Below are 56,237 nucleotides of genomic sequence, written 5' to 3'. Positions count from 1 at the left end.
GGTACATCGATGCCTCAACACTTCGACAGAATCTTCATAATCGACCCGGAGCCGCGTCGCCTGTGAAGTTTTGGTCGAAGTGTGGGCCTAGATCATCGGTCGCCCCATGAGGGAGTCGATGAGGTCGGCGAGGCTGGAGACCGTGCCATCGCACTGGGCCACCACCTCCGGCGGCGACCAGGGCAGGGCGTAGGAGTGGTCGGCGGCCTGGTGCATGGAGATGTCATTCCAGGAGTCCCCGATCGACCAGGTCTCCATGGGCTCCGGCGAGCACGAGCCGACGCCGAGCCCCACCGAGCCACCGGCCGGGACCTCTCCAGCCTCCCCGGCATCGCCGGACGTCTCCGGGGCGGGCGGCTCAGCAAGGCTCGCCACCAGCTGCCTGAGACCCGCCCCCTTGGAGGCCGAGGCGGGCACGACGTCGATGAAGTCCTGGTTGCGGAAGCCCACCGCCTGCCCCTCCCAGCGCCGGTGCAGGTAGGTCTCGGTGCGCGCGGCCATCTCCGGGTCGGTGAAGCGCATCGGCACACCGATGAACTCGCGCCCGTCCAGCTCTCGCCGAGTGGCCGGCCGGAACAGGGTCAGCAGCTCCGAGCCGGAGCCGATCGTGTCGTAGACGAGCAGGTCCTCGTCCAGCCCGGTGGTGAAGACGGTGACGCCCGGCGCCCCTTCAACGAAGTCGAGGATGTCCTCGACGACGCCGGCCGGCAGGACCGTCGAGTAACGCACCCTGATATCCGCGTCCACGATGGCGGCCCCCGTGTAGAGGATGGCGTTGTCGAACTCCAGGCCCATGGGCACCACGACGTGCTCCAGCGCCGAGACCGACCTGCCGGTGTTGATGACCAGGAGGTTGCCGGCCGCCCGCCACCGGGCCATGGCCTCGCGGTCGCGCAGCGAGATCGTCCCGTTGAAGACGATGGTGCCGTCCAGGTCGGTGGAGATGAGCCTGCGTGGCATGGGAGTCCTTTCCGTTCAGGTCCCGGGGGATGTCGGTCGCCTCGGAGTCGTCGGTCTGCGCCTCACGAACCGCCTAGGAGACGTCGAGGACTTGAGTCTTCACCTTGCGGGCCTTCTTGGCCTGCTTCTTGGCCTGCTTCTTGGGCTGCTTCTTGGGCTGGCGCTCCTGGCGTTCCTGGCGCTCGCGGGCCCACTGGGCGTAGCCGTGAAGGAGGCTGCGTGAGTCGGGGGTGAGGATCTTGTTGTCCTTGAGCAGTCCCTCGGCGTGCTGGGTCATGGACCGCAGGTACTCGGGGTTGCGGGTGAGCTCGTACTGGCGCTCGGCCTCCTCCAGGTCACGGACCTCACGGCGCACCTGCCGCTCGATCACGGCCCGTCCCCCCATGAGGAGGATGGCCACGAGCAGGAACGGGATCGAGGCGATCCCCCGGGTGACGGGGTAGAGGATGCAGGCGATGACCATGAGCCAGGTGACGTACCTGCCCATGGAGTGGGTGTACTCGCGCCGGCGGTCATCCTCCCCGGAGGCCCCGCCGGCCTCGGTGGCCCCGGCGTCGGTCTTGCTGTTCTCACTCATGCTCGGTCACGCTGGTTCCTTGCTGCTGGGGCGGGGACGACGTCGGAACGGGGCGGGTGCCGACCGAGCCCGGCAGGGGCCTCGCACCCCAGCCGAACCGGTCGCTTATGCCTCACCTCACACTACAGGACGGTGACCCCGGTTCCTCGCGGGGCCTCACACTCGGGGCACGTTGCGCTCGAGCTCGGCCAGCCAGGCGGTCGCGGCGGCGTCGGAGGGCATGCGCCAGTCGCCGCGGGGGGACAGCGAGCCGCCGGCGACCACCTTGGGCCCGTTGGGCAGGGTGGAGCGCTTGAACTGGTTGGTGAAGAAGCGCCGGTGGAACAGCTCGAGCCAGCGACGGATCTCAGGGAGGTCGTAGGCGACCCTCTCCGTCGGCGGCAGTCCCTCGGGCCAGTCCCCGGCCTCCGCGTCCGCCCACGCCTTGTGCGCCAGGAAGGCGATGCGGCTGGGGCGAGAGCCGCGACGCAGCACGTGCCACAGGGTGAAGTCCTGCAGGGCGTAGGGGCCGATCTTGGCCTGGGTCGACTGGATGGCGCCGCCGGCCTCGGCCGGGACCAGCTCGGGGCTGATCTCGGTGTCCAGGATGGACAGCAGTGTGCGCCCGACGGCGTCGTCGAACAGCTTCTCGGCGACCACCCAGCGGATGAGGTGCTGGATGAGGGTCTTGGGGATGCCGGCGTTGACGCCGTAGTGGGCCATCTGGTCGCCCACCCCGAAGGTGCACCAGCCCAGGGCGAGCTCGGAGAGGTCCCCGGTGCCCAGGACGATGCCGCCGCGGTGGTTGGCGATGCGGAAGAGGAAGTCGGTGCGCAGCCCCGCCTGGACGTTCTCGAAGGTGACGTCGTAGAGCTCGCGCTCGCTCACCCCTTCGGGCAGGACCCCGGTGCGGGCGTACTCGCCGTAGGGGTGGCCCATCTCGGTGAGCATCTGGGTGGCGGTGGCCCGGATATCGAGCTCCTCGAAGGTGCAGCCCAGGCCGACGGCGAGGTCCTCGGCGTTGCGGCGCGTGCCGGCGCTCGTGGCGAAGCCGGGCATGGTGATGGCATGGATGTCCGAGCGCGGCCGCCCCAGGCGGTCCATGGCGCGGGCGGCGACGATGAGGGCGTGGGTGGAGTCCAGGCCCCCGCTGACGCCGATGACGATCTTGGGGTTGCCGATGGCCCCCAGGCGCTGGACGAGGGCGGCCACCTGGATGTTGTAGGCCTCGTAGCAGTCCTGAGCGAGGCGGGCCGGGTCGTCGGGCACGAAGGGGAAGCGGTCCACGCGGCGGCGCAGGCCGATGTCCGCGCGCGGGGCGGCCAGGTCGGCGGCGCTGATCCGGATGCGCCGGAAGGCCGCCGGGTCGGTGAAGGTGGTGGCCGCGGCCGGGGCGCCGGCGACCGGGGGGCTCAGGGTGCGGGCGTTGTCGGCGAAGGTCCCCTGGCGCAGGCGCTCGGCGCGCAGGCCCTCGATGTCGACGTCGACGACGGTGGCGCGCGGCCCGTCGGGGAAGCGCTCGGTGGAGCCGAGCAGCTCCCCGTTCTCGTAGACGAGGGTCTGACCGTCCCAGGCCAGGTCTGTGGAGGACTCGCCCTGACCGGCGGCGGCGTAGACGTAGGCGGCCAGGCCCCGGGCCGACGACGAGCGGGCCAGCAGCTCACGGTCCTCGGCCCGCCCCACCGTGATGGGTGAGCCGGAGAGGTTGACCAGGACCGTCGCCCCGGCCAGCGCCGCCACGGAGGAGGGCGGGACGGGCACCCACATGTCCTCGCAGACCTCGACGTGGAAAGTCAGGCCGGGGACGTCGTCGACCTCGAACAGGAGGTTCGCCCCGAAGGGGACCCGGGCTACCGGCTCGACGCCGTCGACGCCGCCAGTGCTCTCGGCACTGGAGCCGGAACCGTTGTGCACGCCGGGCAGCTCGATGCCCTCCACCCCGGCGGGCAGGGCGTCACCGGGGGCGAAGTGCCGCTTCTCGTAGAACTCCCGGTAGGTGGGCAGGTAGGACTTGGGGGCGACGCCGCGCACCCGTCCGCCCTGGATGACCAGGGCGCAGTTGTAGAGGCGGTCGCCCAGGCGCAGGGGCGCGCCGACGACGAGGGCGGTCAGGAGGTCGGCGCTGGCGGCGCGCAGGGTCTCGATGGCGGTGAGCACGTCGGACAGGAGGACGTCGGACAGGAGGATGTCGTCGATGGCGTAGCCGGTCAGGCACAGCTCGGGGAAGGCGGCCAGGCAGACACCGTCGTCGGCCAGGGTCCGGGCCTGCTCGATGATGGCGGCGGCGTTGGCGGCCGGGTCGACGGGCACCACCGGGAGGGTGACGGCGGCGACGCGGGCGAAGCCCTGGTCGTAGGCGGAGAGGAACTCGATGTCGGTCGCAGGAGCAGTCACGGTGTCGGTCACGGCTCGATCCTCCCATCGACGGCGCCTTCCCGCGAGACCGCCGCCCTCGTGTCACGGCCGGGGTGGGCACTCGGCGCGTCAGGACGCACCCGCCCAGCAACACACTGCGCCCGCCGCGTCACCCGTGGAACCGGGGGTGACGAGGCGGGCGCAGCCCCGATCAGTCAGTACTGGGCGGGGGCGGGCTCGTCGAGCATGAGGCACCAGGCGCCGACATAGACCAGGAACATGGGGCCGGGCAGGAAGCTGGCCAGGATCACCCCGACGCGCACCGCGGTCACGGGCATGCCCCAGGCCTCGGCCAGGCCCCCGCAGACGCCGCCGAGAATGCGGTGCTCACGGGAACGACGGGGCAGGGAGGACCGAAAGCGGGAGAACTCGCCCGACCTGCCGGAGGAGGCGCCCTCACCCTCGGATCGGGTGGACTGACTGAACTGACCGGGGTACTGCTGCTGCGTCATGTCCACAAGTCTGGGCGACAAGGACTGTCCCCCACCATCGGGGAGCACCCTGAGATGTCCCCGATGTTTCTCGAGGCCCGCCCTGACCGCCCGCTCGCCCCGATGGGGCCGCGGCGTTCATCCCGGCTCTCCCGTGCGGGTGGGCCGACGCGGGAGGCGGGCCCCATATGCGCCGCGCACCACCGCCGAAGTCCACCTGAGCACCGGCGCATGCGACCGTTAGGCTGGTTGACGTGACTACGGCTTCCTCCCCCGGTTTCACGGTGCGCGCTGTCCTGTGGGACATGGACGGCACTCTCATGGACTCCCAGCCCTTCTGGGACGAGGCCTTCATCCACCACTGCCAGGCCCTGGGCGGAGACCCGCGCCCAGAGCTCGTCGCCCAGATGACGGGAGCCTCGATCCGTCAGGCCCGCGAGCTCATCGCCGCCACCGGCGCCACCCGCTCCTGGGACGATCCGGCCACGCAGGAGGCCTTCGAGGCGATCGCGCACGACGTCGAGGCATCCGTGAGCGCCGCCCCTCCCCTGCTGCCCGGGGCGCTGCGGATCACCTCGGCACTGTCGGAGGTGGGACTGGCCCAGGCGATCGTCTCGGCCTCACCGCGCCGGATCGTCGAGAAGGTGGCCTCCGCGCTCGGCAACGTCTTCGCCGTCCTGGTCTCGGGTGACGACGGCGTCGGGGCCAAGCCCGATCCGTTGCCCTACGCCACGGCGGTCGAGCGCCTCGACCTGCGCCCCGAGGACTGCGTCGTCGTCGAGGACTCCCCGACGGGGGCGGCCTCGGCCCGGAGCAACGGGATCCACGTCGTGCAGATCGGGGCGACCAAGCACTTCCCGGCCGACCCCGGACTCGTCGTCGTCCCGGACCTGGCGTCGATCACCCCGCACCTGCTGCTGTGGGCGCAGCGCTGAAGCGGGCCGACGCGGGGCAAGACATCCGCTCACGACCGGCGCCCGCACATAGGACCGGCCCGGGAACACGAGGTTCCCGAGCCGGATGGGATGAATAGGGATTCTGATGAGGATGCGTTGAGGGGCCGAGCGCGGTGCGACGCGGCGCCTCAGACCGTCAGGCGGCCTTGGGCCGCTGAGGGGTCTCCGGGGTCTCCTGGACCTCCCACTGACTGCGCAGGCAGTCGGCGTAGAGGCGGATCTCCGCCACCAGGTCAGTGGACAGGGCCTCCGCGGCGGCCGTCCCGGGCGTCGTCGAGCACAGCCACTGCAGCTGGAGGCCATCGATGAGCGCGACCAGGCTGCGCGCCACGAGACGCGAGGGCATCTGCGGGTCCACGAGCCCGGCGGTCTTGCCGGCCTCGAAGCTGGACTCGAACCGCTCGACGGCGCCGTTGAGGTGGTTGGCCATCCACCGGTGCGCGGGGTGCTCGGCGTCGAGGACCGAGACCGCTGTCGCGGTGTAGATCGCCGTGAGGTCCCGGTGGGCGACGTTGCGCTCGAGCAGCTCGATGTAGCGCTCCAGCAGGGCCCAGGGGTTGCCGTCGAGGTCGGCGACGCCGGCAACCTCGAGGGTGTCCAGGTTGCCGACGGTGTCGACGGGGACCTCGGTGGCATCGTCATCGACGGCCGGCGACTCCACGAGAATGCTCAGGGCGTCCTCTCGGTCACGACGCTCCAGCACCTTGGCGAAGAGCTCGTCCTTGGAGGAGAAGTGGTGCAGCAGTCCTGCTTTGGAAATGTCCGCCGCATTGGCGATGTCGGCCAGGGAGGTGCCGGCATACCCGTGCTCTCCGAAGAGAACCACGGCTTCGTTGAGGATGCGTGCTCGCTTGTCCTCGCTGCCCGCTCGGGGGCGCCCGGGTCCGCGCCGCCTAGCCGGGGCAGCTTGGGGCGAAGTCGGGGTACTGACAGTGTTCATGGCCGAATCATGGCACCTTCCAGTAAGGGAATTGCAAGGCAGAAAGGCCCTCTTCGGAATAATCCGCTCAAGTGTGACCTCTATGTGCCCTCCCCGTGACGTGAGTGACGACTTGGTCTCGGTTTTTACACAATTAACCGGCTCCTACCAGCACAGAGTTCTTCGACCGCACGGTCTGTTGTGGCTACTGGGTTTGCCGGCCACCACTCCTCTCCGTTGACGTCCAGAACTTCTTATGACTTCACCCAGGTTCGCACGGCAGCACCACAGTGATCACAGTTCTGTAACACTTACGAGAATCTTGTTTCCGGTTCAAATACCGACCGTGAATCTCTCCGGCCGCGAGTCACGCCCGGCCCGCCCCGGAGAGAGCCAACACCACGCGTGCGGGGTCACCACCACCCCTCAGGACGTGGCGCCGCGTGTGACCTTGAGCGCGCGGCAGCCCTCCCGACGGGTTGGTCGGGTGCGCACCCCTACGATGGTCGTATGCGCCCCTCGACCCCGCAGCCGCCGCGGCGCCCCTCCCGCCCCGGCAGCGCCCCGTCGTCGGCATCTGGACGCCGTCGGACTTCCGCCGGTCATCGACGCAACCCGGCCGGCCAGCACTCCACGCATCGTCGTTCATCGGGCGCCCCCGATCCCTCCAGCCGGCGAGCCCTCGCCATCGATCGCCGAGAGCGGCGACGCCGACGCTCTCGCAACCGAGTCCTCTACGGCACGTCCTTCGTCGTAGCACTGGCCCTGATCGTTGTCGGCCTGCGAGTCTGGGGGCTCCACCCCGGTTTCGCCCTGCCGTTGAGCCCCTCCGCCAGGACATCGACGACGCCGGCGAAGGCCGCCGCCCCGTCCTCCGCCCGGGCGTCCGCCAGCCGTACGGCCTCGCCGTCACCGTCGGTCACCTCCTCCGCCTCACCGACACCGTCGGCCTCGGCGCTCCCGTCCCCACGACTGGACGCCGAGGGCTTCGCGCACTCCGGTGCCGTCGGCAACGGCACCTGGACGATCGCGCCGGCCGTGCCCGTCTCCCAGCCCGCGGCCGCAACCGTCTACCGCTACGTGCTGCGGGTCGAGGGTGGCACACACGTCGACGCCGCGGCGGCGGCCCCCATTGTGGAGCGCATCCTCAATGACAAGCGTGGCTGGTCCACCGCGCAGAACACGTCCTTCCAGCCGGTGGCCGACCCCGCCGCGGCGGACTTCACCCTCAACATCGCCACGCCGCCCAGCGCCGACGCCCTGTGCTCGCCGCTGGACACCGGAGGCATGTGGAACTGCCGCAACGCGAACAACGTGGTCATCAACTCCGACCGCTGGAACTGGGGCGCCGTCACCTTCCCCGACGTCGACTCCTACCGCACCTACGTCACCAACCACGAGGTGGGTCACTTCCTCGGGCACGAGCACGAGTTCTGCGCCGGGGCCGGCCTCAAGGCCCCGCTCATGGCCCAGCAGAGCCATGACCTGGCCGGCGGCTGCGTGTACAACGCCTGGCCCACCGAGGACAACAAGCCCGGCTGAGGCGCACGACGACGCCGACAGCGCGAGGGGGCGGGCCCACCACTCAGGTGGGCCCGCCCCCTCGTCACTGGCCTGTCACTGGCCCGTCGCGGCCACTGGCTCAGTCGGTCGTCTCAGTCGGCGGGCCGGGCTCAGGCCGGCGATGCCGCCGAGGACGCGGACGGCAGGTGCGCCTCGCCCTCGGCCCGCAGCGTGAGCCCGTCGGAGCCATCGACCTTGTCAACGACGACCTTCTGCCCGTCGAGGACCTCCCCGGCCAGCAGCATGCGGGCCAGACGGTCGCCGATCTCGCGCTGGACGAGGCGGCGCAGCGGCCGGGCCCCGTAGGCGGGGTCGTAGCCCTCGTCGGCCAGCCAGCTGCGGGCGGCGTCGGTGACCTCCAGGCTCAGGCGCCGGTCCGTCAGGCGCCGGGCGATGCGGGCCAACTGGATCCCGACGATCTCGCCCAGCTCCTCCTTGGAGAGGGCCTCGAAGACGATGATGTCGTCGAGGCGGTTGAGGAACTCCGGCTTGAAGGAGGCCTGGACCACGCTCATGACCTCGTTGCGCTTCTCCTCGGGGCTGGTGAGCGGGTCGGTGAGGAACTGGCTGCCCAGGTTCGAGGTGAGCACGAGGATGACGTTGCGGAAGTCGACCGTGCGTCCCTGGCCGTCGGTGAGGCGGCCGTCGTCGAGCACCTGCAGGAGGATGTCGAAGATCTCGGGGTGGGCCTTCTCAACCTCGTCGAGCAGGACCACGGAGTAGGGCCGACGCCGCACGGCCTCGGTGAGCTGGCCGCCCTCCTCGTAGCCGACGTACCCGGGAGGAGCACCCACGAGGCGCGCCACGGAGTGCTTCTCGGAGTACTCGGACATGTCGATGCGCACGATGGCGCGCTCGTCGTCGAAGAGGAACTCGGCCAGGGCCTTGGCCAGCTCGGTCTTGCCCACGCCCGTGGGGCCCAGGAAGAGGAAGGAGCCGGTGGGGCGGTCGGGGTCGGAGATGCCGGCCCGCGAGCGGCGCACCGCGTCGGCCACGGCGGCCACGGCGGCCTTCTGCCCGATGAGCCGCTCACCGATGACCTCCTCCATGGTCAGGAGCTTCTCGGTCTCCCCCTGGAGGAGCCGGCCCACGGGGATGCCGGTCCAGGAACCCACGACCTCGGCGATCTCGGGGGCGCCGACCTTCTCGGCGATCATCGGCTCGCCGGCGGCCTCCTCAGCGGCGTCGTCGGCGGCCTCGGCCTCGCGGATCTGACGCTCCAGGGCGGGCATGTCGCCGTAGCGCAGGCGGCCGGCCTCCTCGAAGTCGCCCTCGCGCTCGGCCAGGTCGGCGCGGGTGCGCATCTCGTCCAGGGCGGCGCGCAGCTCACCGACCTTGTTGTGGCCGGCCTTCTCGGCCTCCCAGCGAGCGTTGAGCGAGGCCAGCTCCTCCGAGGCGTCGGCCAGCTCGGCGCGCAGGCGCTCCAGGCGCTCGACGTCGGCGGGGTCGGCCGTGGAGACGTCCTCGATGGACTCGTCCAGGTAGGCCTCCTCCATGCGCATGCGGTCCACGCGGCGGCGCAGCTCGTCGATCTCGACGGGGCTGGAGTCGAGCTCCATGCGCAGCCGGGAGGCGGCCTCGTCGACCAGGTCGATGGCCTTGTCGGGCAGCTGGCGGCCGGTGATGTAGCGGTCGGAGAGGGCCGCTGCCGCCACGAGGGCGCCGTCGGAGATGGTCACCTGGTGGTGGGCCTCGTACTTGGGGGCGATACCACGCAGGATGGCGACGGTGTCCTCGACGCTGGGCTCACCGACGAAGACCTGCTGGAAGCGGCGCTCCAGGGCGGGGTCCTTCTCGATGTTCTCGCGGTACTCGTCCAGGGTGGTGGCACCCACCATGCGCAGCTCGCCGCGGGCCAGCATGGGCTTGAGCATGTTGCCGGCGTCCATGGCGCCCTCGGAGCCGCCGCCGGCACCGACGACGGTGTGCAGCTCGTCGATGAAGGTGATGACCTCGCCGTCGGAGTCCTTGATCTCCTTGAGGACCGCCTTGAGGCGCTCCTCGAACTCGCCGCGGTACTTGGCGCCGGCCACCATCCCGGACAGGTCCAGGGCGATGAGGCGCTTGCCGCGCAGGGACTCGGGGACGTCGCCGGCGACGATGCGCTGGGCCAGCCCCTCGACGACGGCGGTCTTACCGACGCCGGGCTCGCCGATGAGGACGGGGTTGTTCTTGGTACGCCGGGACAGGACCTGCACGACGCGGCGGATCTCGGCGTCACGGCCGATGACCGGGTCGAGGCGGCCCTCCCGTGCGGCCTCGGTGAGGTCGGTGCCGTACTTCTCGAGGGTCTTGTAGGTGCCCTCGGGGTTGGCGGAGGTGACCCGCGAGGAGCCGCGGACCTGGGGCAGGGCCTCGATGAGGGCCTCCGGGGTGGCACCGGCGTCGGCCAGGATGCGGGCCACGGTGGGGGCGGAGCCGGAGGTGTCGCCCTTGGCCAGACCGATGAGCAGGTGCTCGGTGGAGATGTACTCGTCAGACAGCTCCTTGGCGACCGTCGAGGCGGCCTCCAGGGCGGCCAGCAGGGAGCGCGAGGGCTGAGGCTGGGTCATGGAGGAGCCCGAGGAGGCGGGCAGCTGGGTCAGGATGCGGCGCGCGGAGGCGCCGACGGCCTGGCGGGCCGCGGTGTCGGGGCAGACGGCGGCCAGGAGTCCGGCGGCGACGCCGTCGGGCTGGGAGAGGAGCTCAACGAGCAGGTGCGCGGGCTCGATCTGGGGGTTGCCGGCCGCGGCGGCGGCCTGCATGGCCCCGGAGATCGCCTCCTGCGACTTGGTGGTGTAGTTGGTGTCCATACGGATCTCCTTCGAGAGGTGGTCACGTGTTACGTCTTCTGGTCACCACAACCTTCGCAGAGTTGAGTCTATTCCACTCAACTTCCAGGAGCGGCAGTGACGTGGGCTACTCCTCGGGTCGTTATCGCCAGAATCCCACCGGCCATCTCGGCCGCCCACGACATGCCAGCCGACCACTTGAAACACCGCTGTCAGACGACGCCGCTATGGTCGCGTCACGATCACGCCCTCACCTCGGAGACATCATGAGAACCAAGCGCGCCGCCTTGGCCCTGGCCACCCTTCTCATCCTGGCGGGCTGCTCGCAGGGCAGCCCCTCGTCGACGGGATCGGCCACAGCGACCGGCCCGGCCGGCGCGGCCGCAGCGACGTCGTCGAGCGGAACCGGCGCGGCCGCGCAGTCCAGCACGAGCGCCTCCGGCAGCGCCGCCCCCTCCATCCCGGCAAGCCACCAGGCGATCACCGCACCAACCTCCGGCCTCACCTTCGCGGTCCCCGAGGACTGGCAGGACATCAACGCCCTTCCCGAGGCCCAGAAGGCGCTCCTCGCCCGGGCCCAGGGGCAGGATCCCTCGGCCCTCTCCCAGCGCCTCAGCGGCACCGACGCCTTCTACGGCCGGTTCTCACAGAACGGCGGCACGTCCTTCAGCAGCGCCGCGGTCGCCAAGGAGGCCGAGGCCTCGTCGACACCCCCGTCCCAGGAGAGCCTGGACGAGACCATCACCCGGCAGGGCGGCACGCCGACGGGCTACTCCACCAAGCAGTCCACCTACGGGCAGGCCGCCGTCGACACCTCGACCGCGCAGGTTCAGGGCGTCCAGACAGCCGGCGCGGTCGTCGCCCTTCCGACGTCGTCGGGCACCTACGTGCGCGTCGCCGTGACGGCCGGTAGCGCCGAGGAGGTCGACACCATCGTGTCCACCATCCTCACGACGGCCCATTGAGGGACGGTCCGGCACCTCACGCCCTCCCCTCAACCGCCGGTAGGGCCGTAATTAACCAGTTAGGATGGTGCCTCCCGCCCCAAGAGCCGACCTTGGAGGACCGCGATGGCGACGAGATCACCGGTTCGGATCGTCAGCGCCACCATGGTCGCTCTGGCACTTCTCAGTCCGGTCGCACTGGGAGGGTGCCGCGCCTCCGGGGGCTCCGCCGCGTCGTCGGGCCCGCCCACAGCACCGACAGCCCCTCCGGCCGGCCCCACCACCCCAGCCATCCCCGAGGGCTACGCCGAGGTCACCTCCACCTCGGCCCACATCACCATCGCACTGCCCGCCGACTGGAGGGACATCTCCAGCTACTCCGCCACCGAGCTCATCCCCCTGGCTGAGGACCTGGGCACGGATGACAACAAGGCCCTCAAGGCGAACCTCGACTCCTACGAGGTGTTCAGGACCGCCGGGTCCGCCCCGGGGCAGCCGTTCTCACCGCGGGTCTACATCGACAACGAGCGCCAGGAGAACGCGAAGATGAACGTTGGGGACGTCTTCGCCGACGCTGCGAAACAGGACCGGGTGTCGATGGATACGGTCGAGGCGATCCAGACCCACAACGGGCAGGGGATCAAGGGGACCTTCACCCACTCCCCGCGCAGCAAGGCGGATTACGGGTCCGTGCTCTACCTGCCCACGTCATCCGGGGACTACGCCCGCGTGTTCGTCTTCTCCACCTCTCTCGACGACGCGAAGAAGATCACCGAGACCATCATCGCGACCGCCCACTGACAGGCGGAGGCGACGACGACCTCCACACGGCCCAGCCACCGCGAGCCCTCCTTCAGCCCACGATGGGGAGTCGTCTCCATCGAGAACTCCCAGCAGAACGTGATGTCCTGACCGACACATTCGCACCCACCCACTGGAGCATCATGAAACCCATGCGCACCGCCGCGACCGTACTGGCCGGCCTTGCTCTGACCGCAGCCCCCGTTCTGACCGCCTGCTCTCAGGACACTCAGGGCTCCGACACATCCAGCTCGGCCGCCTCCGACTCGAAGACGAGCAAGGCCAAGGAGAAGGACAAGGACAAGAAGAAGGACAAGGACGGTAAGGACGGGGATGCCTCCGCCAGCAGCACCTCCTCCGGACAGGCCGCCGCTTCGGCGAAGCCCGTCCCCGCCGACAGCCAGGAGGTCTCCGGCTCCAGCGTCAGCCTCACCTTCGCGATCCCAAAGGACTGGCAGGACCTCAAGAACCTCGACTCCGCGGAGAAGGAGCAGATCGCCCAGACAATGGGCATCGACGCCGCCGCGCTCGACCGGCAGAACGCCGGGTTCGACATCGTCTACCGCGCCAAGGAAGCCGGCGCCTCCGGGTTCTACAACAACGTCAACATGGCCTCTCAGACCCTGCCTCTGAACTCCACCCCTCCCGAGAATGAGGTCACGTCACTCCTCACCCGGCAGAGCGCAACCCTCACGGAGTACTCCACCAAGCAGACCGCGACGGGAGAAGCCGCGGTGGCGGCTTACACGCTGGAGGTGGCCGGCAACAAGGCTTATGGGACCCTCATCATGGTTCCGACCTCGAAGTCCTCGGGCGGTCCCAGCGACTACGCGTCGATCTACGTGTCCGCCGGCTCTGCGGAAGAGGCGAAGCAGATCAGCAACACGATCCTCGACACGATCCACTGAGCGCAGTCAGGGGCGTGTCGCTCCGGGCGGGGACATGTCGCGCGGCCGGGACTTTTTCAGCCGGTGACTGCCCCCCTCCACGGCCGGGGACATTCGACGCCGTCGGGGACATTCCTGTGCGACCAGGGGCGGTTCACGCGCCCGGGGACCAGAATCCTGTCACCCTACGCGCAGGACGTCCCCGCCCGGAGCGGGCCGCACCCGACCGCGCACAATGTCCCCAGCCGCCGGGAGAACGTAGGCTCGACGTCGATGACCGCGCCGCTCCACGACACCCCTCCCCCCGACGAGCCCTACAGGCGCGTCGACGAGGCCACCATGACCGCCCGCCGCGACGGGCTCCTGGCCAGTGCGGCCACGCTGCCCGGCGCCTGGGCGGGGCACAAGCCCGAGTGGGACATCCCCGTCGCCTCGGTGGGCTCTCGTCTCTTCCTGCTGCTCATCCCCCACACCGACGGCCGCCTCCTGGCCAACGTCAAGCTCGACCCCGAGGACGTCGTCGCCGTGCGAGCCGCCTACGCGTGGGTGGAGCCGGGCTTCCACCAGTCCAAGCGGCACTGGGTGAGTATCGACCTCACCAGCCCCGGCTATCGTGCGGACGACGCCGCCGACATGGTCGAGGACTCCTACCGGCTCGTCCTGTCCCTCCTGACCCGCCGTATGCGCGAGGCCGTCCTCCTGGCCGACGCCGCAGGTTCCCCCTCCCGCCCCACCTGGCAGTGGTGAGGCACCGTCCCGATGGACCCCCGGAGTCCAGGCGGGGACATTCTGCGCGTACGGGTGCGGAACCCTCCCGGTGGGGGCATCCTGCGCGTTCGGGGACAGGATTCTCGTCCCCGACGGCGTCGAACGTCCCCGGCCGCGGGAGAAAGTCCCCGGCCGCGCACAATGCCCCCTCCTGCACAGTCACCTCCCGCAGACCGGCGGCCGAACCGCCCTCAGATGACGCAGGTGCGCAAACCTGGCACTATTCAGACGAGGCCGTCGTCATCCGACGTCTGGCCACCCGACGGAAGGAGATACAGATGGGACTTGATGACCTGGCGAAGAAGGCCGGTGACACTCTCAGCTCCGACAAGGCCGAGGCGATCAGCGACAAGGCACTGGACGCCGCAGCCGATGCGGCCAAGAAGGTGACCGGCGGCAAGTACGACGACAAGATCGACGCCGCCCGCGACGCCGTCGACGGCAAGCTCGGCACGGAGTGATCCAGCTGAGAGCCTGCCTACCCCTAGGCACCGCGGTCTTCTGATCGCAGGAGTGAGGGCCCCGCACTGAACCGTGCGGGGCCCTCACGCGATCCCGGCTCACCTGGGCTCTCCCCACCTCTCTCTAGGACACCGGCCGCCACAGTCCGGCGCCACCACCGCGGGGCCCAGTTGTCTCCCACCGGGACGTCTCATCCGCCTCCCCTCGGAGTGTCGGCGCTCGCCTACTGCGCGTTGAGCGCGGCGGTCGGAGGAGTGCGGGAAGCCCGAACAGCCGGGTACACGCCGGCCAGCGCGCCGATGACGATGGTGACTCCCAGTCCCCCGGCAACGGCGATCACCGGCAGGGAGAAGGGCCAGCCGTTGGCGGCCGCCATCCCGGCAGTCACCCCGATCCCGATGACGCAGCCCAGGGCACCGCCCAGGGAGGCCAGCAGCAGTGCCTCCGTCATGAACTGCACCAGGATGTGTCCGCGCATGGCGCCCAGGGAACGTCTCAGCCCGATCTCCCGTCGGCGCTCGAGCACCGAGATGATCATTGTGTTGGCGACCCCGATGCCACCGACGAGCAGGGCGATCGAGCCCACGCCCAGGAGCAGACTGGTGAAGGCCTTGTCAGCCGCGTTCTTGGCCTCCAGCGCGTCCGAGGGGCGTGAGACCTTGACCTCGTTGGGGGCCTGCGGCGAGATCGACGGAGCGAGCACCTTGCGCACCGTGGAGACGGCTGCGTCCTGGCTGCGCGTGTAGACCGTCGTCGGCTTGGCGTCGTGCCCCAGCAGGTCGCTGGCCACGCCCTGACCGACGAGGGCGGCGTTGTTGAGCTCGGGAGCCAGCACCACCGGCTTGAGGATGCCGACCACGGTGAACCAGTTGCCTCCGATCCACACCTTGGTTCCCGGTGAGACGACACCGAGGCGCTGGGCCGCCGTCTGCCCCAGGACCGTGGCCGGGTACTTGCTGGTGGCCTCGTTGAGCCAGGCCCCCTTGTCCACCTGCCCGGCCACGACGTCGAGCAGCGACTTGTCCGCGGCCAGAGTGGTGATACCGCCGGAGGCGTTCTTGTCGATGAACGGGGAGCGGTAGACCAGCGAGTTCTTGACCAGGCCGGTGCTCGAGGCGCTCTGGACGTTGTCGATGAGCCGGACCTTGCCGACGGTGTCCTGCGGCAGGGAGGAGGAGTTGCCGAAGAGGTCCTGGCCGGCGGTGGCCGTCAGCAGGTTGGTCCCCAGGGAGTCGAGCTGTGCGGCCAGCTGGGCACGGCTGGAGGCCGAGATGCCCACCACCGAGATCATGGCGGCGATGCCGATGGCGATTCCCAGGGCGGACAGGAAGGCACGGGTGGGGCGCGCCCTGATGCCGGTGCCTCCCAGGCGCAGCACGTCGGCCAGGCGCAGCCGAGAGCGCTGGAGCCGGCGACCGGATCCGCCGGCCTGGCCGTTGCGGTCGCGGTCACGCCGGAGCGTAGACGTCGTCATGGACGATCTCCTTCTGGCTTGAGTCCCCCACGATCCGGCCGTCGCGGATGGCGATCTGCCGGGGAAGCTGGGCGGCCAGCTCGTTGTCGTGGGTGATGACAATGATCGTGGTGCCCTGAGAGTGGAGCTCGTGGAGGAGCTCGACGATCGAGGCCCCGGAGGTGGAATCGAGGTTTCCCGTGGGCTCGTCGGCCAGCAGCAGCGGGGGCTCGCCGACGACGGCCCGGGCGATGGCGACCCGCTGGCGCTCGCCACCGCTCATCTGGTGGGGGCGGTGGTCGAGCCGGTGGGCCAGGCCGACGCGTTCAAGGGCGGCCCGGGCCCGCCGGCGCCGTTCGGAGCGGGGGACCCCGCTGTAGAGCAGGCCGTCGGCGACGTTGTCGACCGCGTTGACGCCGTCCGCCAGGTGGAACTGCTGGAAGACGAAGCCGATACGGCTGGCCCGCAGGGCCGAGAGCTTGGCGTCGGACAGGGAACCGACGTCGACGCCGTCGATCTCGACAGTGCCCGCGCTGGGCCGGTCCAGGGTGCCGATGAGGTTGAGGAGCGTGGACTTGCCCGAGCCCGAGGGACCGACGATGGCGACGAACTCGCCGTAGTCGATATCCAGGCTCACGCCCGCGCAGGCGGCCACGGACGGCTCCCCGTAGGTTCGTTGCACGTCACGCAGGGACAGGATGCGGCTCATGTCTGCGGCACCACCACTCGCTGCCCCTCGGAGATGCCCTCGCCGGAGACCTCCACGCGCCCACCGGCGAACAGCCCGATGGTGACCGGCACCTTGCGGGTGGTGCCGTTGGACTCGACGATCTCAACGCCGTACTGGTCAGTGCTCAGGGCCAGCAGGGCCCCGACCGGCACCGACAGGACGCCCGTCCGCTTCTCGCTGGGCAGGTCGACGGTGACGGAGACCTCCTGGAAGTTGGCGGTCGCCGAGGCGTCGGCGAGGGTGACGGTGACGGGGATGACCCGTTCCTTGGAGTCGCTGGACCCGGAGCCGGAACCGGAGCCGGATCCCGATCCGGAGCCGGAGGACTTCTCGGTGGGCGTGCCCACGGAGGTGATCTTCCCGGTGGTGGTCTTGGCGTCGGGCAGCTTGATGGTCACGGCGGTGCCGACGACGGCGAGCTTCTGGTCGGAGAGCTTGACGTTGGCGTCGACCACCTGGGTGGTGGAGGTGACGTCGTAGAGCTCGGTGTCGGCAGCGACCCGGTCCCCCAGCCGGGCGGTGACCGTCCCCACGCGCAGGTCCCCGGAGGTGAAGACCACGCGTCCCAGTGGGATGGTCCCGGTCTGGGGCAGGTCGAGCTCCTTCTGCCACTTCATGATGGCGCTGGTGGTGGCCCAGCTGAAGTGGTCGTCGGGCTCGTAGTCGAAGTACCCCAGGTCCCTCAGGGCCGTCTCGAGCTGGCGAATGTCCTCGCCGTCCTCCATGCCGGCCTCGAAGCTGCGCCAGGCGGGCAAGTTGCCACGCATGAGGTAGGCGGTCTCGGTACCCGTGCGGTAGAGGACGTCGCCCTGGGTCAGGACGGTCCCGGAGGCGGGCACCTGGATGAGAACGCCCTCGAAGCCCGACTTGAACTTGCGCGAGTCGGAGTAGCGCAGGGTACCGGTCACGGAGGTGTGCCCCTGGAGGTCCCCCTTGGTGATGGTGTCGGTGGCTCCGCTGAAGGTCGACGTCGTCGGCTTGGCCTTGGCCGCGAAGGGGCCCGACTTGGAGGCGAAGGCGCCTGCGCCCGCGCCCGCGGCCAGGACCGCGGCGGCCCCCATGGCCAGGAAGGCCCGGCGTCGGGTGCGGTGCACCGTGCCCGGCTTGTCCGCGGTACCGGTCGAGCCGCCGTCGGCCTGAGTGGAGGTGGTGGTCTGATCCATGTGTATGCCTGTCTGAGTGTGTCTGCGCGGCGGCCCGGTCGCGCGGGCCTGTGGTCTGTCGGCACCCGGGGGCGCCGCGTTACTTGTTCCCGATCTGGGAGAAGCACTTGTTCATGACGTCCTGGGGGATGTCGCCGTTGAGCTGGATGCCCTTGCCGGGCTCGGGGTCGGGGATGTCGTAGCCCTCCTTGCGCAGGCACTCGGTGGCCTTGACCAGGTCCTGCTGCGTCTCGGGCTTGGCAAGGTCCTCGGTGCCCGGGGCGGGGCCCACGGTCTGCTCGCACTCCTGGGCGGCCTTGTTGGCGGCCTCGGTGTCGGGGAACTGCATGTTGCCGTTGGAGTCGGGATCGGAGACGTCGATGCCCTTGTCCCGCATGCACTTGGCCATCTTGAGCAGGTACTCGTCGCCGCTGGTGGCTGAGGCGGAGGCGGCCGAGTCCGTCTTCGAGCCCTGGGAGCATCCGGTCATGAGTCCGACGGCGCACACGGCGCAGGTCAGTACCGTGGCGGCGCGGGCGACGATCCGGGTGTTGAGGGGCTTCTTCATGGGAGAGGGTCCTTTCGGCTCACGTGGGTCGGGGTGCGGTGACGCCCGTTCGTTCGGGGAACAGCCAACCGGGAGCGGTGTTGCCACGAGGTTCACGATTTCGCTTATGTTGTGGCAACACGAGGGCTGGTTCGCTCATAGAACCGGCTGCATACACCACAGCGAAGGAGACACAGGGCTATGCGCGTACTCATCGTGGAGGATGAGGAGTACCTGGCCGAGGCCATCGCCACCGGGCTACGGCGCGAGGCGATGGCCGTCGACGTCGTCGGCGACGGGGCCAGCGCCCTGGAGCAGGTGGCGATCAACGACTACGACATCATCGTCCTGGACCGGGACCTGCCGGTCATCCACGGCGACGAGGTCTGCCGCCGGGTGGTCGCCGAGCACCCGAGCACACGGGTTCTCATGCTCACCGCGTCCCGGACGCTGGACGCGCGCGTGGGCGGTTTCGAGCTCGGGGCGGACGACTACCTCACCAAGCCCTTCGAGTTCCCCGAGCTGGTGGCTCGGCTGCGGGCCCTGGGGCGACGCAGTCAGCCGGCCCGCACCCCGGTCATCGAGGCCCACGGGGTGCGTCTGGACCCCTTCCGCCGGGAGGTCTACCGCGACGGGCGCTTCATTCACCTGAGCCCCAAGGAGTTCGCGGTCCTCCAGGTCCTCATGGAGGCCGAGGGCGGGGTCCTCAGCGCTGAGACGCTGCTGGAGAAGGCCTGGGACGCCAACGCCGACCCCTTCACCAACTCCACGCGGGTGACGATCTCCCACCTGCGTCGCAAGCTCGGTGAGCCGCGGGTGATCCAGACGGTCCCCGGTGCGGGCTACAGGTTCAGCGCATGAGTGGGCAGGGGGCTCAGGCGACCCGGGCCGACGACGCGGCGCAGCACGGCGCCGACAGCGGGTCCCGTGACGCCCGCGATGCCCATGAGGCCCGACCGGGTCGCACGGAGCGCTTGCGTCGTGCTCAGCACCTGAGTATCCGGGCACGCCTGACCCTGACCTACGCCGGGATGGTGACGGCCGCCGGCGTGGTCCTCATCGCCCTGGTCTACTTCTACACGCGCTACGTCACGCTCAGTATCGAGATCGGTGGTCCGGTCGGGGAGACCGCCGCCGTACCGGCCTCGCAGGTCGGCGAGGCCGCCAAGGTGGATACGAACCTGTTCGATCTGCTCAGCAGCATCATGCGCTCGGCCGTCGGCGCGCTAGCGCTGCTCGTTGTTCTCTCCGGGACCGTCGGCTGGATCCTGGCGGGGCGGATGCTGCAGCCGCTGTCCTCGATGAATGCGGCGGCCAAGCGCGCCGCCTCGGGCGACCTCAGCCAGCGGCTGGACCTGTCCGGCCCTCGCGACGAGATCCACGACCTGGCGGACACCTTCGACAACATGCTGGCCTCCCTGGAGCGCTCCTTCTCCGTCCACCGCCGGTTCGCGGCCAACGCCTCCCACGAGCTGCGCACACCCCTGGCCACCACGCAGACGATGATCGACGTCGCCCTGTCCGACCCGCAGGCCTCGACCGAGGACCTGCGCCGGGTGCTGACCCGGGTGCTGGAGACGAATCGCGCCAACCGGGAGACGATCGACGCCCTGCTGGACCTGGCCGACGCCCAGTCCGGGAAGCTGGCCCACGAGGAGGTGGACATGGAGGCGACGGTCCGTGACGCCCTGGGCCTCATCGCCCCGGAGATCGCCGAGAGGGACCTGCGCGTCTCCTCCCACCTGCGGCCCGTCCAGGTGCCGGGCGACCCGGTCCTCCTGCGCCAGAGCGTCTCCAACCTCCTGCGCAATGCGGCCCGGTACAACGTCGAGGGCGGCCGGATCACGGTGGACATGGCACGCCTGGACGGGGCCGTCCGGCTGACGATCCGCAACGACGGCCCCGTCGTACCGGCGGACAAGCTCGACTCGCTGCGCGAGCCCTTCGTTCGCGGTGAGGGGCGAGGACGGACCCGTGGCTCCGGACATGGGCTGGGCCTGGCGATCGTGACGGCCGTGGCCACCGCCCACGGCGGCGAGCTCCGTCTGAGTGCCAACCCGACCGGCGGACTGACGGCTGTCCTCGAGCTGCCCAGGGGCGAGGTCGAGCCCGGCTCCCGCACATCGGTCACCAACGACTAACGGCCGCCAACCGGCATGGTTGGCGGCCGTCAGGAGGCCGGCTTCGGGCACGAGGGCCACTCCGATGGAGCAGAGCGTCGAGTCAGGCCTGCTGGCTCGTCTTGGAGGAGTTGGACACCAGCTCGATGAAAAGGCGGATGATGAAGAGAACCGTGAGGAACGCCGGAGCGGAGAACAGAAGGCTCAGGACGAAGGACAGACCGTCGAAGGTGGAGCCGTCGTAGTTGCGGGGGTCGGAAAGCGCGCTGGCCACAGCACCCATCTTGCCTCCCATGTAACCGGTTCCGAGCCACCCCAGGCCGACGGCGATCGAGGCGACGATGAACACGATCCGGCTGTACTTCGTCACGAACTCCTTGGAGGTGTCGAAGAGGCTGGCGACGAGGGACTCACCTGAGGGCGCCTGAGCGAAGGGCTGCCCCGGCGCGCCGGGAGCACCAGGAGCACTGGGGGCGCCAGGGGCTCCCTGGAACTGCTGCTGGGGCGGGTAGGGCTGCCCAGAGGCCGGAGCCGAGGGGGCGGAGGGCTGCTGCTGGTAGAAGGGCTGACCGGGGTTGGGGGGCTGAGTCATGAGGACTGTTCGCTTCCTTCAGAGTTGGGGACGCAGGCAGGCTACCGCGTCTCCGAAGCCCTGTGAAACGAACAGGTCAACCCTCACATTCTGCGAGGCGACTCACAGTCCTCAGGACATGGCGCGACGACACGCCCTGAAGGCGGCCATCGGGCCGTTCCACCGTACGGATTCCCGGAAGGGCGCGAGGACAGGGAGCCACCGGGGCCACGGGGAAGCCCTCCCCATTGCCCTGAGCGCCAACCTGTGCGCAGGCTTGTCAACGCGCCAGATCGTAGATGGCGGAGGTGCCGACCGGACATGCCTGGGTCGGAGGAGCCGGCACCCCACGCCTGCGCTCGCTGCGGGCCACGGCGGTGCGCAGCAGGGTCTCGAAGGGACCGGCGTGAGCGCCGCGCTCCAGGGCCGCGCACAGGCCGACCGTCACCAGCCAGACCCCCAAGGCGATCCCTGCGGCCCGGGCCTCACCCAGGTGGAGCTCGATGCCGGTCAGGGCGGGCAGGGCCAGGAAGATGATGGCGAAGAGGAAGGTCTGGGAGAGGTATGCCGTCATGGAGCGGCGGCCCACATTGGAGGCCAGCCGGCGCAGGCCCGTGAGTCGGCCGTCCGGCCTCGGCCCGCCGGCGTAGAGGGCCAGCAGCGCCAGCCAACCACAGGCCCCGGCCACGCCCGTGACCGCATGAAGCGGCAGGATCCAGGCGGTCAGGGGGCCACCCGTGACCCACATGGCGAACCCGATACCGCCTGCGGCCGCGATCCCCAGACCACCCAGGCCGATGGAGACCAGGAGCCGGCGGTGGCGCTCGGGGCGGATGATGAGATCGGTATCGGCCAGGCGGGCACCGAGGAACATCGCCGGAACGATCATGGAGAGGAACATCGTTGAGATCAGGCTTCCGCCCCAGGAGACGAGACCTTGGGAGACGTAGGACACGAGCGTGTCGGTCGAGCCGCCAGCTCCCTGGTGCGAGGCCATGCCCTGGGAGGCCAGTAGGCTGCCGATGGCGAGCATGCCGGCGGTGCCGGCAACGACGATGACGGCGCAGACGACCGCGGCCCGCTTCCAGTGCTTGCGGGTGATCCACCCGGCGAAGACAACGGCTGCCAGGCCGTAGGAGCCGATGACGTCACCGGAGAACAGCACGGCGTGTACGGCGCCGAAGAGGATCATCCACAGACCCCGACGCCGCACCAGGCGACGCGCATCAACGGTGGCCTGCTCACGGGCCCAGGCCTCCTCCTGCGATGTCGGCTCACGGCCGGCCTCCACACCGGGCAGGGAGCTGAGATAGGACGTGGTGCCTGAGGCGATACGCCGGTTGACCATGGTGACCAGCCCGAAGCCGAAAAGCATCGCGAACAGCGGGTAGGCCCGCGAGTCGACCAGGAGGGAGCGCACCCACAGCCATACCGTGTCGACGGAGTCGGCGGGAGCGGAGGAGTGCGTCACGCCGGTCCAGAAGGGGATGTTGGCCAGTGCGATGAACAGGAGCATGAAGCCACGGGCCACATCCGGGGACGGATAGCGCACCCCCCGGGTGCCGGTGAACGATGTTGCGAGTTTCATGCCTTCCACGCTAGGAGGCGGCGGCCCTGGGCACCTCCCCCACCGGGGCCAACGTGAGGGGCTGATCCTCTCCTTCCCGGAGAGTGGGCCGAGCCCCGGCCCTCCTCCCGGAGGACCAGGGCTCCTCATCCTTGCGATGGCATCGGGGACCCACCTCGCAGCTCAGGCTCCCACGGGAGCCGGGGCGACGGGGACCTGCGCGCGCCGCGGGGCGGGCGGCACGACGGCGCTCGTCGGCTGCGCGAGAGGCTCGGCCGTGCGCTGGACGGGGGCCTGCTCGGCGAGCGGATTCGTGCGCCTGCGCTCGCTGCGGGCAACGGCCGTGCGCAGCAGGGACTCGAAGGGACCGGGCATGTCGAGCCGCTCGAGGCCGGCGCACAGGACCACGGTCGTCAGCCAGACCATCGCCGCCACCGCCGCGGATCCCGCCACTCCCAGCGACAGGGGCCTTCCGGTCAGCCTCGGCGCGATGACGAAGATGCCGGCGAACATGACCGTCTGGGACAGGTAGGCGGTCATGGAGCGGCGCCCCACGTTGGACAGCAGCCGCTTGAGCCCGATCAGCCGGTTGTCCGACGTCGGCCCACCGGCGTAGAGGGCCAGGACGGCGAGCCAGCCGCAGCCCCCGGCCAGGCCCAGGACCAGGACCAAGGCGGAGTCGGCCTCCCAGGACTCAGCGCTGGTGAGCGGGACGAGGATCTCGTGAAGCGCACCGAGCGCCCCCAGGGCCAGACCACCGATCCCGGCAACGGCCAGAAGACCGCGGTGGCGCTCGGGGTGGGAGATGAGGCCGGTGTCGGCCAGACGGGCACCGAGGAAGGCGGCGGGAAGAACCATCGTGGTGAAGGCCACGCCGAGGGCGAGGGAGAACCACTCACCCACGTTGGTCACGAACCAGGGCAGCGTTGACGGCACTGGGCTCGATCCCGCGGGTGCCGCGGGATCGGGACCCGCTGCGGTGGAGGCGGCCACCTCACCTCCGGGGCCCCACAGCATGGCCAGGACCACCGGCACGATCTGGAGCAGCAGAACGAGGGCGCACACCGCCAGCTGGCGCTTGTGGTGCTTGCGGGCGAACCAGCCGGCGAAGGCGACGGCGACGATGCCGTAGGCGCCGATGATCTCGGAGGGGAAGAAGACACCGTGGATGAGCCCGAACAGGACCATCCACAGGCCGCGGCGCCGCACGAGGCGACGGGCGTCAACGGTGGCCTGCTCACGGGCCTGGTCGACCTCAGCCGCAGACGGCGCCCGGAGCCCGCCAGTCAGCCGCCGGCAGTAGGCGTCGACACCCGACGCCATGCGCCGGTTGACCATGGTGGCCAGCCCGAATCCGAAGAGCAGCGCGAACAGCGGGTAGGCGCGCTCGTGAATGAGCAGGGCGTTGATGAAGGCCCAGATCCTGTCGGCGGTCGACGGCGTGAATCGACCGGTGCCGTAGCTCCAGAAGCCCACATTGGCCAGGGCGATGAGCAGGAGCATGAAGCCGCGGGCGACATCGGGAGCGGGGTAGCGAAGACCGCGGGAACCATTGAATGAGGCTGCGAAGGAAGTCGTCGTGTTCATGACTCGACCGTATGAAAACCGGTGGTTCCCCGGCGTCCGCCTTAAGCGCCGAGATCGTCTCCGTCGAAAGGCGGAGCCTCCTGCACAGCCATTCTTCCGGCGGACGGCCCGCGGGGCTGCGCCGGCTCAGGGCGTCGGCCGGGTAGCCGGCTGGGTCACCGGTGGCTCTCCCGGCTGAGCCATTGGCGGCATACCCTGCTGCATCGGCACCGGTACTCCCGGCTGCGCCCCCATCTGCATCATCGGCCACGCTCCAGGCTGCATGCCGGGCCAGACGGCGGGCGGGGGCGGCAGCGTCGCCCGCCTGCGCTCGCTGCGGGCCACGGCGGTGCGCAGCAGGGTCTCGAAAGGACCGGCGTGGCCGCCGCGCTCCAGCAGGACGCACAGGACCATGGTTGCCAGCCAGACCCCCAGGGCGATGAGGGCGGCTGCGGCCTGGCCCACCCACAGGCGCCTCCCCGTTACCAGGAGCGGGACGATGACGAAGATGGTGCCGAAGAGGATCGTCTGGCTCAGGTAGACGGTCATGGAGCGGCGGCCGACGGCGGAGGCGAGCCGGCGCAGCCCCGTCAACCGGCCGTCCGGCCTCGGCCCGCCGGCGTAAAGGGCCAGCAGTGCCAGCCAGCCGCAGGCACCGGCCAGGCCGAAGAACTCCGTGGTGGCGAAGTCCCACGGCCAAGCCGTCGCGGGCGTCACGAGCGTCAGCGCGCTGTGGAGCGCCGCGAGCGCCCCCAGTGCCAGACCGCCGAGGCCCACTGAGACGAGCAGGCGACGGTGCCGCTCCGGGTGGGCGATGAGGTCGGTGTCGGCCAGGCGGGCACCGATCACCGCAGCGGGAACGATGAGTGCGCTGAGGACCTGCACGATCAGCAGGACGAACCACTGCAGGATGTTGCTGCCGACCCAGAGCAGCGTCGCTCCGACCGAGATCGCCTGCTCCCCCTCCCCGGAGGCCGTCGGGGCGGCGCCTGCCGACAGGGCCCCCGCGGCCAGGTACGAACCAAGCGCCACCACGGAGATGATGCCCGCGATGATGTAGAGCGCCGTGTAGCTCTTGCGGGCCAGCAGGTTGGCCAGGAGGACGGCGACCAGTCCATAGGCGCCGATGATGTCACCGGAGAAGACGAGGCCGTGGACGAATCCGATCAGGAGCATCCACCAGCCACGGCGTCGCACCAGGCGGTAGGCGTCAATGGTGGCCATCTCGCGGGCCCAGGCCGCCTCGTGCGGCATCGCCTCGCGGCCGGCCCGGGCACCGGGCAAGGAGGCGAGGTATGTCTGGGTTCCGGAGTCGATGCGCCGCTTGATCATGGTCATGAGCCCGAAGCCGAAGAGCATCGCGAACAGCGGGTAGGCCCGGTGGTCCACCACCAGAGTGCGGACGAACATCCACCAGGCGTCGACGGACGACGCCGGCGACTCGGCCCCGTTCGGCATCGTGTTCCATGACGGAACGTTGGCCACGGCGATGAGCAGCAGCATGAAGCCACGGGCCACGTCAGGGGCGGGGTATCGCAAGCCCCGAGGACCGGTGAAGGAGGTTGTCATCCGCATGCGCAGGACCTTACGACCGGCGAAAGACGGGCTGCATCCGCCCGGAGAATGATGCGCGAGGGGTGGGCCGCCTTCCGCCGCACCGGTCGAAGAGCTCAGTGCCGCATCACTGCCCGCGTCCGGTACCCGTCAGTGCCACCGGCGCATGGGCACGAGAGCGGTACTCACAGCACCCGCGGTGCCCGCCGCCGCGGCGGTGCGTCCACGCCCCGTCCCGGGGCGGCGCTCTGCGGGTCCACGGCCTTGGCGACCGGGGGCGACGACCTGGACCTCGCCGTCGGCTGCCGCAGCGAAGATCCGCTGGACGACGGCCTCACGGCTGCGCATGCGGGCGTTGTCTGCCTCCAGCTCCTCGACGCGGGACTCCAGGGCGAGGATGCGGCGGATGCCCTCGAGGTTGATGCCCTCCTGGGACAGGGACTGGATGCGGCGCAGGCGCTCGACGTCGCGATGGGAGTAGCGCCGGCCCCGCCCGCGGGTCCGGGCGGGGCTGACCAGTCCGAGCCGGTCGTACTGGCGCAGGGTCTGGGGGTGCATCCCGGCCAGCTCGGCCGCCACCGAGACCACGTAGACCGCGCGCTCGGCCGCGTCGTCGGCCAGGTACCCCAAGCCCTGCCCCGCACGATGCCGGCTCACTTCGCCGCCTCCTCCATGAGGGTGGCCCGCGGGTCGGTGTCACCCATGGCCTCATCGAAGGCCTCGAGCGCCTCCTTGGCAGCCTTGGAGAGCTTCTTGGGGACGGCCACCTGGATGGTCACCAGCAGGTCGCCGGTCTTCTTCCGGGTGGTGGCGCCCTTGCCGCGCAGGCGCATGACGGTGCCCGAGGACGTGCCGGGCTTGATCTTGATCTTGGAGGTACCGCCATCGAGCAGCGGGACCTCAACCGTGGCGCCCAGGGCGGCCTCGCGCAGAGTGACCGGAAGGTCCATGCGCAGGTTGGCGCCGTCGACCGGGTCGACGGAGTACACGGGGTGCTTCTTGATGTTGATGGTCACCACCATGTCACCGTTCTCGCCGCCGTTCAGGCCGGCTCGCCCCTTGCCGCGCAGACGGATCTTCTGGCCGTCGCGCACGCCCGCCGGGATGCGGACCTTCATGGTGCGCCCGTCCGCGGTGAGCTCCACGGTGGTGCCGGCAACGGCGTCGCGCAGGTCCAGCGTGGCCGAGGTCAGGACGTCGGCGCCCTTCTGCGGCTGGGGCTGGGAGCCGAAACCGCCGAAGCCGAAGGGGCCGGGGCGGCCACCGGAGCGGGTCGGGCTGGGGGTGCCGCCGAACATGCGCAGCAGGTCGTCGAGGTCGGGCTGTGCGCCGCCGGCTCCGCCGGTCTCGAAGCGCACGCCCCCGCCCTGGCCGCCGAACATGGAGGAGAGAATGTCCTCGAAGCCGGCGCCGCCGGCCCCTCCCGGGCCGCCGGCCTGGAAACGGGCACCGCCTCCGGCCATGGAACGGATCGCGTCGTACTGCTTGCGCTCGGCCTCGTCGGACAGGACGGCGTAGGCCTCCCCGATCTCCTTGAACTTCTCCGCCGCTACGACGTCATCAGGGTTGCGGTCGGGGTGGTACTTCTTCGCTAGCGTGCGGTAGGCCTTCTTGATTGCGGCGGCGTCGGCGTCCTTACTCACGCCGAGGACCGCGTAGAAGTCCTTGGTCATCCAGTCCTGACTGGCCATAGTCGCGTCACCGCCTCCTTATCTGGGTGATCGTGGGGGTTTCCTTACTGAAGCTGAAGATGAGGGTGGGACGTCGCCGTGGCCCTGGGGCCTCGGGAGTCCTGGTGCACCTCCCGTCCGACGGCGGACCCGGACCCGCCAGACGCGCTGGCTCGGGTCCGCCGTCGGGCCGGGGTGAGTGGTGCGGTGGGTATCAGGCCGGGTTGGCGACCTGGACGCGGGCGGCGCGCACGACGCGCTCACCCAGGCGGTATCCGGGCTGGAGGACCGTGGCGATGGTGGGCTCGGTGACCTCGCTGGACTCGGTGGCCATGAGGGCCTCGTGCAGCGTGGGGTCGAAGACCTCGCCCACGGCGCCGAAGCGCTCCAGGGAGTACTTCTCGGCCAGGATCGTCTCGAGCTTGCCGGCCGTGGTCTCGAAGGTGCCGGTCAGGTCGCCGTGCTGGCGGGCCAGCTCGATCTCGTCGAGGACCGGGATGAGGGCCTCGACGACGCCGGCGGCACCGGCGTCCCGGTGGGAGGCCGCACCCTCGCGGGAGCGGCGCACGAACCCCTGGTACTCCTGCTGGAGGTTGTAGAGGTCCGCCCGGGCCCGGGCCAGGTCGTCGGCCGCCTGAGCGGCCTGGGCCTGAGCCTGGGCCAGGGGGTCCTCCCCCGCCGCCTCCTCATCGGAGGCGGCGTCGACCTGGCCGGCCTCGCCCTCGGCAGAGCCCTGGGCGAGCTCCTCACGGACGTCGTCGGGCACCTCCTCGAAGGCCGATTCGACGGCCGCCTGGAGCTCGGGGTCGATGCCCTCGTTCTCGGGGGTGGGGCCGGCCGAGGTCACTTGGAGTCCTCCTCGTCCACGATCTCGGCGTCCACGATGTCCTCGTCGTCGGAGGACGCGGCCCCGGCTGAGGAGGCGGAGCCGGAGGCGTCACCCGCGGCCTGGGCGGCGGCGTCGGCCTGGTAGAGGGCCTCGCCGACCTTCTGGGCCACCGAGCTCAGCTTCTCCTGAGCGGTCTTGATCGGCTCGATGTCGTCGCCCTCGAGGGCCTTCTTGAGGTCGGCGACGGCCTCGGAGACCTCGGAGTGGACGTCCTCGGGCAGCTTGTCCTTGTTGTCCTTGAGGAGCTTGTCGATGGAGTAGGCCTGCTGCTCGGCGGAGTTGCGGGTCTCGGCGTCCTCGCGGCGCTTCTTGTCCTCCTCGGCGTGGGCCTCGGCCTCCTTGACCATGCGGTCGATGTCCTCCTTGGGCAGGGCGGAGCCGCCGGAGATGGTCATGGACTGCTCCTTGCCGGTGCCGCGGTCCTTGGCCGAGACGTGGACGATGCCGTTGGCGTCGATGTCGAAGGAGACCTCGATCTGGGGCACGCCGCGGGGGGCCGGGGCGATGCCGGTCAGCTCGAAGGTGCCCAGCGGCTTGTTGTCCCGGGCGAACTCGCGCTCGCCCTGGTAGACCTGGATGAGCACGGAGGGCTGGTTGTCCTCGGCGGTGGAGAAGACCTCGGAGCGCTTGGTCGGGATGGCCGTGTTGCGCTCGATGAGCTTGGTCATGACCCCGCCCTTGGTCTCGATGCCCAGGGACAGGGGCGTGACGTCGATGAGTAGGACGTCGCTGCGGTCGCCCTGGATGACGCCGGCCTGGAGGGCCGCGCCGACGGCGACGACCTCGTCGGGGTTGACGCCCTTGTTGGGGTCACGGCCGGTCAGCTCGCGCACCACGTCGGCGACGGCGGGCATGCGGGTGGAGCCGCCCACGAGGACCACGTGGTCGATGTCGGAGACCTTGACCCCGGCGTCCTTGATGACGTTGTGGAAGGGGATCTTGGTGCGCTCGAGCAGGTCCGCGGTCATCTCCTGGAAGTTGGAGCGGGTGAGCTTCTCATCGAGGTGGATGGGGCCGGACTCGCTCATGGAGAGGTACTGCAGGTTGATGTTCGTGGAGGTCGCCGAGGACAGCTCCTTCTTGGCCTGCTCGGCGGCGTCCCTGAGGCGCTGCATGGCGATCTTGTCCTTGGACAGGTCCACGCCGTCCTTGCTCTTGACCTGCTTGACCAGCCACTCGACGACGCGGGCGTCCCAGTCGTCGCCGCCCAGGCGGTTGTCACCGTTGGTGGCGCGCACCTGGATGGTGGAGAAGCCGTCCTCGTCCTTGCCGACCTCGAGCAGGGAGACGTCGAAGGTACCGCCACCGAGGTCGAAGACGAGGATGAGCTCGTCCTCCTTGCCCTTGTCCAGGCCGTAGGCCAGGGCCGCGGCGGTGGGCTCGTTGACGATGCGGTCCACGGTCAGGCCCGCGATGGTACCGGCCTCCTTGGTGGCCTGGCGCTCGGCGTCGTTGAAGTAGGCCGGGACGGTGATGACCGCGTTGGTGACGGGCTCACCCAGGTAGGCCTCGGCGTCGGCCTTGAGCTTGGCCAGGATGCGGGCGCTGATCTCCTGGGCGGTGTACTTCTTGTCGTCGATCTCGACGGACCAGTCGGTGCCCATGTGGCGCTTGACCGAGGAGATGGTGCGGTCGACGTTGGTGACCGCCTGGCGCTTGGCGATCTCGCCGACGAGGATCTCGCCGGACTTGGAGAACGCGACGACGGACGGGGTGGTGCGGCCGCCTTCGGCGTTGGGGATGATGGTGGGCTCGCCACCCTCGAGGACGGCGATAGCAGAGTTGGTGGTACCCAGGTCGATACCGACAGCGCGTGCCATGTGGTGTGCTCCTTGTGCTTGCTTGGTTGATGTCTGCAGTGAGGGCCGGGAGGTCCGGCGCCTTCAGGTTGAGTCGTATGCACTCAGGATTGTGATTGAGTCAGGCTCTGTCAACTTGACTGCATACAACCTTGAGTCTGACTGGCTCAACCTTGGCTGGCCGCAGTCCATTCCCGGACTTGATAGTGACCTATAACACACACACGGCATCGCAAGCCACCGGCCGCGTGAAGCACCCGCTCACGGCAGCGCGGCGAACGGTTCCAGCTACGCCAGAGCAGCACACCCACCGGCCGCACACCGGGAACTGCGATACCCGGCGAGGACTGCGATTTCCTGCAGATGACTGAGGTCCCACCCGCGAGTTCTGTGGGAGAACGCAGTCCTCGTCGCGAAAGTACGTTCTCGATCAGCCCACCCAGCCCCGCACACTGCCGAAAGTGTCATGATTGACGACTTTTCAGAGTCAACCAGCCTGGCACGCATGAGCGCCCCGCTCGACGCCGATGTCAGCCAACACATCTGCGGCATCCGCACGCTCACCGGGCGGTCAAACCTGCGGCAACCACCAGCGCTACCCCGGGAGCACAACCCTCGACCACACAGCACATCACAAGTTACCTTGGATCTGAGGACGATCCGATCATTGCCAGATCGGCGCTGAAGCACGGCCTGAGCGAGGCTGACATCCTTGATGCCATCAGAGGTGCTCGGGACGCTGGGATGTCCTGGACAGTTATTGGAAATATGGTCGGAACCTCCGGCGAGGCCGCCCGTCAGCGCTATCAGCCACTCGTGGCTTGAGGACGATCCGACCACGTCGGAAGCGACAGGCCTGCGCTGACGTAGCGGCGTTCATCGGCCCGGTAGCCTGGCACGCATGAGCGCCCCGCCACTGGAAGGCCTGCCCGATCCTGAGGACGTCTTCGATCATCTGCGTCGCGAGGACGGCGAGCACGTGGGCTATATCGAGATGAGTGCGGACGGTCGGTTCATCCCTTACGACCGGTTGTGGGTCCAGCGAGGCGAGGCCATGGAGCTCGATGAGGCCGAGGCGGTCCTGGATGCGATCGGTCTGCGACTTCTGGCGGAGGACTGGCTCCTTGAGGAGGAGGATCCGCTCACGGGCGAGGAGAGCCGGGCACGGGTCAGGATTCGCGAGATCCACCGGGACCGCGTCATCGTTGCCAGGGCGATGGAGGACCTGTCGGCCACCGGCATCGCCAAGTCCGTGGACCTCATTGGCGCCATCGAACTGCCTCTTCCGACGACTCGGCTGCGCTCAGCCTCCTGAGCGCAGCCAGGACGGTGAGGAACGTGGCGGGGAAGACCCCCTCATGCGACGCCGGAACGCCTGACGGCAGGCCCCCGCTCAAGCCCCCTGCTCGGCCTCGGGGGCGACCATGACGTGGTCGCCGTCGGGCACGATCCGCACCCGCAGCCCGTAGACCTCGGCAAGGATGTCGGGCTGAAGCACCTCGGCGGGCGGCCCCTCGGCGAGGATCGTCCCGCCCGCAAGGATGGCGAGGCGGTCGCAGAAGCGGGCCGCCAGGTTGAGGTCGTGCAGGGCGACGACGGCGAGGCGCCCGGTGTCCCGGTGACAGATCCGCCGCACGTGGGAGAGCACCGAGACCTGGCGGCGCAGGTCGAGGGCGGAGGTGGGCTCGTCGAGCAGGATGAGCCCGGGCTCGCGCACGAGCGTCTGGGCCAGGGCGATGAGCTGGCGCTGGCCACCGGAGAGCTGGCCCAGTGGGCGGTCGGCCAGCTCGGCCACCCCGAGCTCGTCCAGAGCATTCCAGGCCAGGTCGATGTCGGCCCGGCTCGTGTGCCAGGTCATCCCGCGCCGCGAGGCGGTGAGCACCGACTCCAGGGCGGTCAGGGCGGCGTCGCCGGGCAGGCCCTGCGGCATGTAGCCGATCATGCCGCGCAGGTCGTGGCCCCGGCGACCCTCGAAGGTCACCTCCCCCAGGTAGCGGCGCAGCTGGGCCACGCAGGTGACCAGGGTGGACTTGCCGGCGCCGTTGGGGCCGAGCAGCCCCACCGTCTGGCCCGTCTCCCAGGTGGCGTCGACACCCTTGAGGACGGCCCGCCTGCCGTAAGAGAAGGTGAGGTTGTCCAGTGTCAGGCTCATGAACCGCTCCTGACCACCGAACGCTGGTGTCCGAAGATGATGGTGAGGAACACCGGCACACCCACCAGGGCGGTCAGGATGCCGACCGGCACCGCGACACCCGGCACGATGACCTGGCTGGCGGCGTGGGCGGCGGTCAGCAGGGTGGCGCCGCACAGGATGGAGGCGGGCACGAGGAAACGCTGGTCCTCCCCCACCAGGCCGCGGGCCATGTGCGGTCCCACGAGTCCCACGAATCCGATGATCCCCACGAAGGCCACGGACAGGGCGGCCAGCAGCGAGACCCCGACCAGGGTCCACGCGCGCAGGCGCGCCACGTTGATGCCCATGGCCGCGGCGCGCGCCTCCCCCAGGGTGATGGCGGTCAGCCGCCAGCCGTTGACCCAGAAGACGGGCGTGGCCACGAGCAGGGCCACCGAGACGGTGGCCACGGCCGGCCAGGTGGCGCGCATGAGGGAGCCCATCGACCAGAAGACGATCTGCTGCAGGCTCTCGGTGGAGGCCCGGTACTGCACGAGCGCCAGGAGCGCCTGGCAGCTGAAGACCAGGGCGATGCCCAGCAGGATCGTCATCTCCTTGGTCACCGAGGGCAGCCTCGAGACCATCGCGATGGTGAGGGAGGCCGCCAGTCCCGCCGTCATCGCCACGATCGGCAGAGTGGCGCCGGTGGCCACAGGCAGCACGAGGCCCGTGACGATGGCCAGCGCCGCCCCCAGGGCGGAGGCCGCCGAGATCCCCAGGGTGAAGGGCTCGGCCAGCGGGTTGTCGAGGATCGTCTGCATCTGCACGCCGGCCAGGGACAGCGCCCCGCCCACCAGGACCGCCAGGAGCGCCGGCGGCAGGCGCAGGTTGATGACGATGTTGGCGACCCACGGGTCGTAGTCGGCGTAGAGGAGGGAGCCGAGCACCTGGGCCGGGCTGAACCCCAGCGGCCCCACCATGAGGGCCACGAGGAAGACGACCAGGAGCAGGGTGGCCAGCCCCATCAGCATCGCAAGACGCCGCACGGTTCGACGGCGGTAGGCGGCGTAGGCCGACGCCGCCGTGTCCGTAGGCGCACCGGCCCGCCCGTCAGCCTCCGTCACCGACGCCGCACCGCCCGGTACCTGAGCGGTATCGGACTGGTGCGCTGCGACGTCGTCGGAAGGAGCCGTGACGTTGGAGGCTCCCATCAGATGGCGGCGAAGAAGACGCCCTCGGCCTTCCAGGGCATGTACTGCTCGTGGAAGTCCTTCCAGACCTTGGCGGGGTCGATGTCGGAGAAGGCCTCGGGGTTCTGCCACTTGGCGAAGGTGAGGTAGGCGATGAAGTTGTAGGGGGCGTCGTAGAACTGGTGGTAGATGCCGTAGACGTGCCTGTCGGTGAAGGCCTGGATCTTGTCGTAGCCGGGCTGGTTCTTCAGCTGCTCCAGGCTGGCCTTGGCGGAGGCCTCGTCGGCCTTGTAACCGAGGTGGACGTAGCTGGTCTGGGCGGTGTCCTTGATCTTCTGCTGCTGCCACTCGCCGCCGGTGGCGATGATGTTCTTGGGGTTGGAGGCGATGACCTGCTCAGGGGTGAGCACCCCCTCCTCGCCGGACAGGAGACTGTCGGCGATGTTGGTGCCGCCGGTGGCGGTGACGATCGCGCCGAGGTTCGCGGTGGAGTAGGTGGAGCCCGGGTCGTTGACGCCCGGGCCGCGCCACAGGAAAGTGGTGGGCTTGGAGCTCAGGGACTTCACCTTCGCCACGATCGGGTCGACCTGCTTCTTGTAGAACGCGACGAAGGCCTCGGCCTCCTTGCGCTTGTCGAAGATGGCGCCCATGAGGGTGACCGAGGGGACGGTGTTCTTGACCGGGTCGCGGCGGAAGTCGGTGACGACGTAGGTGATCTTCTGGCCGTCCAGCTTCTCGAGGTAGCCCTTCTCCTTGGCGGAGTTGTAGGCGTCCAGAGTCATGACGAAGACGTCGGGCTTGTGGCTCACCAGAGTCTCGATGGGCAGGCCGTCCTTGGCGATGTTGCCGATCTTCGGCAGCTCGGCGGCCTTGGGGGCGACGGAGAGGACCTTCTCATAGAAGTCGGGCGCGGCCTTCTGAAGGTCCTCGCCCCAGGCGACCACCTTGTCAACGGGGTTGGTCTTGTTGAGGAAGGCCAGGGAGTAGACGTGGCGGGACTCGCTCAGGACGATTCTCTTGGGCTGGGCGCTGAAGGTGACCTTGCGGCCGACGATGTCGGTGACCTCGAAACCGCCGTTGCTGGAGGCGCCCGAGGAGGCGCCGGCGCTGGAGCCCTTGCCGGCGCGGGAGGCGACTCCACAGCTGGCAAGGACGGCGGTGAGCGGGAGGGCCATGAGCAGAGTACGACGGCGCATAGAAGTCCTTCGGTGACGCGCGAACGGAGACGAACCACCCAGAACCTTAGGGCAACCTCAGTTAATTTGCCAAGTTAGTCGATCTAATTTTAGTAAGGTCGAACAACTGACATGGGGGACACATGGAGGTTGGCACAGCGGAGCTGACAGCGACGAGCCTCGAAGGCCCTGTGAGGCTGCTACGGCACGAGCGCATGGACGGCTATGACGGCGAGCAGCGCGGCGACCGAAGGGAGGTACTTGCGCGGGTGACGCATGACGTCACGTTCGGACTTCCAGCCCGTCAGCGGCCGGTAGACCTCCAGGAGGACCGCGGTCGTCGCCCCGGCGAGTGAGGCTGCCACTCCGGCTGCAACCGCCTCCGCAAGACCGCCTCCGAGCCAGACGATCAGTGCGCCCACGAGACAGTTGGACGCCGCGTACAACAGTGTGAGGTCTCTGGCGTAGGCCATGAAGACCCGCCTCGATCCGGGCGCGGCCAGCACCACCGCGCGAGTGCTGGGATAACGGGAGAAGTAGGCGTTCAGTGGCGTGTTGACGACGACGAAGGCCATGGGCAGCGGGATCGTCATGCCTCGACCGGCCATGGTGAATGTGAAGAGCATGGCGATCACGAGTGCGGCCAGGGTGTTGACCTGCGTGGTGCGCACGGTGGCCAGCTCACCCAGGACCAGGCTGCGGCGGCCACCCCGGACGGTTCCCACCTGTGTGCGGCGCGCTCGCAGATCTCGGGAACGCGCCATCGCAGTCAGAGCGCAGGCCGCGAAGAGGAGGGCCGAGGCCGCGGGCGCGAGCCACCAGAGGAGTGTCCCGACGACGAGAGCCCCAGCGGCCGTCCAGCGCAGGCCGGCCCGCTCCCCCGCCCACAGGATCAGCCCCAGCGACGAGGCTCCGAGCCCGACGACGATCATCTCCACGGCCGTCGTCGCAGTAATGCCCATTCCGGGACTCCGGCCACTTCCTCCGCCACCGGCGAGCAGGACGAACAGGACGATGGGCACGACCGCCTCCAGCAGGACGACGGCGTTGACCACGAGGCAGGTGGCCCGGGCGAGCTCGTCGCGCCGGAGAGGGAAGCGGGCCAGGTCGTCCCAGCGCCCGGAGCCGATCCAGGTCGAGGCGATGGTGGCCGTCAGGCCGACGGCGGCCATGACAAGTCCGGTGACCGCGACGCGCGGGTTGACGCGGAGGTCGGTCGACGCCCCGAACCAAGCGGCCAGGGCGCACAGAATGGCGGCGCCCAGGACGCTCTGGCGCCCCACGAACTGCCCCGTCACCGCCTTCACGGCGGCTCGGCTAACTGACCAACGCCGCCACGGCATCGGAGTCCTCAGGGGTGGTGAAGGGACCGGTCATCCGGCCGGCGGAGAGCACGTAGAGGCGCCGGGTGCAGCGGGTGAAGGACTCGGCGATGTGGGAGCTGAGCAGAATCGAGCGGCCGGATGCGGCGGCGTCGTTGATGCTGCGGTACAGGAACTCGGTGGCGGTGAAGTCGAGGAAGTCGACGGGCTCGTCCAGGAAGAGGAGGGGCGCGGTCAGGTAGAAGGCGGCGATGAGGTTGGCCTTCTTGCGTGAGCCGCTGGAGAGCCGGGAGAAGGAGGTGGTCCGGTAGCGGCCGTAGTCGAATCCCTCGATCAGCTCCTCGAGGCGGCCGCGGTCCGGGCGCAGGCGGTAGGCGTGCTCGAGGAAGCTGATGAAGGCATCCAGGTTCCAGGTGGGGAAGGAGGAGTCGTCGGCGAGGCTGAGGTAGCGGGCGGCCTTGAAGTGCTCGTCGCCAGGGTGCACGTCCCGGCCCCGGTAACGCAGGACTCCGAGCCGCGCTCCGCGGTGGACGTCGCACAGGGAGGTGAGCATCGTGGTCTTGCCGGCGCCGTTGAGGCCGATGAGGCCCACGGCCTCGCCGGCCTCGAGGGCAAAGGAGACGTCGGTGAGGACCGGGTGATCGCGCTCGTACCAGGCGGACAGGCCCTCGACCTCGAGGAGGTGGGCCGGGGCATCGCCGACGGCGCTCATGAGCTCGGAGGAGTCCGGTCGTCGCGGTCATCATCCCTGCCGCCGACGAATGGACGAATCAGCAGATACAGGAAGATCGCCGCAACAGCGATGGCGATGACCATGGCCGACGTGTCTCCCCGACGGAAGGAGGCGACGGCCACCAGAATATTGATTACCACGATGGCAATGCGGAAAGTGTGCTGAGTCCGTCCCGTCAACACGGTTGCCTCCTTCTTCGCAGATTCTCACGGCGGGAACCGGCTACTTGCCCCCATCACTGTACGCCCGGGCCGGATCTCAGGGATGCGCCTCAGGGACAATCTTGACGCAAGGTTCTCACCTTCCAGAAGTATTGACACCCGACGCGGAGCCATTCTCCGACGTCGTTCCAACCGGTTCTCGGACCAACCGGCGCGATGTCGAAGGGCTGCGGCATAGCGGGGACGCCTTAGCCCTGCGCTCGGGCGGCCCCTGGGCCCGCCGCGGCTTCACAGGAGACCCACAAGGTCAACCTACGCCTGACACACACGGCGCCGACACGGTTGAGTCATGCACAGCTCCGACGCCCTCAATCCGACCGAGCCGCCCCAGTCCGGCCAGGACCACCAGTCCGGCCGGCGCGACCGCTCCTCGAAGTCCAGCAAGCACCCGCGCCGCCGCTTCCTCCTGGGTGGCGCCGCCGTCCTGGGGCTGGCCGCCACCGGTACCAGCGCCTGGGCGCTCAACCGCTTCGTCATCGACCATGTGGAGGTCGGCGACGTCACCGCCCTGGAGGCCAAGGCGCAGAACGCGGCCGGCTCCTCGGCAACCCCGGCCACCAACGTGAAGGTCGGGGACGACTCCTACTCCTCATCGAACACGAGAATCGAGATTCAGCGGGTTTCCACCGGCTCGGGCAGCGACACCGTCACCTACTACGTGGCCGACGTCAAGCTCACCAACGCCACCGACCTGCGCAGTGCCTTCGCCAACAACTCCTACGGCACCAACATCGTTGCCAAGCCCAGCACGATGGCCTCCGAGCACGACGCCGTCCTGGCCATCAACGGCGACTACTACGGCTTCCGCAGCGACGGCATCCTCATCCGCAACGGCGTCATCTACCGCGATAGCGGCACGCGCGACGGCATGGCCTTCTACAGCGACGGGCGCGTGGAGGTCTACGACGAGACCACCACCAAGGCCCAGACGCTTCTGGACGCGGGCGTGTGGAACACGCTGTCCTTCGGGCCGGCGCTGGTCAACAACTCCAAAGTGCTCTCCGGCATCGACCAGGTCGAGGTGGACACCAACGTCGGCAACCACTCCATCCAGGGCCAGCAGCCGCGCACCGCCGTGGGGTGGGTGGAGACGAACCACCTCAAGCTCGTCGTCGTCGACGGCCGCAGCGAGGGCTACTCGCGCGGCGTGTCCATGACCGAGCTCGCCCAGATCATGGCCGACCTGGGGTGCGCCTGCGCCTACAACATCGACGGCGGCGGCTCGTCGGCCATGTACTTCAACGGCTCGATCATCAACCAGCCCTCCAACGGGGGCGAACGCGACACCTCCGACATCCTCTACATCGCGAACGGATCCTGAGATGAACGGCACCGACACAGCCCTTCAGACCTCGCCGCGCGTTCTGCCGCGGGTCATCGCCCCCGCGAACCGGACCTCCGTCAACCGGTCGGCGGGCAACCGGACCGCGCCGCGGGTCGGTGGTGCACCCCGTCCCCGGGCGACGGTGACTCTCGTGGTGCTCATCCCGGCCTACAAGCCCGATGAGCGCCTGGCCGCACTCGTGGCCCGCCTGCGTGGGGCGCGTCGGGACTGCGCGGTGCTGGTCGTCGACGATGGCTCGGGGCCGCAGTACGCCCCCTTCTTCTCCGCCGCCCGCGCCCGGGGCGCCCAGGTGGTCAGCTACCCGGTCAACCAGGGCAAGGGTCAGGCGCTGCGCACGGGCCTGGCTCACGCGGCCGCCACCTGGCCCGACGCGGACGTGGTGTGCGCCGACGCCGACGGGCAGCACACGCCCTCGGACATCGAGGCCGTGGCCGCGAGGGTGCGCGAGACCGGGCACATGACCCTGGGGGTGCGGCGTTTCACCGGGCCGGTGCCGCTGCGCAGTCGGATAGGCAATGATGTGACCGCCCTGCTGTTCCGAGGCGCGACCGGCTGGAGGCTGGCCGATACCCAGACGGGCCTGCGCGGCTACCCCGCCGGGCGCCTGGACTGGCTGCAGAAGGTTCCCGGCGACCGCTACGAGTACGAGCTCTCCGCCCTGCTGCGCGCCCACGAGCTGGGGCTGGTGGTGGAACAGGTGGAGATCGCCACGATCTACGAGCCGGGCAACACCTCCTCCCACTTCCGCCCGCTGCAGGACTCGGCTCGTATCTATGCTCCGCTGCTGCGGTTCATGGGGGCGTCGCTGGCGAGCTTCGGGATCGACTGGCTGGGTGTCATGGTCATCTTCGCGATGACCGGCAACCTGCTGGCGGCGGTCGTGGGGGCGCGACTGATCTCCGGGACGGCGAACTTCTTCATGAATCGTCGCGTCTTCCGGGCGCGGCGCGGCACCGTGGTGCGCACGGCGGTGCGGTACGTGATCCTGGCAGTGAGCCTGCTGGCGGCCAGCTACCTGGTGCTCAAGGCGCTCACCACAGTCGGGATCCCGCTGGGGATCGCCAAGGTACTCGGCGATGGGGCCATCTACGTGGCCAGCTATGTGGCGCAGCGCCGGCTGGTCTTCACAGAGCGGGGATGAGATCAGCCCGCCGGGGCCGGGCGGGAGGATCCTCGGATAGCCGTGTCCTTTGAGGCGATGTGCCGGCGTCGTCCCCGAGGGCACGGCATCGCCGCCCTCTCGGTCGCACCCCGCTGACGGTTTCCGAGCAGCACCGTCAACAAGCCGCACTCAAGCACAACGGCGACGGCTCTTGAGCAGATTTTGTCCGTATGGGACGACTTTGAATGCCCCAATCGCCGGAACGCAACTACCCAAAATGCTCTGACCTGCGCAAACGCACTTCTGTTTGTGCGAGTGAGCCGTCAAAGTCTTCCCATATGGACACTTTTCAGCCGAAGACGCCACTCACCTCAGGCAGAGTCGCGGGCAGCAGCCTCAGCAGGCGCTGATGAGGCCGGACTCGTAGGCGGCGATGACGAGCTGGGCGCGGTCTCGGGCACCGAGGCGGGCCAGGAGTGCGGTGATGTGGCTGCGGCAGGTGGCCCGGGTGATACCGAGCTCGACCTCGATCTCACTGTTGGACAGGCCCCGGGCGATGAGCAGGAGGACCTCACGCTGGCGGGGCGTGAGGTCCTCGACATCACTGGCCCAGGAACTACGGGAGGCGCCAGCCGATGCTGTGCGTGGCATGCAGTCCATAAGACGGGCCAGCACCTGGGGGCTGAGCAGCGACTGTCCCTCGTGGACGGTGCGCACGGCGTCGACGAGAGTCTGCGGGGAGGCATCCTTGAGCAGGAATCCGCAGGCGCCGGCGCGCAGCGCACCCAGGACGTAGTCGTCGATCTCGAACATGGTGAGGATGAGGACGCGCGTGGTCGCGAGCGTCGGATCGGCGCAGATCCGGCTGGTGGCCTCGATGCCGGTCAGGCCCGGCATCTGGATGTCCATGAGGACGACGTCGGGGCGCAGCTCGGCGGCCAGGGCGACCGCGCGGGAGCCGTCCTCGGCCAGGCCGACGACACTCATGCCGGGTTCGGCCTCGAGCAGGGCGGCCAGGGTGGTGCGCAGGAGGGCCTGGTCCTCGGCGACGAGGACCCGGATGGAGGGGCCTTCCGGCCCGGGAACGGCCTCAGTCATGGGGCCTCCCGTGGGGTTCGACGGGCAGCGTCGCCTCGATGGCGAAGCCGGGGGCGTCGGCGCGGGGACCGGTGGTCAGGGTTCCGCCGAGCGGGGTCAGGATCTCGTGAAGTCCACGCAGCCCCTGCCCCGCCCCGGGATGGGGCTCCCATTCGGGGACCGGGCCGTCGTCGACGATGGCGATGCGCAGCCGTCCCGGCTCCTGCCGGAGAGTGACGCGGGCGCGCGTGGGGCCGGCGTGGCGGGCGGTGTTGGCCAGGGCCTCGGCCACGACCCGGACAGCGGCTTGAGTCGTCGGAGCCGGGAGGCCGTCGGTCATCGTCGCGGCTTGGTCGACGTCCGCGTCTGCGCCGGAGTACGCATCGACGTCGAGATCGACGGTGACGCCGGTGCGGCGGGCCTTGCCGATCGGCTCCCGAAGGCTCTCGGCGAGGTTGCTGATGATAGCGGCTTCGGGAAGCGGTGCGTCGCCCGGAGCTCCCGCAGGGACCGTCGCCACTGCCCCGGGCGTCGGGGACGTGTGCTCGTCGCGCAGGACGGAGAGCATGCGCCGCAGTGCATCGGTGGCCTCGCGGGAGGCGGTCTCGACGTCGTCGAGTGCGGTCCGCAGCCCGTCGGAGGTGGTCTCGAGGCGCTGGGCCACGGCGCAGCGCACGGTGATGGCGCCGAGGTTGCCGGAGACGGCGTCGTGCAGCTCGCGGGCGATGACGAGGCGGTCCTCGGCGACGGCGCGCGCGGCGGTCTCCTGCGCCAGGCGCCGTTCGTAGGCACGCTGGTCGCGCCGTCGCAGCCACAGGGAGGCGACGACGAGCCCGGCCATGACGAGCAGCAGCGTCATCTGGCCGCGCCGAGAAGGAGCCGGGGAGAAGCCGACCATGGTGCCCAGGCCGAAGACAACCACGGTCAGCCCGGTAATGGCGCGCCCGAGCGGCGAGTGGCGCGGAGGGGCATCGGGGGCAGGCACGCGGCCAGTCTAGGAAGGCGGCCCGGGCGCTTCATCGAACCGGGGTCTGACGGACCTGGGTCTGAGGCGGTGGAACCACTTCGGCTGGGCGGCCGATGCGCGCTGCCGCTCGGCGCGCTGGAGTTGACCCATGATCAGTATTGAGAACCTCGTCAAGCGGCACGGGGCGCGGGAGGTGCTTCACGGCGTGAGCCTGGAGGCCCGTCCGGGCCGCGTCACCGGATTCGTGGGACCGAACGGCGCCGGGAAGTCCTCGACCCTGCGGTGCCTGCTGGGGCTGGACCGGGCCGACGGTGGGCGGGCGCTCATCGGTGGGCGCCCCTACCGCGAGCTGCGCGAGCCGTTGCGCACGGTGGGGGCGGTGCTCGACGGCTCGGGCGCGCACCCCTCGCGCACGGCCCGCGGTCACCTGGGTTGGGTGGCCTCGGGCGCGGGAATCAGTCGGCGCCGGGTGGCCGACGTGCTCGACGTCGTCGGGCTGAGTGATGCGGCCGGGCGGCGGGTGCGCACCTTCTCCCTGGGAATGGGACAGCGCCTGGGGCTGGCGACGGCGCTGCTGGGCGACCCGGAGGTGCTGGTCCTCGACGAGCCGGTCAACGGCCTGGACCCGGAGGGGATCCGGTGGATCCGCACGCTGCTTCGGCAGCGGGCCGACGCCGGGGGCACGGTCCTGCTGTCCAGTCATGTTCTGGCCGAGCTGGGTGAGGTGGCCGACGACGTCGTTGTCATCGCCGGCGGGCGGGTGCGGACCGCCGGGACGCTGGGGGATGTCGCGGCGGGTTACGCAAACCTGGAGGATGCCTTCTTCTCGCTGACTGCCCCGACCGGGGACAGGGTCGAGGGTCGGGCCGGCAGGGCCGAGCGCGAGGAAGGGGGCCGTTCATGAGCGCGGCGACGGCGCTGGTGCGCTCCCTCAAGGCGGAGGTGCGCAAGACGGTGGGCCTGCCGGGGGCCTGGTTGGGGGCGGCGCTGGCGATCGTCCTGCCGCTCCTGATCGAGTACTACACGGATCATGACCTGGCGGCGCGGCTGGCGGCCGGCGACCCGGATGCGCCGACGCAGCTGGGCAATGTCGGCATCATCGGGCTGTACGTGGGGACGACGGGGATCGTGGTGCTGGCGGTGAGTGTTGTAGTCAGTGAGTACGCGAGTGATCCGCGCACGAGCGGGGCCTCCAGCGCTCCGCGACAGGTGGCGACGACGATGCTGGTACAGCCGCGGCGCGGGGCGTCGGTGGCCGCGAAGCTGCTCGTGGTGCTGGGGGCTGCGACGGTGCTGCTGGCGGTGGCGTGGGCGGCGACCTACTCGCTGTGCCGGCACCTGCTGGGGTCGAGCGTGCCCTTCGAGCCGGTGCCGTGGTGGATGCTGGCGGGGCTCCTGACGTGGTGGGTGTTCTCGGCGATGGCGTCGATGGCACTGGCGATGGCGACACGCAGCGCGCTGGTGTCGATGACGGTCCTCGTCGCGATGTCGACGATGATCTCGCCGGGGGTGCTGCTCATCAAGTCCACCGATGCGGCCCGGTTCCTGCCGGATACGGCGGCGGTGCGGCTCATTGCGAACCCGGCGACGCTCAACTACGACCGGCTCGTCGAGCTGCTGTCGATCCCGATGGCGGCCGCCGTCTGCGCGGCGTGGGCGGGCGGGTGCGCGGCGGTGTGCTGCTGGGTGTGGATGAGGCGGGACGCATGAGCGGAGCCGGTGCAACCAGCAGGGTGAGGGCCACTGGAGGGGCGATGACAGCCTGGGGGCGGGCGCTGCACGCGGAGCTGCTGAAGGTGGTGACGCTGCCGGCGATGTGGTGGTCGGCGGCGGTGGCGGGCGCGGCTGCGGTCGCCATGGTCATGTCGATCCCGCAGAACGTGGTGGATGGGCGGGACTTTGGATTCGAGGCGATCGCTCCGATGTGGACGCTGGCTGTGCAGATCGGCTTCGTGGCGGCCGGTGTGGCCGCGGCGGGTGCCGAGCATTCCACGGCGCAGGGCGTGATGAGTCTGCTGGTGACACCGGCGCGAGGACGGCTGGCGGCGGCACGGCTCATGGTGCTGACCGGTACGGGACTGGTGGCGTCGAGCGTCTTGGTCGGGGCGAGCCTGGCCGCGTGCCCGACGATCTCGACGGCGGCGTTGTGGGCCGGCGGAAGGACCGTGGTCTGGTTGACGGCAGTGCTGCTGCTGGCGGCCGGGCTCGGTGCGGCGCTGCGCAGCGTCATCGGTGCGTCCACGGCGGCCGTGGTGCTGGTGATTCTGGCACCGCAGCTGGCCGTGTTCCTGGGCGACGCCGCCCGCCGGCTACCGGGCCAGGCGGCCCAGATCTGGCTGACGGCGGACGCATCGCGGGCGGAGGTCACCTCCGCCGGACTCATCATCCTGGCCTGGACGACGGCCGCTCAGATAACCGGCATCGTCCGGCTGGTGCGGGCGGATGGATAACCACCTTCAGAACAAATTATTGAAGCGTCATCCTGGCGACGATATCTGCAGGAATCGGCGTCCGCAGTTTCCAGTCAATTTCGATAGGTCGACTTCCTTGAGCATCCACGAAATCAGCTGTCCCTAAGCAGAGATACGGCGCCGCACCACCAAATTCGCCATTCTTAGTCTCGCGAACAAATATGACCACCTCACTCCCTTCCTCTTTATGATTGACGTACCGTCTCCCAGTGGGAGAGTCAATAGACGTTGTTGACTGAGATTCCCAATGAAGAATTGAAGGTGAAATAATCGCATCTCGATACATCGTTGTCGGAGAGTAGTTTCGCTCATTTTTCTTCAAGGTAACCAAGAGCACATCCGTTGACAGTTCACCACTATAGAATACCCCCTCCCTTAAAGAGTCTGGCCTGCGTTCGAATCCACCATATCGCATCCCCACAACAATCTCTTCTCGGGTATACCTCGCGTGAGTCAGAATCACCTCATCTCCCAATCGCCCCTCCATTGGCTTCGCTAAATGGTCAATGCGACTCTCCGCCACGTCAAGAATTTCCAAAAACTCAGCGAGCGCGGCCGGCTCCGCTCTCAAAACATCAAAAGCCTGCTCTGGACTCGTAAAATTCACGCTAGAAGGACGTACCGTGAACAACAACATCGCCGCTAATCGCTGGTGCTCACGAGACAATTTTGACCACGGCCCGAGTGTTCCATTCAAGAGTTTCCGGTAAACACCCAAACGAACCGGATCGTCAACATGAGCCAATGCCTGACCGCGTTTGATGATCTCATGATGCAGTGGCCCCGTATCATCGACCGAGAACCCCGCGTCACGCTGCAATGACGTCCAATTTTTATCCTTGCTCTTCAAGACATCCGAAAGTTCATAGTCCGCTTCGGAAATAAAATGAAGCAAAGATCCTCTAGAGTCGTCTATGGCATGTTTTTTATACTCCGAAACCACCTGTTTCCAAGTAGGATTAACCTGACGTTTAAGATTATCGAGAATCACCTCGCGAGAGGCTTCATCTAGACTCACATCACAACCTGGTGGCAAGTATGAGAATCCTTTTTCAACTCCCTCACGAAGACCTCTTCTTGTAACACCTGTAAACGCTCGAAACTTCTGGTCGAAGCGGAATTCGCGCCTCTGCAGACCAACGAAATCTAAGACAGTCAGCACAGCTTTTCCGGCCGACTTACGGAGCCCTCTGCCCAACTGCTGGAGAAATACTGTGGCTGATTCCGTCGGCCGCAGGAACAAGACAGTATCAACTTCCGGAATATCAATTCCTTCATTGTAGAGATCGACGGTAAAGATCGCGACAATTTCTCCTGACCGTAGACGCCTTATCGCATCTGTCCGCTCTTCACCTGTGGAATATCCTGTCACAGCCAAAGATGGGAGACCTGCCTCCGAAAAAGCGGTCGCCATGTACTGAGCATGCTGAACACTCACGCAGAACCCCAAAGCCCTCATGGACTCCGGATCAGACACTTTATTGTTGAGCTGCTCGATAATAAGAGCAGTTCTAGCATCATTGTTAGTATAGTAGTCTGAAAGAACATTTTCATCGTACTTGCCCCGCACCCACTTGAGCGCACTTAAGTCAGTATTATCGGAAACGCCAAAATAGTGAAATGGGCACAGTAAATCGGTTTCCAATGCATCCCACAGGCGAATAGACGCCGCGGTTCTGTTACCGAAGAATGTGGCAACATCAACTCCGTCAGCGCGTTCTGGTGTTGCTGTCAGTCCTAGGAGCTCAGTTGGATTCAGGACCTGAAGAACTTTCCGGTAGGTCGCTGCTTCCGCGTGATGAAATTCATCGATAACAACAACATTAAACTGATCTGGCAGAATACGATCAAGGTTGCGAGACAAAGATTGTATTGTTGCAAAAACATGAGTCCAGTTACGAGGCTCGTACGCACCTCCTAAAATCTCACCAAAACTACCTTCTTTAAGAACCGCACGATAGGTGCGCATCGACTGTTCGAGTATTTCAATCCTATGAGCGACAAACAGTAACCTAGGATAACATCCAGCAGCTGAAAGATTGTCCCTATAATCCAATGCGGCAATAACAGTTTTACCCGTTCCAGTTGCCGCCACCACAAGATTACGATGATTGTCGTGAATACCACGCTCAACACGAAGTTTTTCCAGAATCTCTTCTTGGTGTGGGTAAGGGCGAACATCGAGACCACCAAGGATGATGGACGATTCCTTTCGAGTCTTGCCTGACGCTTGCGATAATGCTGAATCTAGCTGGTTGGCATCTACCTTGGGGTTATACAACCGGTACGACGAGTCAGCCCAATACGACTCGAACGTGCGCATAAACTTCGATAACAGCTGCCCCGTTTGCTGCTTTGAAAGCCTCACGTTCCATTCGACACCCTCAGTCATAGCTGGGACTGAAAGGTTAGAAGACCCTACATATGCCGTATCCCATCCACTGTTTCTGTGGAAGTACCAGGACTTAGCATGCAGCCGAGTACTGTTGATTTCGTACTGTATCTTTACTTCGGCACCCAGTTTTTCAACGAGGCGATCAAGCGCACGGCGCTCCGTTGCACCAATGTACGTTGTCGTGATGACTCGAAGTTTCCCTCCTCGCTCAGTAAGCGCACGTAACTCCTGCTCCAACAGGCTCAGTCCACTCCATTTCACAAAAGCACACAGGAGGTCGACATTATCGGCTGTAGCAATTTCCGATCGAATTTCGCTAATAAGAGACGGATCGCCTTTGGCGTTCGTCAGTAATGCAGCGTCGTTTAACGGAGTCTGCGGTCGAGTATCTAGGAAGCGGCGATTGTTCACGCTTCGCTTTGGAAGCACGGCAGTTAACTCCGTGGGTGGATTGACTGGAGTTTCATCTGCATATTTCAGGAGCGCCATAATTTGACGCACTATTTCTGAACGCTTTTCCGGCGATTCTATCGTTTCTAACTTTCGGGTGATTATGTTGCCAACATGCCTTGCGAATCGTTCAGGGACTTCAACTTCATCAATCGCTTGTTCATTAATTTCGACCTCATCGGCCTGCTTGCCGAGTGCGTCGGCAAGCCCTTCGGTGAGGAGAACTTGAGTCACACCGTGGGGGATCGGCATCGCGTCGTTCGTCACGCACAGAAAGCTACCAGGAAGCTACGTCCTGCCTGCCAGGCTTCTAAGACGTTCTAGGACAGGAAGCAAAGGTCTCTTCATGATCCACCCACGAGACATCACTACTGAAGCCGAGACGGCTGTACTTGAACACGCTGATCGCCTCGCCGCCGTCATCGGCAAGCACTGGCACCCCACGAACAGCACCGCTCGAGACGACGTCATGCTGCTCGTCGCCGACCTCTTGCGCGCGCACGCCGAGACAGGGATTGAGATGCAGACCTGGCGAGCGGCGCTCGACGTCGTCATGGATCATCTCGCCTGCGAACCGGAAGGCGCCGATCTGCTCCACCGCCTCGGCCGAGCCGCCTGGTTCACCGTCATCGGCACGACCAAGGATGGTCGGCGAGAGCCGGTCGCCGTTCTGCCAGGCCGGCATCACCTGGAGGTGGCCATCGGTGCTTGGACCACACAGGTTCAGGCACCGACCGCAGCGGACGCCGTCCGAGCGGTCTCAAGTGCGGACCGGTCTGGGACCTGAGACGTTCACATTGCGAAGCGCCCGCTCCATCACACGGAGTCGCAGGGCATTCCGCCAGCCCGGTTGCCTGAGGCGGCGTCGGTGAAGTCCTACCCGTCGCAGGCACTGCTCGCCTGCATGGCACGCGGGACTCGAGGACTCCGCGGGCTCCCGTCTACAGGTAGTTGACCTCCGCTCACATCGCACCACCTCAACCCGCATAATGTGAGCAAACATCACATGTCTCAAACACGGCCCCATCGGCGACTCCAACCCGATGTGCTTCGTTCGCGACGCCTGAACGTTGCGAACGAAGCACATGGAGCAAGTGGAAGACTCTCACGCCCGCTGTTCTAGACGGCGGGCGTCGACGGGGCCCTACTTAATCTCACAGGCGATGCCATCCTTGTCTCGATCCAGCCCAGGCCGATAGCCAGGTTCACCTCGGTACAACGGTGCTGCACCCACAGCCCGCGCCGCCGTGCAGTTGTCATAGTAGGTGATCTCCTGCTTCGGCTCCGGAGCGGGAGCCGCCGCACCACCGCCGGCCTGAGTCTCCTCTTCTGTTGTCGGCTCGGGCTCTGATGTTGGCTCAGACTCCTGCATCAGAGGCTGTATCGGAGGCTCCGAGGTCGGGGCCTGCGTCGTCGGAGTAGGCGACGGCGTAGGAGTAGGACTCGGCGTCGGGGTCGGAGTGGGGGACGGAGTCGGAGTAGGTGACGGCGACGGCGAAGCAATCACCGTCGGCGAAGGAACAGGTGCCGGCGAGCCCGCATCATCAGCCACGGACGGAACCCCGCACCCGGCCAGACCGGCGCAGGCCGCCATGGCAAGGGCCGCAGACACCGACCTCACCACCATCCTCTGGCGACCCGACATCAGCACCCCCAGCCGGCTGACCCCAGCGCGGGGCGAAAGTAAAGAACCAGGACGAACAAGCAAATTCTTCATAAGAACCTCACCAAGAAAAACAAAAGACAACACGTTGTCCCATGTCATGCCACATAGCACTCGACGCGACATGACCGGACACCTATGGACAAAGCTTGGAGTGGCGTGAACCGACAGTGGCTCACCGCAGCAACAGACGAGCCTCACTTCTCGCAGGCGATTCCGTCTCCATCTCGATCCAGGTCTTCGCTATATCCGGGATCACCTCGATACAAGGGTGCCGCGCCAGCGGCCTTCACAGCCTTGCAGTTGGCGTAGAACTCCTTCTGCGGCTCCGGTTCTGACTCCGACTTCTTCTGAGACTCCGACTCAGAGTTCGCCTCTGACTTGGAGCCCTCCCCTGAATCCGAGCCGCCGAACCAGCCGCTCCAACCGGAGGAGTCCTCCGTCGGCTCAGCGGCAGGCTCCTCAGCAGGCTCTTCGGCCGGTGTCTCCTCGGAACCAGTGGCGTCGCCGCTACCGGCATCCTGCTGGGATTCAGTCGGCGCAGCTGACGACGGAGCATCACTGCTGGCGCCGGACGCATCGTCACATCCGGCGATCCCAACGCCAAGAACCAGGGCAAGAAGGACGGGTGCTGCAGTCCTCAGCAGCCCTCGGCGCCGCCACGTCGAAGAAGGCACTGACCCCACAGAGGAACGGAAAAATACGGGAGAAATAGAGGGTAGAACGGGCGTATTCACGAAAGCCTCGAGTTACGAGAAGGGATGGTGGGCGGCTAGCCAAGAGAATCGAAGCACTCCAGGAGCAGCAATAGTTCACGCTGGCACAAAATGCAATCGGATTGATACACAAGATTTTCGCCGGCACAGCAAGCAAAAAGACGCCACGATCATTAACCTGCCGTTCCTTAATTTTAGGCCCGCAAGACTGGAGCCCAGCTTCCGCTCAACACCCTCGTTCGAGCCCCACCCACACGCCCAGTGGCTCCCAAACGTTGCGGGAACATAAGCGTTTGCGCCAACACCCTCGCAACAACGGCTTCGGTTGCCTTGTCCTCAACCGCTTCACTGCGGACGGCGCCCGACGCGCCGCGTCAGCACCAGAACACGAGGAGGCGATGCCGACAACCACAATCAGGCCGAGCGCCAGGAGCGGCATTCTCATCCATACTTCCTGCCTCATTCCCTGCGGCGCTCGGCCCGGAACCTCACCCTTCCATCAAGAAGAACGGCTACTTCTTGATCAGCCAGGCCCAGGCCCTCACAGCACACACTCTCCGCCACCGCGCGGATCGACTCCGCGACGGAGAGCCACTGCGAGACCTGAGCCAGGAGGTCGAGGTGAGCAAGGGCGGGGGACAGCAAGGCTGCCTTGTCGGGACGACCTCCGCCCAGGGGAGACGACACGTGCTTCAATCGGGGCATGGCAGTCGTCTCCCCCGTTCCGGTTCCGGGCCCCGTGCCCGGCGAGTCCGTCCTGACCGAGTCCGACGCCTCGCTGCTGTTCAGCGGGGCACGCACCGCGTATACCTTCACCGACGAGCCGGTGACCGGCGCCCAGCTGCGGGCGATCCACGACCTGGCCAAGTGGGCGCCGACGGCGGTCAACGCCCAGCCGTTGAGAGTGGTAGCCATCCAGTCGGCGGCAGCCCGGGAACGGCTACTGCCCTGTCTTCCCAGCGGCAATCGCGAACAGGCCGCGGGGGCGCCTCTTACCCTCGTCTGCGCAGCCGATCGGTCCTTCGTCGGGTCCCTACCGCGGCTGCACCCGCGCGCCGAGCGCTACCAGCGGCTGCTGGAGGATGGCGGGGCGGAGATGCGGGCACGATGGGCACGCGCCTCAGCACTGATTCAGACGGCCTACGTCATCCAGGCGATTCGCGCCGTCGGACTGGCAGCCGGCCCCATGAACGGCGATGATGCCGAGGCGTTGGCGACCGAGTTCTTCGCCGGTCAGGATGTGGAGGTGCTGCTGGTCATCAACGTCGGTCACCCAGGACCGGACGCCTACCAGGAGCGCAACCCGCGCCTACCCTTCGACGAGGTCTATCAGGTGCTATGAGCCCAGCGGATCGATCACGCCCAGTCCCCGGGACCGGGCGGCGTCGGCCAAGCGGGCGTCGTGAGTCAGGATTGTGACAGGGTGACGAGGATTGTCCAGCAGCATCGCAGTCGCCAGGTGAATGGCGTCAAGAGACTTCAGCTCACCGGTCAAGGCGCTGGCGTGCTCGATGACATCCGGACCGATCTCAATGAGCTCCACCCCCGCGATGAACTCATCGACCACGCGGACGTCGAAGTGATCGCGATGCGCCGCCCGCGCCATCTCCACCTTGAGCAGACAGGAGGACACCAGCCCCTCTGTCGCATGGGCAACCATGATGAGCCTCGCGGCCTCGTCAGCTCCAGGCTGCCCTAGGAGGGAGAGCAGCGCCACCGAGGTATCGAGGTAGATCACCTGTCCTCCTCGCGCTCACCGAAGAGGAACTGCTCCAGGTCGAAGCCGTCAGGCGCCTGCCACCGCCTGACGGGCAGCGCCCAGTCGTCTGCGGCCCGACGGACCTTGCCCTCACGGACCATCCGCTCATACCAGGACTCGTCATCACGGATCGGGACGATCTGGGCGATCGGGCGACCACGGTCGGTGACCGTCACGGGCACACCAGTGGACTCGACCTCACGGTAGACCCGTCCGGCCTGTTGATTGACCTCCCGCAGTCCGACAGTCCTGCCCCCCGGAGAAACCGGCACACCCGCTGCACTCATGACACGAGAATACGACAAAGGTTCTACATGTACTACTTTGCGGCTGCGGTGGCGGAGGCAGGGCCGAGGGCTCGAGGAGCAACGCCACGCCGGCGCGCCGAGCTAACCCCTGGTGTAGTGGGCGACGTAGTCGATCTGGATGTCGGAGACGGCCGGGGTGAGCGGGCCGGGGACACCGCCGTCGACGGTCTCGTACCGTTTGGCGTAGTCGTCGTTGGGATCCATCGCCCCAGTCTGAACCCCGAACCACATCCGCTTGTCGGTGATGCCTTCGCCGACGTCGTCCCGGGTGATCCGGCCCCACTCCTGGCCGTCGAAGGTGAAGGCGATGTACTCGTCCTCCACGATGACACCGTAGGTGTGCCAGCCACCCATGTCCGTGTTGTCGAAGACCCGCTGGTCCTGCTTGTGCCCCTTCGGAGTGGGGTCACCCCAGTGGTAGGTGCCCGACACCCGCGGCCCGTTGACGCGTCCCTCAGCAAAGTCGACCTCCGGCGGCCAACTCTTGTCCTCTGGCCACAGCAGCATCGCGTAGCCGATCCCCTTGGCCCGGGGGAACTTGGCGCGCACCTCCCACCGACCTCGCGAAGCCGCGAAGGCATCAGCGCTCGAGGCGCCACCGGCGCTCCACTGCCCATCCCGGTACTGGGTGCGGATAATGAGATTGCCGTTCTCAACAAGTGAGTTCTCATCCGACATGATTCCCATGGCGCCATGGCCGACGGCAGCCCTATCCAAGCCGTAGTGCCCCCACTTCGTGTCCTCGAAGGAGGCCTCGAAGCCTTCGAAGTAGTCGATGCTCCAGCCGTTGATCTCGGCATCGGAGCGTCCCCGACCCGAGCCCTCGGAGGGCTGCGAGGGCGAGGCTGTTGCGGCGTCGGACGGGGAGGCTGCGGTCCCGCTCGGCGAGGCGGAGGGCTCACCGGAGGGGGCGGCAGCAGTCGACTCCCCCATGCTCGACGACGATGCCGCCGGCGCGGAGGCGTCGCTGACCGGTGTCGCCGTGGCCGCCACGCCGGCCGAGCTGCCGGGGGACGCCTGCTCGGCGCTGAGGCTGGTCGACGGCGCCGCAGCCGCTGGGTTTGCACCCTGGGGCTGGACTGGGAAGCAGGCGGTGGCCGTCGCCACGGCAAGACCTGCGGTCATGAGGAGCTGGGTTGCTCGTGCGGGTTTCACGGTCGTCTCCTTTGATGCGGGAACCCTTCCAGCGGATACGAGAAGCCTAACCAGCCGGTAGTTATCGGACAAGTCATCCACGCCCATAAGCAGTCCGGCGTGGCGCCGCGGCCCCGACCTCCGCTAGGGCCGGAAGATCGAGCTGTCCTCGCTGACGTAGGCGACCGCGAGCCGCTGCGTCCAGGCCATTTGGCCGACGATCTTGACGAGAGCGTTCGCGTCCGACCAGCCGACACTGATGTAGATGTAGTCGGCGCCAATGGTGTAGTCGGCAACCGGCAGCCCTTCGATCTCCCGCTCCTCCAGGTCCGTCTCACTCAGCGCATCGGGGCCGTTGAACGGCGGGAAGGCGCGGATGAGGTCGCGATAGATGGACCTGATCGCCGGGGTGGAGCCGTCGATGGTGCTGAAGTCGCGCGGCTCGTCCCACTGGGCTGCGACCTGCTTCCACCACCGGGGGAAGGCTTCGTCGGTCGTGGAGTCCGGCTCGAAGATCAGGATGTCGTAGCTCATGCTTCGAGGCTAGGAGTGCGCCCCGTCACCGACCATGGACACCGCTCCCCACAGCGCCCTGAGCCAGTAACTCACCGTCCTCCAGGCCGCGAGCACCGACGGCGCGCTCCGTTCCAGTCATCCCGGCGGCGCAGGAGTACCGGCAGTGTGATGGTTGCTGGGATCAGGCGAGGTCAGGTGACACGAATCCGCCTGTGCTCACACGGTTGGATTCACCTCATGGAATGCTGGACGACGTAGTCGACCCTGACGCTGGAAGCGGACTGCACCGGTTGTTCCGGTGGCCGCACGATCGTCTCCTCATCACTGACATACGCCACGGCGAGCCGATGCGTCCACGCAAGCTCACCGACAGTCGTCTCCAACGCATTCGCGTCCGACCAGCCGACACCGATGTAGATGTAGTCCGCGCCGATGGTGTAGTCGGCGACCGGCAGCCCCTTGTCCTCCCGCTCCTCGAGCTCCTCCTCGCTCAGTGCATCGGGGCCGTTTAACGGTGGGAAAGCGCAGATGAGGTCGCGGTAGAAGGACCTGATCGCCGGGGTAGAGCCCTCGGTGGTGTAGTAGTCGCGCGGCTCCTCCCAACGGGAGACCTGTTCCCACCACTGGGGAAAGTCCTCATCCGTGACCGCGTCTGGCTCGAAGATCAGAATGTCGTAGCTCATGCCTCGAGGCTAGCACTCAGAATAATCCCATCACAGACCCGAGCCTGTCAAACGCAAACCTACCTAAAATAGAATACAATCTCTCTCACGCAAGAAACAACGCACACCTACCACCATCTAGGCATCCTAATTGCCCTGTAAATTAAGTCAACAACAATAAGATCATCACCTTCTTCAAAGACAAAGTCTTCAATATCATAGGGGTGGTACAATTGATAAAATCCACAAAGCACCTCATTCATAAAGCCAGTAGCGCCACTCCTCTCATTGATCTCCCTTAATAGATTGACGCATATGTCGTACTCACTGGAACCTCCGGGGCGAGCTATTAATTCCTTCGCTGATCTTGGCAACGCCTTTAACGTTTCTTCACCGAATATACACCTAAACTGAGTGACAATAAATGCCTCAACCAGCGAGCGAGGAACAAGGGGTGTAGAGATCACCCCTCGAATCACAGGCTGATTCGAAATTTCCACAACCCTTGATATTCTTTCGAATTTTTCTACCCGAGACACACCGCCAACAGCGCCACTACATTGAGAATCGCGCTTACCTCCACTCAAACATCGCCGACTCATGAACTTAAAAAGTTTCACCATCCCCATTTTAGGCCTGCCAGCTTCTGAGTCACCAGATTCTAAAGCGTCGCGTGCGTGCGCAAAATAGTATAATTCCTCAACGAGATTATGTCGTCTGTTTCGGAGAGCCTCGTCAAACTTTCCGACACCTTTGAGAAAAGCAAGCACCCAAGCGACAAAGTATGACAGCAATTTACTGCGTAGATTCACTTCAGTGTCGTCCCCCACAATAATCGGGACAACCAGTTCCAACCCCAGTAATGCTAGACCGGCAACTAAGCATGCATTAACCAATCTACCGAAGAAATCGGCGATACGAACACGGGGAATATACCCACTCCCGGGGCCTGGAATATAATAAGGACCAACATAATCAAGAACTAGTATCACCAGTAAGGGTGGCAATATAACTAAAGTGACTCCCAGGCTTGCAAGGCTGGAAAAATTATCAGACAAATAGGCTCTATAAACTACAACAGAAAGGTAGAGTGAAGCTGCCAGCGATGCAATAAATCCAAAATTGGAGATCCAATGCAATTTTACTATTAGCAACCTCCCTTCTATATCTGAATTTCCCTTCAAAAGGTCGCGCTTAAACCCGACCAGGCAGATTCCCGCCAAGAACATCAGCAAGACTCTCAGCAAAATGGAAAAGGAGTAGAAAAAGCCTGGTTCAAAATAAGAAGATAGTCCATTTTCGACTACGAATAAGCAAATTACCGCACCCCTCCACTGCCAACGCTCTTCCGCCGAAATGCGTAGCCAAGCACCAGTGAGGGAGAACTTTCCAGCAAAACGACCGCCTTGCAGAACTCGAACGATGATCGACCTTCGAGACAACACCTCCAGGACTCGATCCTCAGGGGATATCATCTGAACATTCTCAACCATACCAAATTAAATTCTCTCTAAATTCTATTGAGATCACGGTCTCAGCGAAAACTCACTCCATGAGGTGAATGCTTTTTCCTGAATATGGGCCGACTTGACCATTGCCCACCCCAAACTGGCACCCAGTGAAAAATGAATGTATGTCGCATACTATCGCTTCTACATAGCTCTTGGAGGGCTCTATTCGGCTTCTTCGGGAACTACAAGAAGGCACTTCAGTCGCTTGCATATTCCGCAAGTCTTTCAGATCTCACCTTGGTGTCACAAACACTCATACTATGTTATCCCTCTTCACGGGGATGCTCTGCTCGACCCGCCGGTCATTACCGACAATCGACATCAGCGTGCTTACATAATCAACCTCATGACTTTACATCTGCTGCACCTGCCCCGCACAGTACGCAAGCTGAAACTGCAATCTCCCCAGAGGCTCGGCAGAGTTCGCCGATAGAACTATTGCGTCCATGACGCTATACTAACCGACCGCTAAAACACGCACTCAATCTCAGCCCGTTCAGGTCATCAACAGGATGAGTTCACCCCGAACAGGCCTATAACTCCAGCAGCTACGCCGGGCGGTAGGTGAAACGGTCCCAGCCCAGGACCTCGATGCGCGCAGCCATGCGCTCGCACATCCCGTCCCAACCGGGCGCCACGACGTCGAACTCGCCGCTCGTCCCCTCGGAGCGGGCCTGCTGGAGGGCGTATACCCGCGCCCCCGCCGCATGCACCCGCCGGGCCACCTCCACAGCGTCGTCGGCCGTCACGTCCCCGGGCACCACGGTGGTGCGCACCTCGAAGTCGGGCCCGCCGCGGCCGGCCGCCTCGACGAGCACCTCCAGGCTCTCCCAGGCCTTCGTGGCCGCGTTCGCCCGGCCGACCACCTGCTCGTAGTGCTCGGGCAGCGCCTTGATGTCCAACCCCACCCAGCTGACGAGCCCGGCCTCGACCATGTCCCGCAGCCGCCGCGGGTAGGGCCCGGCCGTGTGCAGCCCCACCTGGAAGCCCATGTCGATGACCTCGCGGGCGGCGTCGGCCAGGGCGTCCTGGCGCAGGGCCTCACCTCCGGTCAGCACGACGCCGTCGAGCAGCCCGCGCCTGCGCCGCAGCAGGGCGCGCACCTCCTCCCACGCCACCTGGCCGGGCGTGCGGGCGGCGATGAGGTCCCGGTTTTGGCAGTAGAAGCAGTTCCAGGGGCAGCCCTGCAGGAAGACGGTCGCGGTCAGGTGGTCGGGCCAGTCAACCGTGCTCATGGGGACGAGCCCGGCGATCACCAGGTCGTCGGCGGGCCGGCGGTCGGGGCCGACGGCGACATCCGCCCGAGGCCCGGTCGCTCCCAGCCCGGTTTCGGGAAGGCCGGGCTCGCCGGTTCCGCCGGTCCCGC

At 67.3% G+C, this 56,237-nt stretch carries 53 protein-coding genes; 16 read left to right on the top strand and 37 right to left on the bottom strand.

Features of this window, described 5'->3' with window-relative positions:
• Positions 1–87 precede the first annotated feature (87 nt).
• The 4 genes from RIV12_RS07390 to RIV12_RS07375 form a co-directional block, all read right to left on the bottom strand.
• The gene (locus RIV12_RS07390; protein WP_309323002.1) at positions 88–960 is read right to left on the bottom strand and encodes an HAD-IIB family hydrolase; all 873 of its coding nucleotides are present in this window, start codon (positions 958–960) and stop codon (positions 88–90) included.
• A gap of 73 nt (positions 961–1,033) precedes the next feature.
• Positions 1,034–1,537, bottom strand: coding sequence for a hypothetical protein (locus RIV12_RS07385; protein ID WP_309323001.1), 504 nt, complete (start codon positions 1,535–1,537; stop codon positions 1,034–1,036).
• Between the two features lie 156 nt (positions 1,538–1,693).
• Positions 1,694–3,922, bottom strand: a complete 2,229-nt coding sequence (locus tag RIV12_RS07380; protein ID WP_309323000.1) for an NAD(+) synthase — start codon at positions 3,920–3,922, stop codon at positions 1,694–1,696.
• Between the two features lie 164 nt (positions 3,923–4,086).
• Complete coding sequence (locus RIV12_RS07375; RefSeq protein WP_075418463.1) at positions 4,087–4,383, bottom strand: PspC domain-containing protein; 297 nt, start codon at positions 4,381–4,383, stop codon at positions 4,087–4,089.
• Positions 4,384–4,616: 233 nt separating this feature from the next.
• Between RIV12_RS07375 and RIV12_RS07370 the strand changes: the two genes are divergently transcribed.
• Positions 4,617–5,297 carry an HAD family hydrolase gene (locus RIV12_RS07370; RefSeq protein ID WP_309322999.1) on the top strand — a complete coding sequence of 227 codons (681 nt, stop codon included), beginning with the start codon at positions 4,617–4,619 and terminating at the stop codon, positions 5,295–5,297.
• A 157-nt stretch (positions 5,298–5,454) separates the two neighbouring features.
• Here the strand turns inward: RIV12_RS07370 and RIV12_RS07365 are convergent, their stop codons facing one another.
• Positions 5,455–6,258, bottom strand: coding sequence for a TetR/AcrR family transcriptional regulator (locus tag RIV12_RS07365; protein ID WP_256695586.1), 804 nt, complete (start codon positions 6,256–6,258; stop codon positions 5,455–5,457).
• Positions 6,259–6,747: 489 nt separating this feature from the next.
• Between RIV12_RS07365 and RIV12_RS07360 the strand changes: the two genes are divergently transcribed.
• Positions 6,748–7,779: a DUF3152 domain-containing protein gene (locus tag RIV12_RS07360; RefSeq protein WP_309322998.1), complete on the top strand. Its 1,032-nt coding sequence runs from the start codon at positions 6,748–6,750 to the stop codon at positions 7,777–7,779.
• 131 nt (positions 7,780–7,910) lie between these two features.
• Here the strand turns inward: RIV12_RS07360 and clpB are convergent, their stop codons facing one another.
• Complete coding sequence (gene clpB, locus RIV12_RS07355; RefSeq protein WP_309322997.1) at positions 7,911–10,592, bottom strand: ATP-dependent chaperone ClpB; 2,682 nt, start codon at positions 10,590–10,592, stop codon at positions 7,911–7,913.
• 245 nt (positions 10,593–10,837) lie between these two features.
• Here clpB and RIV12_RS07350 point away from each other — a divergent pair, with 245 nt between their 5' ends.
• From RIV12_RS07350 to RIV12_RS07330, 5 genes are all read left to right on the top strand, one after another.
• Positions 10,838–11,536 carry a hypothetical protein gene (locus RIV12_RS07350; protein WP_309322996.1) on the top strand — a complete coding sequence of 233 codons (699 nt, stop codon included), beginning with the start codon at positions 10,838–10,840 and terminating at the stop codon, positions 11,534–11,536.
• Between the two features lie 105 nt (positions 11,537–11,641).
• Entirely contained in the window at positions 11,642–12,316 is a 675-nt protein-coding gene (locus tag RIV12_RS07345; RefSeq protein ID WP_075417818.1) for a hypothetical protein, read from the top strand.
• A 152-nt stretch (positions 12,317–12,468) separates the two neighbouring features.
• Entirely contained in the window at positions 12,469–13,224 is a 756-nt protein-coding gene (locus tag RIV12_RS07340) for a hypothetical protein (protein WP_256695497.1), read from the top strand.
• A 252-nt stretch (positions 13,225–13,476) separates the two neighbouring features.
• Positions 13,477–13,950 (top strand): MmcQ/YjbR family DNA-binding protein, encoded by a 474-nt coding sequence (locus RIV12_RS07335; protein ID WP_309322995.1) that lies wholly within the window; start codon positions 13,477–13,479, stop codon positions 13,948–13,950.
• A gap of 299 nt (positions 13,951–14,249) precedes the next feature.
• Positions 14,250–14,432, top strand: coding sequence for an Rv0909 family putative TA system antitoxin (locus RIV12_RS07330; protein ID WP_075417815.1), 183 nt, complete (start codon positions 14,250–14,252; stop codon positions 14,430–14,432).
• A 224-nt stretch (positions 14,433–14,656) separates the two neighbouring features.
• On the opposite strand, the gene RIV12_RS07325 is transcribed toward RIV12_RS07330, so the two are convergent.
• The 4 genes from RIV12_RS07325 to RIV12_RS07310 all read right to left on the bottom strand — a co-directional run bounded on the left by RIV12_RS07325 (position 14,657) and on the right by RIV12_RS07310 (position 18,326).
• Positions 14,657–15,907, bottom strand: a complete 1,251-nt coding sequence (locus RIV12_RS07325) for an ABC transporter permease (RefSeq protein WP_309322994.1) — start codon at positions 15,905–15,907, stop codon at positions 14,657–14,659.
• Entirely contained in the window at positions 15,882–16,595 is a 714-nt protein-coding gene (locus tag RIV12_RS07320; protein ID WP_309322993.1) for an ABC transporter ATP-binding protein, read from the bottom strand. The genes RIV12_RS07325 and RIV12_RS07320 overlap by 26 nt, the downstream gene beginning before the upstream one ends.
• On the bottom strand, positions 16,592–17,779 hold the full coding sequence (locus RIV12_RS07315) for an efflux RND transporter periplasmic adaptor subunit (RefSeq protein ID WP_075417814.1): 1,188 nt from the start codon (positions 17,777–17,779) through the stop codon (positions 16,592–16,594). Before RIV12_RS07315 ends, RIV12_RS07320 begins: the two co-directional genes overlap by 4 nt.
• A 79-nt stretch (positions 17,780–17,858) precedes the next feature.
• Positions 17,859–18,326, bottom strand: a complete 468-nt coding sequence (locus tag RIV12_RS07310) for a hypothetical protein (RefSeq protein WP_075417813.1) — start codon at positions 18,324–18,326, stop codon at positions 17,859–17,861.
• A gap of 180 nt (positions 18,327–18,506) precedes the next feature.
• Between RIV12_RS07310 and RIV12_RS07305 the strand changes: the two genes are divergently transcribed.
• Both RIV12_RS07305 and RIV12_RS07300 read left to right on the top strand, forming a co-directional pair.
• Complete coding sequence (locus tag RIV12_RS07305; RefSeq protein WP_075417812.1) at positions 18,507–19,166, top strand: response regulator transcription factor; 660 nt, start codon at positions 18,507–18,509, stop codon at positions 19,164–19,166.
• Complete coding sequence (locus tag RIV12_RS07300; RefSeq protein WP_178388832.1) at positions 19,163–20,446, top strand: HAMP domain-containing sensor histidine kinase; 1,284 nt, start codon at positions 19,163–19,165, stop codon at positions 20,444–20,446. The genes RIV12_RS07305 and RIV12_RS07300 overlap by 4 nt, the downstream gene beginning before the upstream one ends.
• A gap of 82 nt (positions 20,447–20,528) precedes the next feature.
• Here RIV12_RS07300 and RIV12_RS07295 read toward each other — a convergent pair whose 3' ends face one another.
• From RIV12_RS07295 to dnaK, 8 genes are all read right to left on the bottom strand, one after another.
• Positions 20,529–21,017, bottom strand: a complete 489-nt coding sequence (locus tag RIV12_RS07295) for a hypothetical protein (protein WP_075417811.1) — start codon at positions 21,015–21,017, stop codon at positions 20,529–20,531.
• 259 nt (positions 21,018–21,276) lie between these two features.
• Positions 21,277–22,584, bottom strand: a complete 1,308-nt coding sequence (locus RIV12_RS07290) for a DUF418 domain-containing protein (protein ID WP_309322992.1) — start codon at positions 22,582–22,584, stop codon at positions 21,277–21,279.
• Between the two features lie 162 nt (positions 22,585–22,746).
• A complete protein-coding gene (locus RIV12_RS07285; RefSeq protein ID WP_309322991.1) occupies positions 22,747–24,150 on the bottom strand; it encodes a DUF418 domain-containing protein in 1,404 nt (467 codons plus the stop codon).
• Positions 24,151–24,276: 126 nt separating this feature from the next.
• The gene (locus RIV12_RS07280; RefSeq protein WP_309322990.1) at positions 24,277–25,704 is read right to left on the bottom strand and encodes a DUF418 domain-containing protein; all 1,428 of its coding nucleotides are present in this window, start codon (positions 25,702–25,704) and stop codon (positions 24,277–24,279) included.
• 129 nt (positions 25,705–25,833) lie between these two features.
• Positions 25,834–26,340, bottom strand: a complete 507-nt coding sequence (locus RIV12_RS07275; protein ID WP_309322989.1) for a heat shock protein transcriptional repressor HspR — start codon at positions 26,338–26,340, stop codon at positions 25,834–25,836.
• Positions 26,337–27,374 (bottom strand): DnaJ C-terminal domain-containing protein, encoded by a 1,038-nt coding sequence (locus RIV12_RS07270; RefSeq protein WP_309322988.1) that lies wholly within the window; start codon positions 27,372–27,374, stop codon positions 26,337–26,339. Before RIV12_RS07270 ends, RIV12_RS07275 begins: the two co-directional genes overlap by 4 nt.
• A 193-nt stretch (positions 27,375–27,567) precedes the next feature.
• Positions 27,568–28,200, bottom strand: coding sequence for a nucleotide exchange factor GrpE (locus tag RIV12_RS07265; RefSeq protein WP_075417806.1), 633 nt, complete (start codon positions 28,198–28,200; stop codon positions 27,568–27,570).
• Positions 28,197–30,062: a molecular chaperone DnaK gene (gene dnaK, locus RIV12_RS07260; protein ID WP_075417805.1), complete on the bottom strand. Its 1,866-nt coding sequence runs from the start codon at positions 30,060–30,062 to the stop codon at positions 28,197–28,199. The genes RIV12_RS07265 and dnaK overlap by 4 nt, the downstream gene beginning before the upstream one ends.
• Positions 30,063–30,942: 880 nt before the next feature.
• On the opposite strand from dnaK, the gene RIV12_RS07255 reads away from it, so the two are divergent.
• Complete coding sequence (locus tag RIV12_RS07255; RefSeq protein ID WP_309322987.1) at positions 30,943–31,356, top strand: serine/threonine protein phosphatase; 414 nt, start codon at positions 30,943–30,945, stop codon at positions 31,354–31,356.
• Between the two features lie 78 nt (positions 31,357–31,434).
• Here RIV12_RS07255 and RIV12_RS07250 read toward each other — a convergent pair whose 3' ends face one another.
• The 6 genes from RIV12_RS07250 to RIV12_RS07225 all read right to left on the bottom strand — a co-directional run bounded on the left by RIV12_RS07250 (position 31,435) and on the right by RIV12_RS07225 (position 36,756).
• Complete coding sequence (locus tag RIV12_RS07250; RefSeq protein WP_075417803.1) at positions 31,435–32,193, bottom strand: ABC transporter ATP-binding protein; 759 nt, start codon at positions 32,191–32,193, stop codon at positions 31,435–31,437.
• Positions 32,190–33,365, bottom strand: a complete 1,176-nt coding sequence (locus RIV12_RS07245) for a FecCD family ABC transporter permease (protein WP_309322986.1) — start codon at positions 33,363–33,365, stop codon at positions 32,190–32,192. Before RIV12_RS07245 ends, RIV12_RS07250 begins: the two co-directional genes overlap by 4 nt.
• Complete coding sequence (locus RIV12_RS07240; RefSeq protein WP_309322985.1) at positions 33,365–34,540, bottom strand: ABC transporter substrate-binding protein; 1,176 nt, start codon at positions 34,538–34,540, stop codon at positions 33,365–33,367. The genes RIV12_RS07245 and RIV12_RS07240 overlap by 1 nt, the downstream gene beginning before the upstream one ends.
• A 179-nt stretch (positions 34,541–34,719) precedes the next feature.
• Entirely contained in the window at positions 34,720–35,826 is a 1,107-nt protein-coding gene (locus RIV12_RS07235; protein WP_309322984.1) for a hypothetical protein, read from the bottom strand.
• A gap of 10 nt (positions 35,827–35,836) precedes the next feature.
• On the bottom strand, positions 35,837–36,553 hold the full coding sequence (locus RIV12_RS07230) for an ABC transporter ATP-binding protein (RefSeq protein ID WP_309322983.1): 717 nt from the start codon (positions 36,551–36,553) through the stop codon (positions 35,837–35,839).
• Positions 36,550–36,756, bottom strand: coding sequence for a hypothetical protein (locus RIV12_RS07225; RefSeq protein ID WP_309322982.1), 207 nt, complete (start codon positions 36,754–36,756; stop codon positions 36,550–36,552). The genes RIV12_RS07230 and RIV12_RS07225 overlap by 4 nt, the downstream gene beginning before the upstream one ends.
• A 328-nt stretch (positions 36,757–37,084) precedes the next feature.
• Between RIV12_RS07225 and RIV12_RS07220 the strand changes: the two genes are divergently transcribed.
• Together RIV12_RS07220 and RIV12_RS07215 are read left to right on the top strand one after the other, a co-directional pair.
• On the top strand, positions 37,085–38,116 hold the full coding sequence (locus RIV12_RS07220) for a phosphodiester glycosidase family protein (protein WP_309322981.1): 1,032 nt from the start codon (positions 37,085–37,087) through the stop codon (positions 38,114–38,116).
• Position 38,117: 1 nt separating this feature from the next.
• Entirely contained in the window at positions 38,118–39,281 is a 1,164-nt protein-coding gene (locus RIV12_RS07215) for a glycosyltransferase (protein WP_309322980.1), read from the top strand.
• A gap of 357 nt (positions 39,282–39,638) precedes the next feature.
• Here the strand turns inward: RIV12_RS07215 and RIV12_RS07210 are convergent, their stop codons facing one another.
• Positions 39,639–40,340, bottom strand: a complete 702-nt coding sequence (locus RIV12_RS07210; RefSeq protein WP_309322979.1) for a response regulator — start codon at positions 40,338–40,340, stop codon at positions 39,639–39,641.
• Entirely contained in the window at positions 40,333–41,304 is a 972-nt protein-coding gene (locus RIV12_RS07205; RefSeq protein WP_309322978.1) for a sensor histidine kinase, read from the bottom strand. Before RIV12_RS07205 ends, RIV12_RS07210 begins: the two co-directional genes overlap by 8 nt.
• A 130-nt stretch (positions 41,305–41,434) precedes the next feature.
• Between RIV12_RS07205 and RIV12_RS07200 the strand changes: the two genes are divergently transcribed.
• The 3 genes from RIV12_RS07200 to RIV12_RS07190 are packed head-to-tail and all read left to right on the top strand — an operon-like array spanning position 41,435 to position 43,736.
• A complete protein-coding gene (locus RIV12_RS07200; RefSeq protein ID WP_309322977.1) occupies positions 41,435–42,190 on the top strand; it encodes an ABC transporter ATP-binding protein in 756 nt (251 codons plus the stop codon).
• Complete coding sequence (locus RIV12_RS07195; RefSeq protein WP_309322976.1) at positions 42,187–42,996, top strand: ABC transporter; 810 nt, start codon at positions 42,187–42,189, stop codon at positions 42,994–42,996. Before RIV12_RS07200 ends, RIV12_RS07195 begins: the two co-directional genes overlap by 4 nt.
• On the top strand, positions 42,993–43,736 hold the full coding sequence (locus RIV12_RS07190; protein WP_309322975.1) for a cupin: 744 nt from the start codon (positions 42,993–42,995) through the stop codon (positions 43,734–43,736). The genes RIV12_RS07195 and RIV12_RS07190 overlap by 4 nt, the downstream gene beginning before the upstream one ends.
• A gap of 16 nt (positions 43,737–43,752) precedes the next feature.
• On the opposite strand, the gene RIV12_RS07185 is transcribed toward RIV12_RS07190, so the two are convergent.
• The 4 genes from RIV12_RS07185 to RIV12_RS07170 form a co-directional block, all read right to left on the bottom strand.
• Positions 43,753–46,869, bottom strand: a complete 3,117-nt coding sequence (locus tag RIV12_RS07185; RefSeq protein WP_309322974.1) for a DEAD/DEAH box helicase — start codon at positions 46,867–46,869, stop codon at positions 43,753–43,755.
• Positions 46,870–46,912: 43 nt separating this feature from the next.
• Positions 46,913–47,287 (bottom strand): hypothetical protein, encoded by a 375-nt coding sequence (locus RIV12_RS07180; RefSeq protein WP_309322973.1) that lies wholly within the window; start codon positions 47,285–47,287, stop codon positions 46,913–46,915.
• A gap of 459 nt (positions 47,288–47,746) precedes the next feature.
• Positions 47,747–47,974, bottom strand: coding sequence for an excalibur calcium-binding domain-containing protein (locus RIV12_RS07175; protein ID WP_309322972.1), 228 nt, complete (start codon positions 47,972–47,974; stop codon positions 47,747–47,749).
• Positions 47,975–48,462: 488 nt separating this feature from the next.
• Positions 48,463–48,942 (bottom strand): excalibur calcium-binding domain-containing protein, encoded by a 480-nt coding sequence (locus RIV12_RS07170; protein WP_309322971.1) that lies wholly within the window; start codon positions 48,940–48,942, stop codon positions 48,463–48,465.
• 742 nt (positions 48,943–49,684) lie between these two features.
• Here RIV12_RS07170 and RIV12_RS07165 point away from each other — a divergent pair.
• Complete coding sequence (locus RIV12_RS07165; RefSeq protein ID WP_075417784.1) at positions 49,685–50,323, top strand: malonic semialdehyde reductase; 639 nt, start codon at positions 49,685–49,687, stop codon at positions 50,321–50,323.
• Here the strand turns inward: RIV12_RS07165 and RIV12_RS07160 are convergent.
• From RIV12_RS07160 to RIV12_RS07130, 7 genes are all read right to left on the bottom strand, one after another.
• Positions 50,318–50,719, bottom strand: coding sequence for a type II toxin-antitoxin system VapC family toxin (locus tag RIV12_RS07160; RefSeq protein ID WP_309322970.1), 402 nt, complete (start codon positions 50,717–50,719; stop codon positions 50,318–50,320). The genes RIV12_RS07165 and RIV12_RS07160 overlap by 6 nt on opposite strands.
• Positions 50,716–51,027 (bottom strand): type II toxin-antitoxin system Phd/YefM family antitoxin, encoded by a 312-nt coding sequence (locus RIV12_RS07155; RefSeq protein ID WP_309322969.1) that lies wholly within the window; start codon positions 51,025–51,027, stop codon positions 50,716–50,718. Before RIV12_RS07155 ends, RIV12_RS07160 begins: the two co-directional genes overlap by 4 nt.
• A 102-nt stretch (positions 51,028–51,129) precedes the next feature.
• Positions 51,130–52,203 (bottom strand): glycoside hydrolase family 16 protein, encoded by a 1,074-nt coding sequence (locus RIV12_RS07150; RefSeq protein WP_309322968.1) that lies wholly within the window; start codon positions 52,201–52,203, stop codon positions 51,130–51,132.
• Positions 52,204–52,326: 123 nt separating this feature from the next.
• The gene (locus RIV12_RS07145) at positions 52,327–52,716 is read right to left on the bottom strand and encodes a hypothetical protein (RefSeq protein WP_309322967.1); all 390 of its coding nucleotides are present in this window, start codon (positions 52,714–52,716) and stop codon (positions 52,327–52,329) included.
• 212 nt (positions 52,717–52,928) lie between these two features.
• The gene (locus tag RIV12_RS07140) at positions 52,929–53,381 is read right to left on the bottom strand and encodes a hypothetical protein (protein ID WP_309322966.1); all 453 of its coding nucleotides are present in this window, start codon (positions 53,379–53,381) and stop codon (positions 52,929–52,931) included.
• A 107-nt stretch (positions 53,382–53,488) separates the two neighbouring features.
• The gene (locus tag RIV12_RS07135; protein ID WP_309322965.1) at positions 53,489–54,853 is read right to left on the bottom strand and encodes a hypothetical protein; all 1,365 of its coding nucleotides are present in this window, start codon (positions 54,851–54,853) and stop codon (positions 53,489–53,491) included.
• Between the two features lie 566 nt (positions 54,854–55,419).
• On the bottom strand, positions 55,420–56,106 hold the full coding sequence (locus RIV12_RS07130) for an anaerobic ribonucleoside-triphosphate reductase activating protein (protein ID WP_309323017.1): 687 nt from the start codon (positions 56,104–56,106) through the stop codon (positions 55,420–55,422).
• Positions 56,107–56,237 lie beyond the last annotated feature (131 nt).

This window comes from Actinomyces stomatis (assembly GCF_031292835.1).
Classification (GTDB): Bacteria; Actinomycetota; Actinomycetes; order Actinomycetales; family Actinomycetaceae; genus Actinomyces; species Actinomyces stomatis.
This window is presented reverse-complemented; position numbering and strand designations above follow the sequence as displayed.

What these genes read in the sequence shown, in the direction of transcription:
- RIV12_RS07290 (WP_309322992.1), bottom strand. Translation starts at nt 22,584, where the DNA reads ATGAAACTCGCAACATCGTTCACCGGCACCCGGGGGGTGCGCTATCCG.
- RIV12_RS07180 (WP_309322973.1), bottom strand. Translation starts at nt 47,287, where the DNA reads ATGCCGGCCTGGCAGAACGGCGACCGGCTCTCGCCGACCATCCTTGGT.
- RIV12_RS07220 (WP_309322981.1), top strand. Translation starts at nt 37,085, where the DNA reads ATGCACAGCTCCGACGCCCTCAATCCGACCGAGCCGCCCCAGTCCGGC.
- RIV12_RS07310 (WP_075417813.1), bottom strand. Translation starts at nt 18,326, where the DNA reads ATGAAGAAGCCCCTCAACACCCGGATCGTCGCCCGCGCCGCCACGGTA.
- RIV12_RS07270 (WP_309322988.1), bottom strand. Translation starts at nt 27,374, where the DNA reads ATGGCCAGTCAGGACTGGATGACCAAGGACTTCTACGCGGTCCTCGGC.
- RIV12_RS07360 (WP_309322998.1), top strand. Translation starts at nt 6,748, where the DNA reads ATGCGCCCCTCGACCCCGCAGCCGCCGCGGCGCCCCTCCCGCCCCGGC.
- RIV12_RS07345 (WP_075417818.1), top strand. Translation starts at nt 11,642, where the DNA reads ATGGCGACGAGATCACCGGTTCGGATCGTCAGCGCCACCATGGTCGCT.
- RIV12_RS07245 (WP_309322986.1), bottom strand. Translation starts at nt 33,365, where the DNA reads ATGGGAGCCTCCAACGTCACGGCTCCTTCCGACGACGTCGCAGCGCAC.
- RIV12_RS07300 (WP_178388832.1), top strand. Translation starts at nt 19,163, where the DNA reads ATGAGTGGGCAGGGGGCTCAGGCGACCCGGGCCGACGACGCGGCGCAG.
- RIV12_RS07175 (WP_309322972.1), bottom strand. Translation starts at nt 47,974, where the DNA reads ATGCAGGAGTCTGAGCCAACATCAGAGCCCGAGCCGACAACAGAAGAG.
- RIV12_RS07195 (WP_309322976.1), top strand. Translation starts at nt 42,187, where the DNA reads ATGAGCGCGGCGACGGCGCTGGTGCGCTCCCTCAAGGCGGAGGTGCGC.
- dnaK (WP_075417805.1), bottom strand. Translation starts at nt 30,062, where the DNA reads ATGGCACGCGCTGTCGGTATCGACCTGGGTACCACCAACTCTGCTATC.
- RIV12_RS07140 (WP_309322966.1), bottom strand. Translation starts at nt 53,381, where the DNA reads ATGAGCTACGACATTCTGATCTTCGAGCCAGACGCGGTCACGGATGAG.
- RIV12_RS07385 (WP_309323001.1), bottom strand. Translation starts at nt 1,537, where the DNA reads ATGAGTGAGAACAGCAAGACCGACGCCGGGGCCACCGAGGCCGGCGGG.
- RIV12_RS07285 (WP_309322991.1), bottom strand. Translation starts at nt 24,150, where the DNA reads ATGAACACGACGACTTCCTTCGCAGCCTCATTCAATGGTTCCCGCGGT.
- RIV12_RS07250 (WP_075417803.1), bottom strand. Translation starts at nt 32,193, where the DNA reads ATGAGCCTGACACTGGACAACCTCACCTTCTCTTACGGCAGGCGGGCC.
- RIV12_RS07325 (WP_309322994.1), bottom strand. Translation starts at nt 15,907, where the DNA reads ATGACGACGTCTACGCTCCGGCGTGACCGCGACCGCAACGGCCAGGCC.
- RIV12_RS07240 (WP_309322985.1), bottom strand. Translation starts at nt 34,540, where the DNA reads ATGCGCCGTCGTACTCTGCTCATGGCCCTCCCGCTCACCGCCGTCCTT.
- RIV12_RS07305 (WP_075417812.1), top strand. Translation starts at nt 18,507, where the DNA reads ATGCGCGTACTCATCGTGGAGGATGAGGAGTACCTGGCCGAGGCCATC.
- RIV12_RS07365 (WP_256695586.1), bottom strand. Translation starts at nt 6,258, where the DNA reads ATGAACACTGTCAGTACCCCGACTTCGCCCCAAGCTGCCCCGGCTAGG.
- RIV12_RS07330 (WP_075417815.1), top strand. Translation starts at nt 14,250, where the DNA reads ATGGGACTTGATGACCTGGCGAAGAAGGCCGGTGACACTCTCAGCTCC.
- RIV12_RS07335 (WP_309322995.1), top strand. Translation starts at nt 13,477, where the DNA reads ATGACCGCGCCGCTCCACGACACCCCTCCCCCCGACGAGCCCTACAGG.
- RIV12_RS07135 (WP_309322965.1), bottom strand. Translation starts at nt 54,853, where the DNA reads ATGGTTGAGAATGTTCAGATGATATCCCCTGAGGATCGAGTCCTGGAG.
- RIV12_RS07340 (WP_256695497.1), top strand. Translation starts at nt 12,469, where the DNA reads ATGCGCACCGCCGCGACCGTACTGGCCGGCCTTGCTCTGACCGCAGCC.
- RIV12_RS07145 (WP_309322967.1), bottom strand. Translation starts at nt 52,716, where the DNA reads ATGAGCTACGACATCCTGATCTTCGAGCCGGACTCCACGACCGACGAA.
- RIV12_RS07210 (WP_309322979.1), bottom strand. Translation starts at nt 40,340, where the DNA reads ATGACTGAGGCCGTTCCCGGGCCGGAAGGCCCCTCCATCCGGGTCCTC.
- RIV12_RS07295 (WP_075417811.1), bottom strand. Translation starts at nt 21,017, where the DNA reads ATGACTCAGCCCCCCAACCCCGGTCAGCCCTTCTACCAGCAGCAGCCC.
- RIV12_RS07230 (WP_309322983.1), bottom strand. Translation starts at nt 36,553, where the DNA reads ATGAGCGCCGTCGGCGATGCCCCGGCCCACCTCCTCGAGGTCGAGGGC.
- RIV12_RS07165 (WP_075417784.1), top strand. Translation starts at nt 49,685, where the DNA reads ATGGCAGTCGTCTCCCCCGTTCCGGTTCCGGGCCCCGTGCCCGGCGAG.
- clpB (WP_309322997.1), bottom strand. Translation starts at nt 10,592, where the DNA reads ATGGACACCAACTACACCACCAAGTCGCAGGAGGCGATCTCCGGGGCC.
- RIV12_RS07190 (WP_309322975.1), top strand. Translation starts at nt 42,993, where the DNA reads ATGAGCGGAGCCGGTGCAACCAGCAGGGTGAGGGCCACTGGAGGGGCG.
- RIV12_RS07280 (WP_309322990.1), bottom strand. Translation starts at nt 25,704, where the DNA reads ATGCGGATGACAACCTCCTTCACCGGTCCTCGGGGCTTGCGATACCCC.
- RIV12_RS07315 (WP_075417814.1), bottom strand. Translation starts at nt 17,779, where the DNA reads ATGGATCAGACCACCACCTCCACTCAGGCCGACGGCGGCTCGACCGGT.
- RIV12_RS07350 (WP_309322996.1), top strand. Translation starts at nt 10,838, where the DNA reads ATGAGAACCAAGCGCGCCGCCTTGGCCCTGGCCACCCTTCTCATCCTG.
- RIV12_RS07155 (WP_309322969.1), bottom strand. Translation starts at nt 51,027, where the DNA reads ATGAGTGCAGCGGGTGTGCCGGTTTCTCCGGGGGGCAGGACTGTCGGA.
- RIV12_RS07320 (WP_309322993.1), bottom strand. Translation starts at nt 16,595, where the DNA reads ATGAGCCGCATCCTGTCCCTGCGTGACGTGCAACGAACCTACGGGGAG.
- RIV12_RS07200 (WP_309322977.1), top strand. Translation starts at nt 41,435, where the DNA reads ATGATCAGTATTGAGAACCTCGTCAAGCGGCACGGGGCGCGGGAGGTG.
- RIV12_RS07375 (WP_075418463.1), bottom strand. Translation starts at nt 4,383, where the DNA reads ATGACGCAGCAGCAGTACCCCGGTCAGTTCAGTCAGTCCACCCGATCC.
- RIV12_RS07390 (WP_309323002.1), bottom strand. Translation starts at nt 960, where the DNA reads ATGCCACGCAGGCTCATCTCCACCGACCTGGACGGCACCATCGTCTTC.
- RIV12_RS07255 (WP_309322987.1), top strand. Translation starts at nt 30,943, where the DNA reads ATGAGCGCCCCGCCACTGGAAGGCCTGCCCGATCCTGAGGACGTCTTC.
- RIV12_RS07130 (WP_309323017.1), bottom strand. Translation starts at nt 56,106, where the DNA reads ATGAGCACGGTTGACTGGCCCGACCACCTGACCGCGACCGTCTTCCTG.
- RIV12_RS07215 (WP_309322980.1), top strand. Translation starts at nt 38,118, where the DNA reads ATGAACGGCACCGACACAGCCCTTCAGACCTCGCCGCGCGTTCTGCCG.